Origin of the sequence: Methanolobus halotolerans (assembly GCF_004745425.1) — an archaeon.
In the GTDB taxonomy this organism is placed as follows: domain Archaea; phylum Halobacteriota; class Methanosarcinia; order Methanosarcinales; family Methanosarcinaceae; genus Methanolobus; species Methanolobus halotolerans.
On the sequence record NZ_PGGK01000016.1, the window covers coordinates 1 to 47,314 of the forward strand.

The 47,314-nt window shown below is 44.8% G+C and carries 50 protein-coding genes, 1 rRNA gene, 2 pseudogenes and 2 riboswitches; of the genes and pseudogenes, 28 read left to right on the forward strand and 25 right to left on the reverse strand.

Annotated features, from left to right (window positions below; all coding sequences use genetic code 11):
- Positions 1-121, forward strand: a 5S ribosomal RNA gene (rrf, locus tag CUN85_RS11195).
- A gap of 936 nt (positions 122-1,057) precedes the next feature.
- On the opposite strand, the pseudogene CUN85_RS13560 reads toward rrf, so the two are convergent.
- Positions 1,058-1,249: pseudogene (locus CUN85_RS13560) on the reverse strand (sodium-dependent transporter); the annotation flags it as partial.
- Positions 1,250-1,431: 182 nt separating this feature from the next.
- On the opposite strand from CUN85_RS13560, the gene CUN85_RS11205 reads away from it, so the two are divergent.
- Together CUN85_RS11205 and CUN85_RS11210 are read left to right on the forward strand one after the other, a co-directional pair.
- The gene (locus CUN85_RS11205; protein WP_135390407.1) at positions 1,432-2,871 is read left to right on the forward strand and encodes a dihydrolipoyl dehydrogenase; all 1,440 of its coding nucleotides are present in this window, start codon (positions 1,432-1,434) and stop codon (positions 2,869-2,871) included.
- A 1,037-nt stretch (positions 2,872-3,908) separates the two neighbouring features.
- Positions 3,909-5,345, forward strand: a complete 1,437-nt coding sequence (locus CUN85_RS11210; RefSeq protein ID WP_135390408.1) for a TrkH family potassium uptake protein — start codon at positions 3,909-3,911, stop codon at positions 5,343-5,345.
- 39 nt (positions 5,346-5,384) lie between these two features.
- On the opposite strand, the gene cofE is transcribed toward CUN85_RS11210, so the two are convergent.
- The 9 genes from cofE to CUN85_RS11255 all read right to left on the reverse strand — a co-directional run bounded on the left by cofE (position 5,385) and on the right by CUN85_RS11255 (position 14,131).
- On the reverse strand, positions 5,385-6,161 hold the full coding sequence (gene cofE / locus CUN85_RS11215; RefSeq protein WP_135390409.1) for a coenzyme F420-0:L-glutamate ligase: 777 nt from the start codon (positions 6,159-6,161) through the stop codon (positions 5,385-5,387).
- The gene (thiC, locus tag CUN85_RS11220; protein WP_135390410.1) at positions 6,162-7,409 is read right to left on the reverse strand and encodes a phosphomethylpyrimidine synthase ThiC; all 1,248 of its coding nucleotides are present in this window, start codon (positions 7,407-7,409) and stop codon (positions 6,162-6,164) included.
- Positions 7,402-8,289: a methylenetetrahydrofolate reductase gene (locus CUN85_RS11225; protein ID WP_135390411.1), complete on the reverse strand. Its 888-nt coding sequence runs from the start codon at positions 8,287-8,289 to the stop codon at positions 7,402-7,404. Before CUN85_RS11225 ends, thiC begins: the two co-directional genes overlap by 8 nt.
- Positions 8,290-8,383: 94 nt before the next feature.
- A complete protein-coding gene (locus CUN85_RS11230; protein WP_135390412.1) occupies positions 8,384-8,995 on the reverse strand; it encodes a methylenetetrahydrofolate reductase C-terminal domain-containing protein in 612 nt (203 codons plus the stop codon).
- Positions 8,992-10,227 (reverse strand): dihydropteroate synthase, encoded by a 1,236-nt coding sequence (gene folP / locus CUN85_RS11235; RefSeq protein WP_135390452.1) that lies wholly within the window; start codon positions 10,225-10,227, stop codon positions 8,992-8,994. The genes CUN85_RS11230 and folP overlap by 4 nt, the downstream gene beginning before the upstream one ends.
- A 66-nt stretch (positions 10,228-10,293) precedes the next feature.
- Entirely contained in the window at positions 10,294-11,160 is an 867-nt protein-coding gene (locus tag CUN85_RS11240; RefSeq protein WP_135390413.1) for a bifunctional methylenetetrahydrofolate dehydrogenase/methenyltetrahydrofolate cyclohydrolase, read from the reverse strand.
- Between the two features lie 45 nt (positions 11,161-11,205).
- The gene (glyA, locus tag CUN85_RS11245; protein WP_135390414.1) at positions 11,206-12,438 is read right to left on the reverse strand and encodes a serine hydroxymethyltransferase; all 1,233 of its coding nucleotides are present in this window, start codon (positions 12,436-12,438) and stop codon (positions 11,206-11,208) included.
- Positions 12,439-12,491: 53 nt separating this feature from the next.
- Complete coding sequence (purN, locus tag CUN85_RS11250) at positions 12,492-13,100, reverse strand: phosphoribosylglycinamide formyltransferase (protein ID WP_135390453.1); 609 nt, start codon at positions 13,098-13,100, stop codon at positions 12,492-12,494.
- Between the two features lie 59 nt (positions 13,101-13,159).
- Complete coding sequence (locus CUN85_RS11255) at positions 13,160-14,131, reverse strand: transcriptional regulator (RefSeq protein ID WP_135390415.1); 972 nt, start codon at positions 14,129-14,131, stop codon at positions 13,160-13,162.
- A gap of 161 nt (positions 14,132-14,292) precedes the next feature.
- Here CUN85_RS11255 and CUN85_RS11260 point away from each other — a divergent pair, with 161 nt between their 5' ends.
- Positions 14,293-15,597, forward strand: a complete 1,305-nt coding sequence (locus tag CUN85_RS11260; protein ID WP_135390416.1) for a tRNA(Ile)(2)-agmatinylcytidine synthase — start codon at positions 14,293-14,295, stop codon at positions 15,595-15,597.
- A gap of 4 nt (positions 15,598-15,601) precedes the next feature.
- On the opposite strand, the gene CUN85_RS11265 is transcribed toward CUN85_RS11260, so the two are convergent.
- The gene (locus CUN85_RS11265; protein ID WP_135390417.1) at positions 15,602-16,399 is read right to left on the reverse strand and encodes an NAD+ synthase; all 798 of its coding nucleotides are present in this window, start codon (positions 16,397-16,399) and stop codon (positions 15,602-15,604) included.
- 42 nt (positions 16,400-16,441) lie between these two features.
- Complete coding sequence (locus CUN85_RS11270; protein ID WP_135390418.1) at positions 16,442-17,161, reverse strand: RAD55 family ATPase; 720 nt, start codon at positions 17,159-17,161, stop codon at positions 16,442-16,444.
- 149 nt (positions 17,162-17,310) lie between these two features.
- On the opposite strand from CUN85_RS11270, the gene CUN85_RS11275 reads away from it, so the two are divergent.
- Together CUN85_RS11275 and CUN85_RS11280 are read left to right on the forward strand one after the other, a co-directional pair.
- Positions 17,311-17,790: an NOB1 family endonuclease gene (locus CUN85_RS11275; protein WP_135390419.1), complete on the forward strand. Its 480-nt coding sequence runs from the start codon at positions 17,311-17,313 to the stop codon at positions 17,788-17,790.
- Between the two features lie 55 nt (positions 17,791-17,845).
- Entirely contained in the window at positions 17,846-18,457 is a 612-nt protein-coding gene (locus CUN85_RS11280; protein WP_135390420.1) for an orotate phosphoribosyltransferase-like protein, read from the forward strand.
- Positions 18,458-18,484: 27 nt separating this feature from the next.
- On the opposite strand, the gene CUN85_RS11285 is transcribed toward CUN85_RS11280, so the two are convergent.
- Positions 18,485-20,608 carry a DHH family phosphoesterase gene (locus CUN85_RS11285; RefSeq protein ID WP_135390421.1) on the reverse strand — a complete coding sequence of 708 codons (2,124 nt, stop codon included), beginning with the start codon at positions 20,606-20,608 and terminating at the stop codon, positions 18,485-18,487.
- Between the two features lie 364 nt (positions 20,609-20,972).
- On the opposite strand from CUN85_RS11285, the gene CUN85_RS11290 reads away from it, so the two are divergent.
- Together CUN85_RS11290 and CUN85_RS11295 are read left to right on the forward strand one after the other, a co-directional pair.
- Positions 20,973-21,740 carry a slipin family protein gene (locus tag CUN85_RS11290; protein WP_394346226.1) on the forward strand — a complete coding sequence of 256 codons (768 nt, stop codon included), beginning with the start codon at positions 20,973-20,975 and terminating at the stop codon, positions 21,738-21,740.
- A 14-nt stretch (positions 21,741-21,754) separates the two neighbouring features.
- The gene (locus CUN85_RS11295; protein WP_135390423.1) at positions 21,755-23,089 is read left to right on the forward strand and encodes an NfeD family protein; all 1,335 of its coding nucleotides are present in this window, start codon (positions 21,755-21,757) and stop codon (positions 23,087-23,089) included.
- Between the two features lie 7 nt (positions 23,090-23,096).
- Here the strand turns inward: CUN85_RS11295 and CUN85_RS11300 are convergent, their stop codons facing one another.
- The 5 genes from CUN85_RS11300 to CUN85_RS11320 form a co-directional block, all read right to left on the reverse strand.
- Positions 23,097-24,422, reverse strand: a complete 1,326-nt coding sequence (locus CUN85_RS11300; RefSeq protein ID WP_135390424.1) for an AIR synthase-related protein — start codon at positions 24,420-24,422, stop codon at positions 23,097-23,099.
- Between the two features lie 13 nt (positions 24,423-24,435).
- A complete protein-coding gene (gene hisH / locus CUN85_RS11305; RefSeq protein WP_135390425.1) occupies positions 24,436-25,044 on the reverse strand; it encodes an imidazole glycerol phosphate synthase subunit HisH in 609 nt (202 codons plus the stop codon).
- Between the two features lie 407 nt (positions 25,045-25,451).
- Positions 25,452-25,700 carry a hypothetical protein gene (locus CUN85_RS11310; protein WP_235856311.1) on the reverse strand — a complete coding sequence of 83 codons (249 nt, stop codon included), beginning with the start codon at positions 25,698-25,700 and terminating at the stop codon, positions 25,452-25,454.
- Between the two features lie 502 nt (positions 25,701-26,202).
- Positions 26,203-26,547 (reverse strand): hypothetical protein, encoded by a 345-nt coding sequence (locus CUN85_RS11315; protein ID WP_135390427.1) that lies wholly within the window; start codon positions 26,545-26,547, stop codon positions 26,203-26,205.
- Positions 26,548-26,622: 75 nt separating this feature from the next.
- Positions 26,623-26,934, reverse strand: coding sequence for a hypothetical protein (locus CUN85_RS11320; protein WP_135390428.1), 312 nt, complete (start codon positions 26,932-26,934; stop codon positions 26,623-26,625).
- Between the two features lie 468 nt (positions 26,935-27,402).
- On the opposite strand from CUN85_RS11320, the gene CUN85_RS11325 reads away from it, so the two are divergent.
- The 20 genes from CUN85_RS11325 (at position 27,403) to CUN85_RS11410 (ending at position 41,726) form a co-directional block, all read left to right on the forward strand.
- Complete coding sequence (locus CUN85_RS11325) at positions 27,403-27,744, forward strand: hypothetical protein (protein ID WP_135390429.1); 342 nt, start codon at positions 27,403-27,405, stop codon at positions 27,742-27,744.
- Positions 27,741-27,887: a hypothetical protein gene (locus CUN85_RS13060; protein ID WP_167848866.1), complete on the forward strand. Its 147-nt coding sequence runs from the start codon at positions 27,741-27,743 to the stop codon at positions 27,885-27,887. Before CUN85_RS11325 ends, CUN85_RS13060 begins: the two co-directional genes overlap by 4 nt.
- Before the next feature lie 112 nt (positions 27,888-27,999).
- Positions 28,000-28,299, forward strand: a complete 300-nt coding sequence (locus CUN85_RS11330) for a hypothetical protein (RefSeq protein ID WP_135390430.1) — start codon at positions 28,000-28,002, stop codon at positions 28,297-28,299.
- Complete coding sequence (locus CUN85_RS11335; protein ID WP_135390431.1) at positions 28,299-28,559, forward strand: hypothetical protein; 261 nt, start codon at positions 28,299-28,301, stop codon at positions 28,557-28,559. The genes CUN85_RS11330 and CUN85_RS11335 overlap by 1 nt, the downstream gene beginning before the upstream one ends.
- Positions 28,559-28,711 carry a hypothetical protein gene (locus CUN85_RS13065; RefSeq protein ID WP_167848867.1) on the forward strand — a complete coding sequence of 51 codons (153 nt, stop codon included), beginning with the start codon at positions 28,559-28,561 and terminating at the stop codon, positions 28,709-28,711. Before CUN85_RS11335 ends, CUN85_RS13065 begins: the two co-directional genes overlap by 1 nt.
- Complete coding sequence (locus CUN85_RS13070) at positions 28,708-28,860, forward strand: hypothetical protein (RefSeq protein WP_167848868.1); 153 nt, start codon at positions 28,708-28,710, stop codon at positions 28,858-28,860. Before CUN85_RS13065 ends, CUN85_RS13070 begins: the two co-directional genes overlap by 4 nt.
- Before the next feature lie 9 nt (positions 28,861-28,869).
- Positions 28,870-29,853, forward strand: coding sequence for an ATP-binding protein (locus tag CUN85_RS11340; RefSeq protein WP_135390432.1), 984 nt, complete (start codon positions 28,870-28,872; stop codon positions 29,851-29,853).
- A 106-nt stretch (positions 29,854-29,959) separates the two neighbouring features.
- On the forward strand, positions 29,960-30,571 hold the full coding sequence (locus CUN85_RS11345; protein WP_135390433.1) for a hypothetical protein: 612 nt from the start codon (positions 29,960-29,962) through the stop codon (positions 30,569-30,571).
- Between the two features lie 193 nt (positions 30,572-30,764).
- Positions 30,765-31,214, forward strand: a complete 450-nt coding sequence (locus CUN85_RS11350; protein ID WP_135390434.1) for a hypothetical protein — start codon at positions 30,765-30,767, stop codon at positions 31,212-31,214.
- Positions 31,211-31,495 carry a hypothetical protein gene (locus CUN85_RS11355; RefSeq protein ID WP_135390435.1) on the forward strand — a complete coding sequence of 95 codons (285 nt, stop codon included), beginning with the start codon at positions 31,211-31,213 and terminating at the stop codon, positions 31,493-31,495. Before CUN85_RS11350 ends, CUN85_RS11355 begins: the two co-directional genes overlap by 4 nt.
- Before the next feature lie 2 nt (positions 31,496-31,497).
- Positions 31,498-32,730, forward strand: coding sequence for a site-specific DNA-methyltransferase (locus CUN85_RS11360; RefSeq protein ID WP_205804444.1), 1,233 nt, complete (start codon positions 31,498-31,500; stop codon positions 32,728-32,730).
- Positions 32,703-33,137, forward strand: a complete 435-nt coding sequence (locus tag CUN85_RS11365) for a hypothetical protein (RefSeq protein ID WP_135390437.1) — start codon at positions 32,703-32,705, stop codon at positions 33,135-33,137. The genes CUN85_RS11360 and CUN85_RS11365 overlap by 28 nt, the downstream gene beginning before the upstream one ends.
- The gene (locus tag CUN85_RS11370) at positions 33,061-34,386 is read left to right on the forward strand and encodes a DNA-packaging protein (RefSeq protein ID WP_235856312.1); all 1,326 of its coding nucleotides are present in this window, start codon (positions 33,061-33,063) and stop codon (positions 34,384-34,386) included. Before CUN85_RS11365 ends, CUN85_RS11370 begins: the two co-directional genes overlap by 77 nt.
- A 2-nt stretch (positions 34,387-34,388) precedes the next feature.
- On the forward strand, positions 34,389-34,595 hold the full coding sequence (locus CUN85_RS11375) for a hypothetical protein (protein WP_135390438.1): 207 nt from the start codon (positions 34,389-34,391) through the stop codon (positions 34,593-34,595).
- A gap of 687 nt (positions 34,596-35,282) precedes the next feature.
- A complete protein-coding gene (locus tag CUN85_RS11380) occupies positions 35,283-35,660 on the forward strand; it encodes a Fur family transcriptional regulator (RefSeq protein WP_135390439.1) in 378 nt (125 codons plus the stop codon).
- Positions 35,661-35,662: 2 nt separating this feature from the next.
- Entirely contained in the window at positions 35,663-36,334 is a 672-nt protein-coding gene (locus CUN85_RS11385; RefSeq protein ID WP_135390440.1) for a peroxiredoxin, read from the forward strand.
- A 174-nt stretch (positions 36,335-36,508) separates the two neighbouring features.
- Positions 36,509-36,676 carry a hypothetical protein gene (locus tag CUN85_RS11390; protein WP_328591280.1) on the forward strand — a complete coding sequence of 56 codons (168 nt, stop codon included), beginning with the start codon at positions 36,509-36,511 and terminating at the stop codon, positions 36,674-36,676.
- Positions 36,669-38,867, forward strand: a complete 2,199-nt coding sequence (katG, locus tag CUN85_RS11395) for a catalase/peroxidase HPI (protein ID WP_135390441.1) — start codon at positions 36,669-36,671, stop codon at positions 38,865-38,867. Before CUN85_RS11390 ends, katG begins: the two co-directional genes overlap by 8 nt.
- 616 nt (positions 38,868-39,483) lie before the next feature.
- Positions 39,484-39,554, forward strand: a riboswitch (Fluoride riboswitch).
- Between the two features lie 98 nt (positions 39,555-39,652).
- Positions 39,653-40,939 carry a phosphopyruvate hydratase gene (gene eno / locus CUN85_RS11405; protein WP_135390442.1) on the forward strand — a complete coding sequence of 429 codons (1,287 nt, stop codon included), beginning with the start codon at positions 39,653-39,655 and terminating at the stop codon, positions 40,937-40,939.
- Between the two features lie 52 nt (positions 40,940-40,991).
- Positions 40,992-41,726, forward strand: coding sequence for a sulfite exporter TauE/SafE family protein (locus CUN85_RS11410; protein ID WP_135390443.1), 735 nt, complete (start codon positions 40,992-40,994; stop codon positions 41,724-41,726).
- 45 nt (positions 41,727-41,771) lie between these two features.
- On the opposite strand, the gene CUN85_RS11415 is transcribed toward CUN85_RS11410, so the two are convergent.
- The 7 genes and pseudogenes from CUN85_RS11415 to CUN85_RS11445 all read right to left on the reverse strand — a co-directional run bounded on the left by CUN85_RS11415 (position 41,772) and on the right by CUN85_RS11445 (position 47,138).
- Complete coding sequence (locus CUN85_RS11415; protein WP_135390444.1) at positions 41,772-42,638, reverse strand: hypothetical protein; 867 nt, start codon at positions 42,636-42,638, stop codon at positions 41,772-41,774.
- A 209-nt stretch (positions 42,639-42,847) separates the two neighbouring features.
- Positions 42,848-43,114 (reverse strand): annotated as a pseudogene (locus CUN85_RS11420) (dynamin family protein); the annotation flags it as partial.
- A 26-nt stretch (positions 43,115-43,140) separates the two neighbouring features.
- On the reverse strand, positions 43,141-43,626 hold the full coding sequence (locus CUN85_RS11425; RefSeq protein ID WP_135390446.1) for a dynamin family protein: 486 nt from the start codon (positions 43,624-43,626) through the stop codon (positions 43,141-43,143).
- A 39-nt stretch (positions 43,627-43,665) separates the two neighbouring features.
- Positions 43,666-44,007: a DUF190 domain-containing protein gene (locus CUN85_RS11430; protein WP_135390447.1), complete on the reverse strand. Its 342-nt coding sequence runs from the start codon at positions 44,005-44,007 to the stop codon at positions 43,666-43,668.
- Positions 44,004-44,402 carry a fluoride efflux transporter CrcB gene (gene crcB, locus CUN85_RS11435; protein ID WP_135390448.1) on the reverse strand — a complete coding sequence of 133 codons (399 nt, stop codon included), beginning with the start codon at positions 44,400-44,402 and terminating at the stop codon, positions 44,004-44,006. The genes CUN85_RS11430 and crcB overlap by 4 nt, the downstream gene beginning before the upstream one ends.
- Positions 44,403-44,416: 14 nt before the next feature.
- Positions 44,417-44,487, reverse strand: a riboswitch (Fluoride riboswitch).
- A gap of 662 nt (positions 44,488-45,149) precedes the next feature.
- The gene (locus CUN85_RS11440) at positions 45,150-45,932 is read right to left on the reverse strand and encodes a helix-turn-helix transcriptional regulator (RefSeq protein WP_135390449.1); all 783 of its coding nucleotides are present in this window, start codon (positions 45,930-45,932) and stop codon (positions 45,150-45,152) included.
- A gap of 432 nt (positions 45,933-46,364) precedes the next feature.
- Positions 46,365-47,138, reverse strand: coding sequence for a helix-turn-helix transcriptional regulator (locus CUN85_RS11445; RefSeq protein WP_235856313.1), 774 nt, complete (start codon positions 47,136-47,138; stop codon positions 46,365-46,367).
- Between the last annotated feature and the right edge of the window lie 176 nt (positions 47,139-47,314).

Consider the following 47,314-nt stretch of genomic DNA (forward strand, 5'->3'; position numbering starts at 1 on the left):
CTGGCGGCCATAGCGGCAGGGCAATTCCTGTACCCATCCCGAACACAGAAGATAAGCCTGCCCGCGTTCCATACTGTACTGAAGTGCGAGAGCCTTCGGGAACTACGGATCGCTGCTGGCTCACTTACTATTACTTATTACTACTTTTCTGGTTGTTATATGCATGCTGACAGCTTTGTTGTTGATAAGGTTCTATATTCTGTTTTAGTAATTCATAGATTTCTCTAAATCATGCATCATATTTATCTCTATAAGTCTCCGGAATTAATATCCAAAACAGAGCTCTGCATTTGTATTTTTCAAATTATATAGTCAAAAGCATCTTTATAGTATTAAATACGTTCACTCTTTGTTTCTCTCTCGTTCGAAAGTAATGGGGTCAACCGACCCTTGTTACTTTTTCGTGAAAATGGTTGTGTACCTTTGTTAATAGGTCCGTATAATTATTGGGTTAATTATGGAGAGAAAAAATAACTTTTGTTTATAATGCTGACAGCGATATATTTGATTTTTTCGTTATGAAATCGACAGGGCAAACAGCAGAAATGATCGCCTCACTGTACAGGAGAGCTTGGATATCTTTTGTAGTCGCTTTCCTGCAATAACCATACACTTCTGGATATATAATGTCCAGTGAATTGACTATGGTTATTTATTTATGTTTTTTATATCCCCTCTTTTATAATCATAGGACTTTAAGCCATCCTTTTATCATTATTACGGAATTACCACGGGTAAAATAAAGTTGATATAAGGTCTAATCCACAACGGGAACCTTGTTCCTTTTCCTAAGCACTTCATGTATGAAACTGTCCAGCCCCATCCGAACCTGGAGGCACAGAAAAGTACAAAGGACAATGCACCAATCGGAAGGATGCAGTTACTGAAAACAAAGTCTTCCAGATCCATTATACCGGTTCAGCTTCCGAAGGGTTCTATCCATTTCAGGATTGTGAAACCCAGAATACAGGGCAAAGACAGCAGGAAGATGCCGATAGTATTGATAACTGCAGCCATTTTTCTCTCCCATCCCCATTATGTTAAGTCTCCCGGCCCTGCCAATTGCATATTCCATTATAAGGATTGGAAGACCGAGTAAAAGCAGAAATGCCAGATACACTGTTACAAAAGTCGCTCCACCGTATTTTCCTGCAATAAAAGGGAATCTCCATACGTTTCCAAGGCCTATGGCACATCCTGCCGATATAAGAAGAAATCCGAGCCTGGTTGCAAGTTGCTCCCTTTGTATACTGCCTTTTTTCTAACATCGTTTTTCTCCCAGGTTATGATTTATTTAGATGACATTGCTAAATATATTTATTTAGACTACCAGTTCTTATTTTAATTTTATGAGCAAGATCTCTTCGGACCAACAAATAATAAAATCAGATGAGCTCTAATACTCATAATGAATATTTACTGTGGTATCACATGAAAGAATACGACCTTATTGTAATCGGCACGGGTTCCGGAACGAACTATGTTTATCCGATGATGGAAGCGAACCCGGATCTCAAAGTAGCTGTTGTGGACAAGGACGAACCCGGAGGCATCTGCCTGACACGTGGTTGCATACCCTCAAAGATGCTACTCTATCCGGCAGAACTTGCAAGGGACATCCAGAAAGCGCATACTTTCGGCATACAGGTGAATATAGAAAGTATTGATTTCAAGGCTGTAATGGAAAGAATGAGATCTTCTATCTCAAAAGACATCGAAGCTATAAAAAAAGGCTACTCCTACAACCATAGGATCGATTATTACAGGGAAGCAGCCGAATTCGTAGCTCCATATACGCTGAAAGCCGGTGAGGAAACCATCACTGCAAAGATGATCTTTCTAAGTATCGGCTCAAAGCCTGCAATACCGCTGGTCAGGGGTCTTGAAGAGCTCGTTTATCTTACCAGTGACTCTGTACTTTCCCTGGACGATCTCCCCAAAAGTCTTGCAATAATCGGCGGTGGTTATATTGCCGCCGAATACGGGCACTTCTTTTCTTCCATGGGTTCAAAGGTAACGATAATAGGAAGGAACCCTTTTTTCCTGCCAAATGAAGAGCCTGAGATCTCCATCCTTGCAAAAAGGATGATGTCGGACTACATGGATATATTTACGAATTACCAGGTTCTTGAAGTAACTTCATCAGATGCAGGAAAAAATATCCTTGCCAGAAACCGCGAGACTAGTGAAGAGATAGAGATCGTTGCCAGTGAGATACTAGTCGCCACCGGAAGGTCCCCAAACACCGACGTCCTGAAACCGGAAAAGGCTGGCATTGAGACAGATGCCCTGGGATGGATAAAAGTGGACAAGCACATGGAAACATCCTCAAAGAATGTCTGGGCCTTCGGGGATGCAACGGGAAAATATCTTTTCAAGCATGTTGCAAACCATGAGTCCACAGTGGTCTACTATAACGCCGTGCTTGGAAAAAAGGCCAGGGCTGACTATCATGCAGTTCCCCATGCTGTCTTTTCCTATCCTGAGATAGCGGGTGTGGGAATGAGTGAAGCCCGGGCCATAGAGGATTATGGTGAACAGAACATTATAATAGGTTTCTATCGTTTTGACGAGACTGCAAAAGGTATTGCAATGGCTCTTCAGGATGAGTTTGTGAAAATTATCCTTGAAACAGAGACCCAGAAAATACTGGGCGCCCATATAATAGGACCACATGCTTCCGTACTCATCCATGAAATTATCCCTGTCATGTATACCGCTGACCAGAACGCCGATCCGATAATGCACGCAATGGATATCCATCCTTCCTTGAGCGAGGTCATCAAAAGAGCTTTTTACTCAAGGATGCATGTCAGCGATTATCATATGATCATGCAAGGTCTTGGCTTAGAGGAAAATGAAAATCAATGAGCTCGATCAATACTCTGGTTCAATGTAGCGTTGGTATCCCTTAAAGATTAATTCTCTGCTAACACTTTTATTTCTTCTAATTGCTCTGGATCTCAAATAATATCATGAGCCGGTGCGGATATTCCAAACCCGAATACTCGTATTCAAATTCCGGAGCTTGTATGCTCCGTTGTTCTTTCTTTAATTTGACATAGGGAACTCGATGATAAAGGATGATCCTTTTCCGGGTTCACTCTCAACCCGGAAATTGTCCTTAAGCTGCATGTTCTGAAAAGACGGGTTGCACCACAATATTTACCGTTGTTATCCTTGAAAAAGACCATTTCCGGAATGGGATTCAGGAGTCTGCTAAGTATGGATGTCTTCTTTCCCAGTTCATCCCGTACAATACGATGTCTTTATACCTCCTTTTTCAGTCTTTCTGTGCTTGAAACAGTGGGTGCCCAGCTTATTATTCAATATGCAAGCATTAAAGCTTAGTATTTCTCCGAATATGTTCTCTAAAATCAGCTCAAGTATCGTACTTTCAACATATCACTCAATGAACCAGATATCATCACAGGAATCCACGGTGTAACCCAAGTCATTAATGTGAAACCTGCCAAAATGAACTTCCATCCGGTATGGGATATCTCCCTGTTCTTTCTTCCGCAAAACCACAGGTATAAGGTAGGAAATGAGTAGTATTGTAATAAAGGATTCACTTGCCAAGAGTATCCGTCCATACATTTATGAACCTCAACATGTGTGACACTTTTACACTGTACCTGTTGCATATTCCTTGCAAAGCACTTGTATATATAATTTATTATTTTAGTCTATATACTATTAATTTCAAAAAGTGTTCTTGTGTTGCAGATTGCCAATAAAAAAGTGAAGGGAATAAATTGATTAATCCGTCTCGGTAGAAATTCTATAAAAAATAATTAATTGATTTTAAGTAAGAAATTTATTAATAGCATAGAGTACTAAAGCCCCAAAGGCAATATCCTCATCTACCTCTACATGTATAATATAAAACGTATTGGATATCACTTATGAGATATTATGTAGTTCTAAGAACCTTAGGTTCGGTATCCTGGCTGCTTGCAGGGTTTATGTTTGTCCCATTACTGGTGGCTTTATATTTCAGAGAACCATTGTATGTTTTCGCTGTTCCTCTTACGATTATACTCATTTTTGCTTATCTGCTTACATTTTTCTTTAAGGAAAAGGAAAAAGAATGGAATAATAAGGAAGCGATTTTTATTGTTGCATCAACCTGGTTTGTTGCAGCAGTGTTCTACGCCATACCTTATATGCTTGAAGGCGTACCCCTGATAAACGCCTTATTCGAATCCATGTCAGGAGTGACAGCCACTGGAGCAACCGCACTTACAGATATTGAAAGTCACAGTAAAAGCCTTCTTTTCTGGAGAAGCATGACTCAGTGGCTGGGTGGTATGGGTATTATCATGTTGTTCATCGCCATCCTGCCAAAGATCGGGGTTGCAGGAAGGCAGATGTTCCGCGCGGAAGTCCCGGTACTCAAAGAAGAGAAACTGCATCCCAGGATAAGGGAGACGGCTAAGAACCTGTGGCTCATTTACTTTGTACTTTCAATTGTTGAATTCATTGTCCTCATCATGGCAGGCCTGTCACCTTATGATGCTATTACTCATACCTTCACGTCGATATCATGTGCTGGCTTCTCTCCTTATTCCTTCAACATAGCAGCCTTCAATGACCCTGTTGTCGAGATGATATTGCTTTTCTTCATGTTTCTGGGTAGTGTGAATTTTGCCTTGCATTACAAATTTCTATTAACTGACCGGAAAAATATATTCATGGATGAGGAGTTCAAGTTCTATTTTTCAATAATCGTATCTGCAAGCCTTGTTCTTGCCTACACGCTCTTCAGGACGGATGTCTATTCTCTTATCGATGCCTTCAGGTACAGCAGCTTCCACGTGGTCTCAATCCTTACGACCACAGGCTATGCAACAGTTGATTTCAATCTCTGGCCGGACTCGTCAAGGTTCATACTATTCTTGTTGATGTTCATAGGCGGATGCGCGGGTTCCACTTCCGGGGGAGTTAAAGCCGTGCGTTTACTCCTTCTGTTAAAGCATGCGAACAACATACTTTTCAAAACGATTCATCCAAAGGCCGTCACGCCGGTTCGTCTGAATGGCACGATGGTTCCGGAGGGCATCATTAATTCGATAGTGTCTTTTATGGTGGTATATATAATGATTTTTTTTGCCAGCTCTACTTTGCTCTCCCTTCTGGGAATGGATTTTATAACTTCATTGAGCGCCTCTATTGCAACTCTTGGTAATGTAGGACCTGGCCTTGGTCTGGTAGGTCCCATTGAAGGTTATGCCGCCATCCCTGATCTAGGTAAATTGATTCTGATTGCGAACATGTGGATAGGTAGGCTTGAAGTGTTTACAGTCATAGTGCTGCTGCTGCCTGCTTTTTGGAAAAATTGATGAGAAATATGGAAATGGCCATTACAGAAAAACAGGTTTCTACTGTTTCCTGATATTGCTGTAATACATGCACTCGTCTGGTGAGAAAAGTGGCATTCCCACAGATTCCTTTGTCGTCTGCACCGGTGCTCCACGGATAAGCACTGCGGGGATGCTTTCCCCGGCTTCTCCCATAAGTAACTGGGCTGCGGAAACAAGGTTATCGGCAACAGCTTTTCGGGTAATCTTCATCTCCTTTGCGAAAAGGTCCACCGAACCTCTGACATCTTCCACAGGTACTATACCGGAGCTTCCAAGGGCAATGCCAACACATCCGAGTCTGAGGGGCTGTGTACGACTGTCACCAACGATTACTCCTACGTGGCATCTGCAGCGTTTCTCTATATCCCTGCGGATTACTTCAGCGCTCCCCTGTGGATCATCGGGAAGCAGCACAACGTATCCTTCCGGGGCATTGGAACTGTCAATACCTGCATTCGGGGACAGGGTTCCGTCTGTAATTGTAAGTGCGGCACCGGGGACTCCGCCGAATATCTCGTCGCATTCCTGCAGGATAAGTTCCATCTCCCGCGGATCCAGCTGATATTCCAGTGCAAGTTCTTCCGCTTTTTTTGAGGGTTCTACGTCCTCAAGACGGACCAGGCGGTTCTCTGAGGTCGCCAGCGGTGATTCTGCAATGACAAGGATATCATTGTCCTGAAGTTCGACTCCCTGTTTTTCAAGGGCATCTATCAGTATATCAACAATATTGTCCCCGGGTCTGATGAGCGGGGTCCTTATACCGAACATCCGCAAAGACGGATGAACAACCTGCATTCAGTTGTCTCCTGACAGGTAATTTTTCATTATCTTTATAGCGCAATAATCCCCGCACATTGAACAGGGCCCCTCCTCAGGACACATCTGAGCCGGTTTGTCAGGGTCAATTGCAAGTTCTGCCTGTCCTCTCCAATCAAAAGTAGCCCTTTTTCTGGCAAGCATGAGATCATTATCACTTAAACCGTATTTTATGGAATCTCCAATATGGGCTGCAATCCTGAATGCAACAAGCCCTTCTTTTACCTGGTGGGGATTTGGCAGGGACAGATGTTCTGCCGGTGTAATATAGCAGAGATAGTCTGCGCCTGCTCCACTGGCAATGCTTGCACCTACAGCGCCTGCTATGTGGTCGTACCCGACAGCAATATCAGTTGGCAGGGGGCCGGCTACGAATAAAGGGAAATCGGCTTTTTCCTTGTACAAGCTTACGGATTCAGGGATTTCGGATGCCTGGATATGCCCTCCCATGCCATTGATGATCACCTGCACGCCCATACCATTGGCCCTTTTTGCAAGTTCTGCATTCTTTTCGATCTCCATCAGCTGCGCACCGTCCTTCAAATCGTGAATGCATCCGCTTCTCATGGTATTTCCAAGCGAAAGCACGACATCGTTTTTTCTGAGTATTTGCATTATCTCATCAAAATATTCTATGAAAGGATTCTCACAATCATTGAGCAGCATGAAACTGCTGGTAAAGGAACCTCCCTTGGATACCATGCCCATAACTCTCCCGGAGTCTTTCAGTCTTTCAAGCATCTTTCTTTCGACACAATGGAGAAGTACTGAACTTACACCCTCATCTATGTGTTTTTCCAGATATGAAAGGATATCATCAAAGGTAACATTGTCCATGCCACATTCGACGATGGTCTGGTAGACAGGGACAGTCGTAACAGGAAGTTCGGTGTTTTCGAAGACTAATTTACGGATTGCGGAGATATCTCCTCCCATTGACAGGTCTGTAATGGTGGCAGCACCATATCTCTGTGCAATTTTTACCTTTTCAATCTCGGAACCAGGGTCAATTAAGGCCGAAGATGTTCCAAGGTTCACGTTTATTTTAGTGCATGCACCCTTGCCTATGGCAACAGGCGGACATCCTTTGCGTGTCATTATAACAAGGCTGCCGTTTGCAACTCTTTCACGGACAAGTCCTTCTTCGATCCTCTCTTTTATTGCAACCTCCCGCATCTCAGGTGTGAGGGTGTCATCTTTTGCATGATCGATTTGCGTTTTAATCATTATTCTTCTTCCTGATGCCAGCTATTTCGAGTATCTTCGGGGTATTTACATGTTTTCCGATAGGCATTATGTGGATTCCCCGGCAGAGTTCTTTTAGTTCATTTATAGCCTCTGAACATATGGATATACCTTCTTCGATCGGTTTCTCAGCATTTGCCATTCTTTGTGTTACTTCAGCAGGAACATTGATGCCCGGAACGTTCTCGTTCATAAAATGCGCCATTTTTGCAGATTTGAGCGGGATTAACCCGGCAATTACAGGAACTTCAATATCTCCGATCGCTTCCATGAATGCTTCAAATTGCCCTATATCGTAAACCGCCTGTGTCTGGATAAAATCAAGTCCCATCTTTGATTTTTTCCGCAGCTTCATCATCTGCATGTTCTTTGAGGGGTCGGTGTTCGTAACTGCCCCGACTGTGAAAGCAGGCGGTTTATCTATAACGTTACCTGCAAGGTCATGACCTTCTTTCATTCTTCGGATAATATCTAGGAGTTGCACCGAGTCCATGTCATAAACGGGTCTTGCACCCGGATGATCTCCTTTTGTGGTATGATCTCCTGTCATCACACACATATTCCTGACACCCAGCGCAAAGGCTCCCAGAAGTTCTGACTGCAGTGCAAGCCGGTTGCGGTCCCTGCATGTTAGCTGCATAATGACCTCATGGCCTGCATCCAGTAAATTCTTGCTAACTGCGACAGGGCTCATCCGCATGACCGCCCGCTGGTTATCCGTGACATTGAGGGCATCTGCCCAGTTCCGGATTATGTCCGCATCAGCAATAGATTCACTGAGGTCCGTTCCCTTCGGCGGGCTGACCTCTGCTGTGATTAGAAAATCGTCTGATATAAGTTTATTTTTAAATGTCTGGGACATCGAGGGATTATATGCAGGTCCGGTTTTTAAAATCATCGCAGTAAAGAATTAATTTATGGTAAGTTCAGTAGAAGAATTCAGAGTGTTCAAATAGTCACGGTTCTATCTCTTCAATTGTCCATATCTTTTCCAGCAGGTCAAGCCTGTCCATCTTTTGGAGTTTTTTGTATATAAGTTCCCATACACAGTCCTTTTCAGGGTGCACTTCACATTCCCCCTCAATAGATCCTCCACAGGGACCATTAAGAAGCTGCTTCGGGCACTGGCCTTTGGGACAGATTCCACCAAAATAGTAGACTTTGCAATCCCCGCACATGGCACAGAGTTCAGAGACCACCTCTCCCTGTGAAAGTCCTCCCAAGGACTTCGTGTTGTTCGAAGGATAGGCAGGTATGTCTGACATTCTTGCTATAATAGAAACGCCACTGCCGCATGCCATGATAAGGGTGGACCTTGCTTCCTTTATGGAAGGATTCTTTTCCATGAGCGAACTAAAAGATGCCACGCTGCAGGCAGCGCTTGGGACATACCATCCCACCACATGCTTTCCTGCTTCTTCAAGGAGCCGATACATATTCAGCACTTCCGGCTCTCCTCCCACATGCAGTTTTGCTGCACAGGCACCACAGCCAATGATGAAGATGTCGTCCTCGTCCTTTAACAGTTCAATTATCTCTTCAAAGGGTTTTGCAGATGAGATTATCATGGTTCCCTCTGATAACGATGTTCCACGTCCATATCATTCTCAAGGGCCTCTGCTATCATCTCTGCGATGAGCGGGAGGTTGCGCGCCTGGAATGAGAGTTTGCGGACCAGTTTCCCTAATTGCAGGAGCGTACCTATAATGAGAACATCTGTCTTTGCAGTCTCATGGGACACAGCTTCACGCTCAAGGGCAGCATCTCCTCCCCGGGCCAGTATCTCCTGCTTGATTATAAGAGCCTCGGTGGTGGTGATATTGTTCACCCGTATTACCTTGCTAACTGTCTTGTTCTTCATGACCTTCGCACCGGTACCCGTGACACCCATGCCCTTCATGATGTACTCGGCATCATCAGGGTGGATTATATCGATAACGGACACCTCGAAGTTTCCGGATCTCACGATGGGCTGTCTCTTTCTCATCGCCCTTGCAACTTCGACAACATCTCTTGTTTCAGTAATGTCGTGTGTCCTTATGATATGTGCTCCTTTGTGCACAACTATTGCCGTTGCAGCAAGGCTTCCATAGAGCCTTTCGCTTGCCGGCTTATGCAGCACTGCGTCGATGCATGACTTTCTTGAGATTGCTGCAAGCAATGGTCTTTCGAAAACCTTCAGGCTCTCGAACTGGTCCATGGTTTCAAAATCATATATCGGGTCCTTATCGGAAAACCACTTCCCGATAGCAGGGTCAAGTATGAGTTTACCAGTATCCATTCCTCTGGAGTCAGCTCTGGCAATTATCTTCGCAAGAGATTCCATGATGGCATCCATTCCGACAGGGTCTCCGGGAAATTCCCTGGATGCCATTACAACAGCAGGGCAATCATAATCTGCCACAACATCGATCATATGCGGGTCGCTGGTAAATCCCGATACGTCATTGACGATATCTGCACCGTGCTTCAGGGATTCTTCCGCAACGCCCGAATATACTGTATCCACTGAAATGAGTACATCCGTATTGCCTCTTAGGATATCCAGTGCTGGTATCATGCGATTCAGTTCTTCTTCCTCTCCAATGACCGGTCTTGCAAGGGGCCATGTGGAACGGGCACCTATGTCCAGTATGGTTGCACCGTCAGCCACCATCTTATGGGCAACATCAAGAAGAGAATCAGTACTAACGACCGAACCTTTGTAAAAGGATTCCTTGCTGAGGTTGATGACACCCATTAATCGCACTGGGTGCTCATCGCCAACCTTTAAGCCACATATGTCAACATCGACAACCATCATTAAACCTGGTAGGATCAATTCTGTTATAGGGTGAACAATATTCTGTTAAAAAGACAAGTGTACTTATAATATGCTATTCCTTGCTGCCATAAGCACATGCTCCATGAGGATAGCGATAGTCATGGGACCAACTCCTCCGGGAACCGGGGTTATGAGCAAGGCTTTCTTAACAACGTTATCAAAATCAACATCGCCGTATACCTTGCCATTCTCCTCTGTGATGCCAACATCAAAGATGACCGCACCTTCCTTTACCATGTCTGCTTTAATAAGGTGCTTGACGCCTGTCCCGACAACAAGTATGTCTGCATCGGGTGTATATTTTTTCAGGTCGTCAGTGAATACGTGACACACAGAGACAGTTGCATTCCTGTTTATCAGCATCGCTGCCATGGGTTTTCCTACGACGTTGCTGTGTCCCACAACAACTGCGTGTTTACCCTGGATCGGTATGTTGTATTCTTCCAGTGCCCTGATGACACCTTTGGGAGTACAGGGTACAAGACCCTCCTCACCTATGAGGAGCTTACCCATATTGTACGGATGGAAACCATCGGCATCCTTCGCAGGGTCGATGGCAAACATGGCAGATTTTTCATCAAGATGGCCGGGAAGGGGTAGCTGCAGGAGTATTCCATGTATGTCTTCCCTTGTGTTGAGCTCCCATATACGCTGTATGAGTTGCTCCTGGGTGGTGTGCCCGGGCATGTTGTGGTCCTCTGCATGTATGCCGACCCTTTCGCAAGCCTTGTGCTTCAGGCGAACATACATTCTGGATGCGGGATCCGCTCCTACAAGTATTGTTGCAAGTCCGGGGGTGATGCCATTTTCCGTCTGGATCTGGTCAACTCCCTTTCCTATCTGCTCTTCCAATTTCTTCGACAGGCTTCTCCCGTCTATCTTCCTGGAATCGTAGTTCTCTTCTGGCATTATGCAAGCCTCTGTGATATTTTCCCAATAAGGATTGCGTTTCGATCAATATATGGGGAATCCGCTGCAAAGCTGCTCGACATCAGAGCTGATACCATGGAGGACTGTATCGTCTTTGAGATTGCTGATGACTTCGCTGATGTATCCTGCAATCTCTCTCATCTGTTCTTCCTTCATTCCTCTGGTCGTTGTCGCAGGTGTGCCGATCCTGATTCCGCTTGTGATGAACGGACTCCTTGTTTCGAACGGGATAGTATTCTTGTTAAGTACGATACCAGCCTTGCTCAGTGCTGCCTCTGCATCCTTTCCTGTAATGTCGAACTTGTTCAGGTTCACGAGCATGACATGGTTGTCCGTTCCGCCTGAAACGATGTCAAAACCATTGTCCTGCAATTCCTTTGAAAGAACACCTGCATTCTTCACTGTTTGCTGCTGGTCTGTCCTGAACTTATCTCCCATAGCTTCCTTGAATGCAACGGCCTTTGCTGCGATAACATGCATGAGCGGCCCTCCCTGGATTCCAGGGAACACTGCTTTGTTCAGGTTCTTTGCATATTCCTCTTTGCACATGACCATTCCACCCCTTGGACCTCTGAGGGTCTTGTGGGTTGTGGTTGTGACAAAATCTGCGTAAGGTACCGGACTGGGGTGTTCTCCGGCGGCAACTAGTCCTGCGATGTGGGCTATATCTGCAAGCAGGTATGCTTCGACCTCATCGGCGATCTCCCGGAAAGCCTTGAAATCGATCGTCCTTGAGTATGCTGAAGCACCACAGACGATCATCTGCGGTCTTTCAGCTTTTGCCATCTCCATCAGTACATCGTAATCAAGAGCTTCGGTTTCTTTATCAACACCATATGGTACTATAGTATAGAGCTGGCCTGCAAAGTTCACAGGACTTCCATGTGAAAGATGTCCTCCGTGTGAAAGGTCCATGGACATGATAGTGTCGCCGGGTTTGAGTACTGAGAAATAGCACGCCATATTGGCACCGGAGCCTGAGTGTGGCTGTACGTTTACATGCTCGGCACCGAAGATCGCCGTTGCCCTTTCTATGGCAAGGTCCTCTGCAATATCGACGAATTCGCATCCGCCGTAGTAGCGTTTTCCGGAATATCCTTCAGCATATTTGTTCGTCATCACAGAGCCCTGTGCTTCCATTACTGCTCGGCTCGCATAGTTCTCTGATGCTATCAGGTTTAATTTGTAATCCTGACGGTTCGCCTCAAGCTTAAGGGCTTCGGCGATCTCTGGGTCAACTTCCGAGATATAAGACATTTCAATCAACCGTTAGATTCGTGATAATAAGTTATTGAGTAAGTGAATGTAAATTATGTGTGTACTACAACCCTGCCTTCCACTTTAAGTTTACCCTCAACGAAAAGTTTCACAGCCTCGGGCAATATCTTATGCTCCTGTTCAAGTATACGTGCGGCAAGTGTCTCTGCCGTATCATCTTCCATGACAGGCACGCATTTCTGGAGTATTATGGGACCCGTATCCATACCTTCGTCGACGAAGTGTACTGTGCAGCCCGATACCTTCACACCGTAATCGAAGGCCTGTTGCTGGGCGTGCAGTCCCATAAACGACGGGAGCAGTGCGGGATGGATGTTTATTATCCTGTTCCTGTAAGTCCTGATCATTTCCTTTCCCATGATACGCATGTAGCCTGCTAGAAGTATAAGTCCGATATCATGCCCTTTGAGAGCTCTCAATATTTCCTGCTCAAAGGCCTGTTTATTCTCAAAGGATGAAGGATCTATAAAAACGGTGGATATCCTGTGGTTCCGGGCTCTCTCAAGAGCGTAAGCATCTCCTATGTCACTGATAACGACCTTGATTGCTGCATTCTGGATATCCCCGCTTTCTATACTGTCTATCACAGACTGCAGATTGGAGCCCCTTCCTGAAACAAGCACTGCGATATTGATAGTCATTGCTACTCCTAAAGGGATTTCCATATATTAGGGTTTTGGAATTGCCCGGTTAAAAAAAGTCAGGTCTTTAATTTTGTCTTTTTTGTCCTCTCATCGATCAGCTCCGCCAGCTCCTCAGTGCCGGATAGGCGATCGAGCTCTCTCTTCTCGATAAGGATGGTATTCTCGACATTCTGGGTCTTTATATCTCCATTAATGATAAATACAGACTTCGTCATCGTCACACAGGAGATACTGCTCATAAGGTCGGCACGTTTTATCATTGCACTGCTGTAATTACTGATACCTGTAAGCAGCGTGTCGGATGTATTCTTTGAAATGGCTTTGAAAGGTGCCTGGCTGGTTGACATTACCTGATATCCTAACGTATGGAGCATATTCAATATGCCGTCATCAGGCGTTTGCTTTTCAATGATCTCTTCCGGCGCGATATCTATTCTGCCGTGTCTGTCGAAGCGATGCAGCAGATCTATGGATTGTGCCAGGGCCACATCAAGTATTTCCTCGAGGTGGAGGACTATATCAATAGACGCATCCATATTGCCATCCTCATACTTGCTTATCGTCCGCCGTGATACTCCCAGCTCGGAGGCAAGCGACCCAAGTGACATGGGAACCTTCTGGCGTGCTTCTTTTAGTACATCGCCGTCAATGGATACATAGAGTCCTCCGGGTGAAGCCGAGACAAGCGGAGGCATGTCTTCTACAAAATAATCATAAAATGTCTGGACACTGACAGCAGGGATGTCATAACGCATATAGACTACACTGTCTTCAAGCATCTGGTCCCTGGTCTTTGCTCCGACGAGCAGGGCAGAACCCCGCAGGTATCTTGCAAGACATCTCATCTCTCTCGCTGTCTCTTCATTAAGGCCGTCAATATTGTATAGCACCTTACAGAAAAGAAGTGTTTCTGCATTCCTGGCCGCTAGGTCAAAACTTCGGGGCCTTATATTGCAGCGTTTTGAAACGATAAATCCTGCCTGTTTTAATACATCGACTATCTGATGTATTAGAATTTCTTTCGTCATTACGAAATAGGCTTTGTTTGCAAGTCTATATAAATGTATCTATAATGGGCTGATTATATACTTATCAATGTAGTTACTTTATCAATGTTGTTCCGTTTTACAGAGTTCTTCTAACCATGCGGAATCATTAATTGTTATCAGGATCATGTGTTAGTGATTCGATGAGCGGCGATATGATAAAAATAATCATCGGACTCGATGATACCGATTCCAGGGACGGTATGTGTACAACATATCTCGGAGCCCTTATTGCAGATGAACTTTCATCATCCTGTGAACAGGCAGGTGATCTTCTGCTTGTCCGCCTGAACCCTACGATCCCCTATAAGACAAGGGGTAATGCTTCCGTTGCGATCAGTGTGGAGTGCCATGACCCGACACGGGTCATCGGCCATGTGATCTCAAGAATAGCTTCTTTTGCCAGAATGGACTGTGAGAACACAAACCCGGGTGTTGTTTTTGTGCTCGGGGATGATTTCGATGGAGTGAAACCCGAACTGGATGAATTTTTCAGACGGGCTGTAAGGGATGTTATTACCATAGATGAGGCAAAAGCAGTTGCAGGCAAACTTGGCCTGACTTACAGGGCATTCAAGAACGGACGGGGGCTCATTGGTGCACTTGCTGCATGCGGAGCCATGCTGAACCCGGGCTGGGATCATACTTATGAGTACCTTACATACAGAAAGAAGGAGATGTGGGGTACTCCGCGCTTTGTCGACAGCGAATCTCTCTATGAGGCTGACAATTGCACATATCCTGAGACATGGGACTCCGTTGACAGGGTCAACAAAATAGTGGTATGTGTGCCCCGTTCTCCCGATCCCGTGCTTTTTGGTATCAGGGGAAATAGCAGGCAGGCAGTTACAGAGGCTGTGGGAATCGTTCGGTCGGAGGAGATCGAACGTTCGTGCATCTACAGGACGAACCAGGGAACTGATATGCATCTGATCCATGCGGCCGGTGTTGATGATGTGCACGGTATGCATTCCTATATTCTGGAAGGGATCGTTGAGACTGTTGCACATACTATCAAAGGGGGGCATTCCATATTCGTGTTAAGCGATGATTGGGGGAAGACCATTGATTGTGCAGCCTTTGAGCCGACAAAGAACTTCAGGGATGTTGTCCGCAGACTGATTCCCGGAGACCGGGTCATTGTATATGGCAGTGTCATGGACGGGACTTTCAATATCGAGAAGATAAATATCCTGTCTCTTGCAGAGGTGAGTGAAAAAAGGAATCCCGAATGTCCCTCCTGCGGGAAGAGGATGAAATCCGCAGGTGCAGAGCAGGGATATCGGTGCAGAAAATGCGGAACAACCGCACAGGTCCCTGAAACGGTGTGCCTGGAAAGAACTATTGCAGTGGGGTTCTATGAAGTGCCATCATGCGCCAGGCGACATCTTGCAAAACCCCTTATCAGGTTTAAGACCCCGGATACACCCCTTTTCCCTGGCAGGTGACAGCTCAGGCTGTGATGTAGGGCCCTCTGAGCGAGTCAAGGTCCGCGGCGGGAGGAGCTTTCTGTTTATGGAGGTTCGCATGGATCCTTGCAACTACCGAATCCCGCTGTCCGGCTGTCAGTCCAAGTGTGTTCTGCGCCATCTGCGGGCTCTCACCTTCAAGCAGCAGCATAAGGAATCTATCGACCAGTTCATAACTGATCCCCAACTCCTCTTCATCGGTCTGACCTTCCCATAGTCCTGCAGAGGGTGGTTTATTGATTATTTCCACAGGTACTCCCACCAGGTATGCCATTTCCCTGACCTCGCTTTTATAAAGATCTCCTATGGGTTCCAGGTCAACACCGCCGTCTCCGTATTTTGTGAAATACCCAAGAAGTATCTCTGTCTTGTTACCTGTTCCCATGACCATCCTCTCTATGATATTGGCATAATAGTAAAGTATTGACATGCGTATCCTTGCCTTGAGATTACCGTTGGCATGGTTAAAGGACAGCCTGCTGTCAGGTATGGCCTCTATGAAAGATGTGAGGGGGCCGGAGATATCTATGGTCTTGAACTCGATCCCAAGGCGTTCTGCCACCTCTGTGGCATCAAGGACATCTTCTGCCGGGGTGAGTTTGAGTTCGGGCATGTGGATCCCAAGCACATTCTCTTTTCCCAGGGCTTCAACAGTAAGATATGCTGTCAAAGCCGAATCAATACCTCCGCTGATTCCTACAACAGCTCCTTTAACTCCTGCTTCCTCTGCCCTGTCCCTGATAAAATTAACGACAATATCCTTGGCTTTATTGATGTCCATGTTACCTGACCTGTATACTTTAGGAGCTATCAGCAATAATGCTTAATCTTTTTTACCCTGGGTAGTTGACAACTTAATGCCCTCATCACTTATGTCATAAATGATAGGATCCAGGGAAATCCTTGTACCTCTCATTTTAGGAATATACATGAAACGCTCCATCTTTCCAGTGTACGGATTTTCCTTTACCATTAGCCTGATAGTTCCGTATGTGGAATATTCAGATATCCGGTATGTCAGCTCATGAGCTGTTTTGTCCATCATCAACAACGCTGTCATTTTCTGTGTTGAGAGGAAATATGTAAGTTCTTCCAGTTTATCCCTGAAAGACCGAAGATCGGTTCCTATTGAAAACGTACCTATATTGTCGACAACAATTGCTTCTGCATCATCTGCTATTAAATGCGTGAGGTTGTTAAGGTCATCCATATGCATGCCTGTATACTGTGAACCATCCGTTGAAATTCCGGTGTAAGAAGTCCTCATCTCAAGTATGCGCATTATTGATAAGCGGTTTTCCTTAAAGAAAGGTTCAAGATCAAACCCCAGCAGTTTTGCATGGAGGAGTATCTTTTCAGGAGTTTCTTCCGTAGCTATCATCATACACTTCTTGCCTTCCATGCATGCCTGATGAAGGAACTGTATTCCCAGAATGGTCTTTCCGGTTCCGGGTTCTCCGGTTATGAGAATCGATTCTCCCTCGGGGTAACCTCCCTGCAGTTTTTTATCAAGCCTGGGTATGCCTGTAGATAACCTGTTCATTATGATCAACTTTAATTGTACATCATAAATATATATAATATTCTATTACAATCTGTATTATTATACGTATTTTAAGTTATCTTTCCAACTTATGCCGGTGGATGTGGGTACCCAAAGAGTTAATCAGGGTCGGATTCATTATATGGGTGATGGTCTACTTTATAGCCGATTCAGCAGTCTTTATCATGGGTAAGGATATCGATCCTGTGAGTATCATAACGGTCAGTTCTGTTGTGGGGGAACTTAGAAGTTCGGAAGCTTCGCTGAGATTCGAGCTTGCCCTTGAAGGGGGGGCAAAGGTGGAGATGCCGGATCCTGTTGTGAGAAGAAGGGTGCTTGAGGTGGCTGAAAGTACACGGGATGTCGAGGAGTTATCGGCAACGGATATTGACATACTTTCCAAGGCACTTGAATATGGGAATGATGCCGTGTTGCTCAGCGATGATTATGCGGTACAGAACGTTGCGCAAGTGCTGGGTATCATGGTGAAACCTGTGGTCCAGAAGGAGATACGTGACGTGCTACAGTGGCAAAAGGAATGCACCGGATGTCGCAGGCGCTTTGATACAGGGGACATTTGCCAGGTATGTGGTTCCACTCTGAGAAAAAGACGCAAAAGAAAAATATAACATCTTTCACATATAATAAGAACTATGAATCTTATCTTATGTTAGCGGGGTTCACATGAAGAATATTGATAAATTGATCCAGAAAGCTGTGGAGTTACAGGCGAACGGGCTTGTCACAAGGCAGATAGCAGATGAACTGAATGTTTCCAGAGATACGGTAACCTGGCTTTTGACTCGTTCTAAGAAAGAAGAGGTCCCTCCTGCTCCCAAGGATATTTCCGTAAACTGGAGCAGTATTGGGAAAAGTGCTTTCAGGCTCCGGCATATTGGTATCGCGCTTTGTGACATGGTACTGGACACTATGGCGGAAACGGCTACAGAAGCCGATGTGGTCGTAGGAATCGGCCTGAGCGGTGTTCCACTTGCAAGTCTTATGGCAGATGAACTTGAACTGGAACTTTCGGTTTATCATGCATACAACGAACAGAGCGATCAAGCACAGAACAGAGGTGCCTTCAGCAGGAATTTTTCAAGCATCAATGGCAAGAAGTGTATTATTGTTGATGATGTAATCACAACCGGAAGCACAATGAACGATGTTATCAACCATCTGAGAAGCGCCGGTGCAAAACCGATTGCAGTTGCAGTTCTTGTTGATAAGAGCGGTTCGGAGCTCATATCCGAGGTACCTGTGAATTCACTGGTCCGTATAGTACGGGTTGACTGAATAATTACATTTAAGGATGGAGAAGTGTTAATCCACTTCTACTGATCCTACTTTTTCTGCAAGCTTTGATAATACTTCGGTACGCATACCTTCAACGAACTTGATACTGCCCACAACCAGGTGTCCTCCTCCGTTGACCCCTCCGCCTTTTACTTCTTCGTGGAGCTCCCTTACCATCTGCGGAATGTTCATCCTGACCCCTTTTGAGCGGATGACTGCAAAGTCTGGGCCGAAACCAAGAGTTATCACAGGTTTTCCTTCGAATTTCTTACACAGGCGGTCATGGACTTCTCCAGATGTCTTTCCCGGTGGCGGGAATGTGAACTTGTGAGCATAGTTCTCAACATCTAGGACATTTAACAGTGCTCCGTTTGGAAGTGTCTGTGTCTTCACATGGGCCATGCATACGTCTATCTGTTCGGATATCATCTCGTTTGCCTGCTCGCACAGCAGTTTCACCAGGTTTTTGTGTACCTTTGTGTCACCGAAGTTCAGGATATCATCAAGTATGCCTTTGCCATTGTTGAACTTGAGCCAGTATGCCTCAAAGTCAAGGGCAAGGGCCATGTCTTTCAGGTCCTGCAGGGAGTATGCATCGGAAACCATGCTGATATACGCCTTCGCTTCTTCTGCCTCGGAGCGGTCCCCGACAGCCGCGACCGCAGGAAGATGCTTTATCTGTGCCTCTACATCCGGATTCAGCATGCGTGCAACCTCTGTGCACAACATTCCTGCCGTCATGCCGAAGTCACCACCGACGTGTGCGGGGTTCACATGTGCGATAAGGTAATCATCAACTTCCTTGTCCGGATGGTGATGGTCCACAACTATCATATTGATGCCGTATACTCTGGCCTGTTTCATGGCGGGTACATCTTCAAGTGTGGAACCGTTGTCCACACTGACAACAAGGGGCATCTTCTGGCCGTGGCGTGCTACATCCTCAACTGCGAAAGTTATATCGCGCACAACATCTGTCATTTCATAGAAGGGTGCCTTGGAGGGAGCCCTCTTATAGAAATAATATTCCCCGTCCTGGCCATTGACCTCACGTATGAGTGGCAGAATTGCCTTTTCAATTGCCAGGGCCGCTGTCATTCCGTCGGCATCCGCATGGTGGCGGAGCAATATAGGAGTTGACTTAATGACAGCCTTGCGTATCTCCTTTGCAACTTTCATCATGGCCGGTCTGAGCTTCTCAAGAACCTCGCTATCTACCATGAACTCAATATCATGAGGTTCAGCCCTTCTGTCAAGTGCAGCCTCTATACGCTTCAAGATCTCGGACTCCTTTGGCCCGCTCAGCTTCTTAAGGCTCTTAATCTCAAGTTGTACGCTATCACCACGGGCAGTGATCTCGCCTGTGGCGGAGACGATCATATCCGAGCTTATGTGGGGGTATGCTCTTTCCCCTGCACTCTCAAAAGCAGCAGCAGATACCTGGCCGGTCTCGTCAGCAATAGTGAAAATAGTAGGTCCTGCGGTTTGTTTTACCTGGATGACCTCTCCTTCCAGTTTTACATTCATTCCAACGAGTTTGGAGACTTCGGTTGCGAGTTTAACAGGCAAACCCTTCTCAAGCTCTACGGTCTGGTACTCTTTTATCTTGACGGGTAAAAGGTCCAGCTTGCCCTTTGGCCTGATCTCCTTGACACCGACTATGACCGGTTCACCGACCTTAAGTTCTTCTTTTATGTTACTGGAATGTATCAGTCCTCTGAGGTTGGAATTCAGGTCGACGAAAACCCCGAAATCAGCAAGATTCCTGACAACTGCGTGGTAATATTTCCCGATCTCCACTTCATTGATATCGCAGGAATCATCAAGCTTATAGACTACCTGCTTTTTGGAGCAGCCAGCACATACCTCTTCACCGTTGTATAGGTCTGCTATTGCATTCCCGCATATTTTACACTTATAAAATGCGCCTTTTCCGGAACATTCAATACAAATATCTCTTGTTTCCACCTCACCTGTTCCGCCACAGCGGTCACAGTTTGAACCGTTTTTGAGAAAGCTGTCTACATCTTTCTGTGAAAGTTTCATGAGATCTACGGATTTTGATTTTCCCGCCCCTTTGCATTCGGGGCACTTACTTGAGCCGACGACATTGTAACCTTTCCCGTCGCACTCATTACATTTTTCGCTCATTATATCAAGTCCTAAATGGTATATGTTAGATTTATGTCTTTGCTTGGATGATTATTCTATTTATAAGCCCTGCCTTTTTAATGTGTTTACTGAACTTGTTTTGATGCGGAGGTTTGAAATTATTAACATCAAAATCAATCACATTAATAAATGATAAAATAGTTCTACTATTTGCTGGGCCTGAAGGTTATTGATCCAATGATAACAATTTGCTATCATACTTTCGTGTACATTCCCCTCAAATAAGATATCAGGCCCATCTCCTATATATCTTCTCAGAACGTATTTAACTTTTGACCGATGTGTTTTTAATATTCAGGCTCTTTTTATTGATTATTGATATTTTAATGAGGAGCGTGTTATAGTGCCCAATGGTGAACTTTTAATTCTGATAGTGGCAGTCTTTGTATTCATAATTCTGTCAAAAGCGATACAGATCGTCAATGAGTATGAGCGTGTGGTAATTTTCCGTTTAGGTAGATTGAGCGGTGTGAAGGGTCCCGGCCTGTTCTTTATAATCCCCATTGTAGATACTGTGGTGAAAGTGGGGCTTCGTGTGGTCACCATAGATGTACCCAAGCAGGTTGTGATCACCAAGGATAACGTAACGGTGGCAGTTGATGCCGTTATTTATTATAAGGTAATAGATCCTTCAAGGGCAGTCAACGAAGTTGAGAATTACAGGTATGCTACATCCTCCCTGTCCCAGACAACCCTTCGTGATGTCATCGGGCAGATAGAGCTGGATGACGTTTTGTCCAAAAGGGAGGAGATCAACCTGCAGATACAGGAGCTTCTGGACACCTACACAGATCCCTGGGGCATCAAGGTTACAAACGTGACCATGAGAGATGTGAACATCGATGAAACAATGTTGCGTGCAATTGCAAAGCAGGCAGAGGCAGAACGTGAGAAACGTGCCCGTATCATCCTTGCTGAGGGTGAGTTCAATGCTGCCGAAAAGATGAAAGATGCAGCCAAGTTGTATGAGCAGGTACCTGTAACCATAAAACTGAGGGAGTTACAAACACTGGCGGAGATCTCCAGAGAAGGGAATATGATAGTTGTTTCAGGCTCTACTAATATGGGAGATATCGCAGCTATGTCAAAGGCATTCTCAAAGCAAAGTTAAGCCGAAGGAATAATATGAGATCCCTGCAAAGGTTTTGTATTTTTCTCTTTTTATTTTTGACAGTGACTTCAGCTTTACTGCCGGGTATTACCACGGCCCAGGAAGACCGGAGAGTGCTGGTGCTCGAGATATCCGATTCAATCACACCGGTCTCTGATGATATCGTTGCTGATGCTATAGCCTTTGCAGAGCAAGAGGGTTACCAAGCACTTGTGATAACTCTGAATACTCCGGGAGGAGGTCTTGATGAGACCCTCAACATTATGGAACAGATCGCGGCCACAGATGTGCCTGTGATAGGATATGTGTATCCCGAAGGTGGCAATGCCTGGTCTGCAGGCACGCTGATACTCATCAGTACGGATATAGCCGCAATGGCTCCGTTCACTGTGGTCGGTTCTGCCCAGCCCGTGACAATGACAGCAGGAGGGACTGAACCGGTCAATGATTCCAAGATCGTCAATGCCCTGGTAACGCGTGCAACCGAGAATGCCAGAAAGCATGAGCGTAACCAGACTGCAGCCCGGGAGTTCATCACAGAGAACCTGAACCTTGATGCTGAGACTGCGCTGGAATATAATGTAATAGAGTATGTATCCCCTTCTGTTGAGGATCTGCTTATGCAGGTTGACGGGGAAGAGATCAAGGGCAGGGTGCTTGAGACGGAAGGTGCCACGGTAGTGAACTATGATACTCCTCTCAGACTTGCCTTCATGAACATTATATCCAATCCCATCATTTCCTCATTGTTGCTGCTGTTGGGGATATATGCGATAATACTCGGGATATCAAACCCCGGATTCGGGGCTGAACTGTTCGGAATTGTAGCGATTGCTCTGGGTCTCATCGGCACCGGCTTTGACGTGAATATCGGGGCAATTTTCCTTGTACTTGTAGGTATAGGTTTGCTGGTACTGGAATTACAGGCCCCGGGATTCGGGGTGTTTGGGATTGCAGGGCTTGTCTGTATAGTTGCCGGAAGTGTACTGCTTGCTCCTACGGATTTCCCGGGGAACTACACTCCTGCGGATTTCCAGAGAACCATCCTGCTCTCAATAGTGGCTCCAACGATCCTGGTTGGTATCTTCCTGCTCTTTGCCCTGTACAAGGTAATGGAAGTAAGGAAGCGTAAACCTCAGTTCGGTGAACTGATCGGTGAGATGGCAACTGTCATCAGGCCCATTGAACCCGGGATCGAAGGCTACGTACTTCACATGGGGGAGTACTGGAAGGCCCGCTCAGGGGTGTCGATACAGAAGGGAGAAAAGGTTACTATCCTGGAGAAGGATGGTGTGGTACTGGTCGTGGAGCCTGTGGAAGAAGAAAAAGCAGAAAGTGCGGATGAATAGATCCTGTCTATCCTTTCCTCACTTTTTCTATTACCCTTTCCTTTTTGGCTATGGCCTCAAGGGTTGCCATGTCAACGGCCCTTTGCATCTCCCCGAAATCACGGGGCTCTTCTTCACCTATCATTTTCTTGATGGGTGTATATGCGGATTCCCTGAAGCGCGGGGTGAAATCTCTCAGTTCCCCGTCCATCTCTATCATGGCACCGCTGCCCTCTTCGACCTTTCCTATGATGCTTATGCCGACCCCTGCCGACCTTATGGTTTCCATGATGCTGTCAGCCACTTCTCCCGGGGCGATAATGAGCAGGGCATCCAGTGAGACTCCCAGGTAGTCAATTTCCAGGGACTCGAGCATCTCAAGTACTACGGGGTTCACAAGTCTTCTCATTTCCCTCTCCAGGAACACGAGCCTGACACCTGCGGTCCTTGATATCTCCTTTGCGTCACCGCGTATGCCGCCGTTGGTGACATCTGTCATTGCATGGATATGTTTCACAAGGCCTGAATCCAGAAGCTTCTCGCATGCCTCCAGGAACTTTATGTTGATGGTCTCATCCACAACCTCATGCTTTCCATAGTACAGTGCGGCTGTGGAAATAGTGCCACCGCCAGCTCCCTCTGTCATGAGGATCACATCACCTACCTGTGTCTGCTCCCGTGCAGTGAGGTCCGATGCAACACCCACAGCCCCGACGCCGCCTGTCATGCGCTCGCCTATGACCATGTCCCCTCCGATCCTGAGGGTGCTTCCGGTGATAAGTGGTATCCCTGAAAGTTCCGCTACAGTTGTGATGCCTGCGATGTGATCAAGGACCTTACCCACATCCCCGTCATCCGCAACATGGATGTCCGAGAGCATTGCGACTGGTCTTGCGCCCATCACGTAAACGTCCCTCAGGGCCGCACGTGCTACGTGGAAGCCTGCAAGGAAGGAGAAGTCGCTTAAACGGGAATGCATGCCGTCAACGGTCAATATGATGTATTCTCCGGCTTCTCTGGCCCGGACAACACCCGAATCGTCAAGATGGGTGGTGTCAACCACGGCACTGGTCTTACCGATTATCTCTGCTATTCTCTCATGGGTATAAAAATCACCAATGCCCCTTGAACCGACACCGAACTCCCCCATGGTCACTCCTGATATGGTGGGCTCGAGCACATCACCGCTGACATTGATCGTAGCCTCTGCTTCCACTATGGCGGCCCTGGCAAGATTACGGGCATGTTCTGTGCTGCAATGCTTTTTTACTTCCAGTATCCTTGAGGTGAGTTTCTCCTCGAGATCTGACTCTTTATTAATGAGCCCTCTTTTTGCGTAGCCTTCGATGTCCATGTTTTTCCTCTTTTTAACAAATTGCCACAAAGTTTCTAAGCATCTTCAGGCCGGTATCCCCGCTCTTTTCAGGGTGAAACTGCGTGCCTATCACGTTACCCGCATCGTTGACTATGGATGCGGCGAAATTCTTGCCGTACTCGCATGAAGCAAGTGTGTTCTTTTCCCCGGTATCCACGTAGAAGGAGTGTACGAAATAGACATAGGTGTTATCCGGTATACCTTCAAAAAAAGGATGTTTTTGGTTCATAGTGATAGAGTTCCAGCCCATATGGGGCACCTTGAGGTCAGAGTGCGGGAACCTCAGGACCTCACCCCTGATAAGGTCAAGTCCAGTTGTCTCCCCTCCTTCCTCGGACCGGCTCATAAGTATCTGCTGCCCCAGGCAGATGCCAAGCATTGGCTTTCCGGAATTAACATAATCATCAATCGTATCGAGCAGACCTGCGATGTTCTTCATAGCGTCCTTAAAAGCACCTACTCCCGGCATTATTACCCCGTCCGCACTCATTATTTCTGACGGGTCGCTGGATATCACAACGCTGGCACCTGCATGCTCCAGGCCCTTACGGACACTTCTGAGGTTACCAAGTCCGTAATCGATGATGACGATCTTTTTCATGAGAATTTAAAGAAGGGTTTTGGTACATGAATGTAACGATTATTTATTATTTCACAGACTGCATGAAAATCAAAAACAAATCGCATAATTTATATACAATGTTCTTTTTTTCTGAGTGGTGGTATTTTTTGAGACCCAAAAGAAAAATATTTGATGATGATTCGGCGATAGAACTCCCGATCAATATCGTTGTAATGCTGGTTGTTGGAATTGGCTTACCGCTATAATGCCGTACCTTTTCACAATGCTACATTAAGACCTAATAGCACATATATTTAATCTCAGAATTAGTAATTATTATTTTCAAATCGGCTTCTATTCACTAGGAAAACGCCGAGGTTGGGGCCGGCAATATGCTTAAAAACCTACAATACAAAACGGAATTGCACTTGTATATGGGTTGTGGACTAGGCAACCTGCTTGTTTCCCTCAACAAAGTATGGGTGTTTTCGATCAGGGCAGTACATGTCAAGCTCAATTATAAGTCGCTGTATAAAATCACAGCAATATCTGGACAAAATGTCAAAATTGTCCTTGAGAATCTTGCATAGTTCAGAGACTGTGATTCTATTATAGATATGTCCCATGAGTTCTCTGAGGACGTCTTTGACCAGATGCTCTTCGCTGACCGTGTCACGAACCTCAACGTCTTCCAATAAGTAGCTTTTATTTTGGTTCTGAATCTCTTCGATAATCAGAAGTCGGAGATTGTTATAAATCTGTTCTTTACAGGTTTGATAGTTTCATGTTTTGTCGAAAGCATCATCTAAATAATATTTACAGATTTTGCATACTTTCACAATTGTTTACTCCATTTTTCATTTTTAGATTTTTCGGCTCTGTAGAAATCCTCGAAATTCAGGCGGTAAACAAATTCAATAATAATTCAAATGTACTGCCAGCCATTGAACTAAGTTACAAGTTTTGCCTTGATGATCGCGATTTTTATGGGTTTTCTACAGAGCCAAATTTGGTAAAGTATATTTGGTTGGTTCGGGGCCGGTGGGTGTTGCCGAGACGGAACCCACAAATCAATTTAAATTTCCTTCTCTCTAATTAGATAATTTTGTTCTTAAAATCGTCATATTCAACGAGAAATACTGCCAGTGATTCTTTCCAGCTGAAATGAAACTCCTGGCTAGATTATATCACCAACGTTCATGGAAATACTGCTTCCACATAGTACAAATGTTGCCTGTCCGGACAGTACATATCCAGCTCAATTTTCAGCTGCTGAACCAGATCGCAACAATACTGTTCCAGAACACCAAACTTCTCCTTGAGGATCTTGCAGAGCTCATTGGTGGATATCCCATTGTATACATGGTCTGCCAGCACATACAGTGCAGATCTGGCCAGCTCCTCAGGAGTGCATGAGTCAGTTACATCTGCACCCATTATCCATGATATTCTCTTGTCGCCCAAGAAGAGGGTTCTGCGGCGCATTCTAACGTTGTGAAAAGAATTCTCACCACACACTGCACATGGGGTTCTTATATACATCTTGATCACCTGGAATAAATTAAAAAACTTATTTGCCATTCTATCTTAAGTAATTGTTGTATTCCTTTCTAAAATTCATTCTATTATATCATCAACAATTACAGGCTTGCAGCCTTTTGAAACTTTGCCTTCCTCAAACACCTGCTTGAGTAACTTTACCATAGCAGGAGTTATGTCTTTTTCTGACAGCGTTGACAGTAGTCCTTCTACTTCCATGTCCTTTTCTTTCTGTTCTCTCTTGTAACGCCCAATGAATTCCGCAAGTGCAATGCTGACAAGATCTGACATACTGCTAAAATCCTTAGATTCTACAAGTTCTTCTGCTTGCTTCTTTATGTACGGGCTTACTGTAGCGTGGATTGACTCTTTCTTGTATTGGATAGCCATTACATAATAATGTAGTATTTATTTCATATATATGTTTTTATGAGTTTTCAGCTTAATTATGACGTTATAGCTACATATAAATATCAGAAGGTATATGTCATAATTAGGTGATAATAATTAGCAAGTATAGGTCACTACACATAAACATGTCTCCCAGCGACTATGAGCAAATTTTGGTGCATGTACGTTCTGGAAAGTATCTCAACGTGAGTGATGCTGCCAGGCACTACATAAGAGCAGGTCTGCAGACAGACGAGGTGAAAACTTGAAACAGAAATACAAGACAATACAATCGCATCTTGCGAGATTGAAAATGAATGGAGTGATGACCAATGCCATCTGACTTTGCACGAGAGAAGGCATTGGCCGTCTACAACCAGGCACCGAAACAATGGGACGAGTTGGCGCAAATCCCTGGTGCCATGGGTGAATTGGCGTTGAGCGTTAAATTCCTTGCGGGGCTTGAGCATGGGCTGGTCTAAGAGAGGAGGCTATGCAGGCCGACCGATTGGATCCACAAAGGACCGCTACTGGCTCAGCGAAGGCCATATGGAGCGTAGGTTCAACCATGCTATGGATGTCTGCAGATCTACCCTGGACCGGGTAGGTCAGTGTCCCAAGTGCCACAAAGAGACATCAATATGCATTGAAGCAGGAGTCACTACAAAGCTTGGTGCCCGGTCCTGGTGGAAATGCTCCGAATGCAGGCATGAAAATACACGTGAGATCTCTCCCGAGAGAATGGCCGAATATTATGCCGAAGACCTGACAAGCATGGAAGATGCGAGATCATCGGAGGCTACGGCATGACCATAAACAACATGCCTCTTTTACACGGTCAGATAGTTGCAGAATGTGCATGCGACAACTGTGGTTTTGTTTTTAATATTGACTGGTATTACAAGGACAATTCTGTCTACTGCCCGGAATGTAACATGGAGGTCAGACCCTGAAGGTCACCTCTTACTCCGGGACAGCAGGTTCATTTCCAGGTTCAAGTCCTGGCCGGAGCACTGGTCTGAATATTGCAGGCCTCTTCCATGCAACTGAAAGGAAGTGAGACAAATGACAGAAGAGATTGAAGTGTACATCGATTTTGATAGATTGCCAAGCGGCATAGGTAGAGCAAAGAACGATCCCCTAAAACACATAGGTTCTGCAGACGTGGAAAGGATCCAGCAGTGGATTCGCAGCAAAGTTTCTGGTGAGAACGAGGTATTTGCGGTCATAACCGGCAGAGCATCCAGGTTTGTGAACATGGTCGCAACAGCAGAACTTGCATCATGCAACAACGTTACAAGAATAGGGTGGTCCCAAGCCGGAATGGTGCCTATTGTAGTGAAAGATTTCAGGAGGAATACCTGATGAACGATACCTTGCCAAATCCAGTATCAAAGATTGGTTCTGAAACCCGCATCATCTATACACAGGGATACGATATCTCAACAAAGATCGGTGCAGAGGTAGATTCAAAAGGTAACATCAAACCGAACGCACAGATCACGATATCCAGAAGACTTGAAAATGGTGACGAGATCCGGGAACTGATTCATGCAGATGTTTCCAGAGGCGTTGAGGAAGTAGTGAATGCAATCGACGATATCCTGAAAAGAGGTGTTCAGTAATGGCAACCTGGTATTGTGGCAACTGTGGATACGAATTCTATGCATCGCATTTCTCTGAAGAGGAGGATTGTCCGGAATGTGGGACTCTTCTCTACAATGGTTCGCAGCTGTGCAGGAACATCCTTCAGGATACGGGATACGAGGTGGAATGATGTCCAACCAACAGGATATCCATGAGATGCTTGTGCAGATGTCTGCAAAAATATGCCTTCTTGAGGAAGAGCTTGCCGATCTGAAGTGCAGGATCGAGAATCATATGCAATCTAACCAGGAAATGAGAGAAGCCCATGGACTTTACTGAGGTTTGAAAATGAGACTTGATAAAGATAAACTTGTACCCATCCTTGAGATGATGGGATATGGCACTCTAAATGGTACTGATGTATGGAAAAAGGCCAGCCAAACCCCTGGAGAGTACGTGTTCTGGGGAGTTGATTTCAAGAAGAACGAGGTTTTCAAATGGGTCGAGGATCACCGGGAATACGATGTCCCAGGCGACCAGACCTTCGTGGAACTTAAGAAGCTGATCGGAAGTTCATGTGAACAAAGTGGTGAACCCGATATAGACGAACCTTTCGCCGACCAAAGCAAGGAGGATTGTCCAGAAGGGTCCACTGGTGAAGAGAATGCATCACCATCTTATGAAAATAACGCTACACCAACAAAGTTGCTTGACCTCATCCATGGATATGTCGGTAACGATGTCCTAGAGGTATTTGGGGACACTGGCAGTGGTAAATCCAAGTTCGCTATGGCACTTGCAAAGGAGGCAATAGCTGCAGGAAAGAAAGTATTCTATCTTGATACCGAACGAAACCTTACAGAAGCAGATATTGCAGGCCTTAAGGGATGTGAGTACAAGTATACGCCGGTTATCGAAGAGATCGATTCCATATGTCAGAAACTTCCTGCAGTGGATGTGGTCATTGTAGATTCCATCGGTTTCCCCATCTTGACATCATACGCAAGGCTCAGTGTCAAGCAGAAAGGGGATGCTCTACTGAAGCTCATTGCAATTTTCGGTGATATGAAGAACTGGGCCTACAAGAACAACGGCATTGTTGTTGTAACCAACCAACCGGAGAGTGAGTTCAACAAAGCTTCAAACCATGTCCTCCGTCCCTTCGGAGACAAGAGCCAGTTTGCTGCCAAGGAGATCTGGAAGACCGAGATCGTGGACCGCAAACCTGTCTACACCAACATCCGTATCAGTGCTTTCAGGAGCAGGAGTGTTGGCCACCGGACAAAGATCGCGGACATGAAGATCAGCAGCAATGGTGTGGAGGTAGTCTGATGCCCACGCAAACCATATGCTGTAAGTGTGAAGGTACTGGGACTATACCTGCTTATCAAGGGGACTCTGACTGCAATGATACAGGGAAACGGAGGGAGGCCGAGGTATGAACTCCAACTTACCTTTAAATGCAGAAGCTTCAAAGGAAAAGTTCGTGTATCCTGCCAATGCAGCGATCAAAGATGCATACATTGGTCTTCTGGGAATGATGAAGCTCCAAAAGAAAATAAGGTTCTACATACATGAATGTGTCCTTTCCATTCTTGAGCAGAATGGATGGGTAACAGATTATAACCCAGGTGATCCTAAATTTAAGCCAGATAAGAATTACAAGAAAGGCCTGCGTTACCTCAAGGTCCTTGAAACCCCTTACTTCAAGTTCATCGGGCCCGGAAGGATCGAGCTCTGTGTTTACGATGCTGCTACAAAGCGCAGGATTACCAATTTTGACCAGTTCTTCAAGCTATGTGCCGATGATCCTCATATGTCAGAGTACACCAGCTGTGATGAAGAAGTGATCTTCGAAGAGTGGAACGATGTCATCTGCTGTTCAGATGTCCATGAAGATGAGATCGCTGCAGAGATCTGTATGATGGATTCTGCAGTACCTCTCAAGGAGGATGTGCTAAAAAGTACTTTTGAACTTAATTTTGATAAACAAGAGTACTTTGATCAATTTTCTGCTGAGCTAACTTCTTCCGACGATATAGGAGTGTGACTGTCTTAATCTGATGCGTATATGCGTATGGTATACGCATACTCTAAAACCCCCGTACCCCCAAAATAAACGATATGCTGCGAACTTTCGCGATTTAAAAATAGTGGATACTATTTTTACGCACATAGTATGTGTACGCATACTATACGCATAGCGAACAGGACAAATTCCGCACTATATTTCAGGAGAAGAAATGAAAGTCCATATTCATTTGAATGTCGATCATGAGAAAAAAATGTTATTTGAATCACTGAAGGAAGTTCATGGAAAAACGTTCACTGACATTCTTGAGGAAGGTCTTGATGCATGCCTGTCTGAAATAGTCCCGTCTAAGCTCATGGAAGAGGAGATCGCACAAACCAGATCGAGGCTTATGGAACTCGAACAGAACCTTGTGAAGATACGAATGATCGAACAACAGAGGAAACTACAGAACAAGGCAGCTAAAAAAGAAGACAGTATAGCTGAAGACTATCTTGAGATAATGAGAAACCAACGCTTTGAGGAGAGCAGGGACAGTCTCTTCATTCAGTGGAAGAGGTTGGACATGAATTGGCCTCGAATTGTTGATTTGTTCCAGTTCAAGAATGCGACCGAAGCTAAGGCATGGTTTGCAAAGAAAATGATTGGGATGGAATTATGACCTTCACCCCGGTATCTCGTCTCTGTATCTATTGTAAAGAGAAAATTTACATCACAGAGCCTGTTGACAGGGTCACCTGCACCAGATGTGGTGAAGTGATAAAGGTTGTCATAGGAAGGACGGTACGGTTGTCAAGGATCCCCGTTGATTTAAGCGAAAAGGCCTCAAATTTGCCAATCTCGGTAAGAACACAGGGAAGTGGGAAGATAGTGAGCTCCAAGCAGGAAAAAATCGAACACACGCAAAAAACCAATATTTCGAACACTAAAAAAAGAGGATGAACATGCAGGTACAGAACAAGCCAATAGCTGACCTAAAACCTTTTGTGAACAATCCGAAAAAACATCCTGAAAGCCAGCTTAGCATGCTGAAGAAGTCAATGTCTGAGTTCGGATGGACAAATCCCATCCTGATCACTTCCGACAACATGGTCGTAGCAGGCCACGCAAGGCTCCAGGCTGCCCAGGAGCTTGGTCTTACAGAGGTTCCCGTAATAACCCTCGATCTTCCGTATGGGAAAGCTGTGGCTTATGTCATTGCCGATAACAGGCTGGCCGAACTGGCAGAAACGGATACAGAAAAGCTGGCAAAGCTGCTGCAGGAAATAGCAGAGATCCCTGACTTCGACTTTGAAGCGATCGGTTACACGTTGGATGCTGTGGACGATCTGCTCGAATCCATAACTCCGGTTGAAGTAGTGGAGGATGAACCACCGGAGGTGCCAGAGGATGCTGTGACAGTTCTTGGTGATATTTGGGAGATGGGAAATCATCGCCTCCTTTGCGGTGATAGCACCGACCCGGACCAGGTTGCAAAGCTCATGGGTGAGCAAAGTGCCGATATGGTTTTCACGGACCCGCCTTGGAACGTGAACTATGGAGCTACAAAACATCCTTCCTGGAAGCAGCGAAGCATAATGAACGATGCAATGGAGACTGAGGACTTCAAAGAGTTCATGATGGCAAGCTTCAGCTGCATGAACCGGTTCTCAAAGGACGGATGTCCCACCTACGTTGTGATGTCTGCCCAGGAATGGGGGAACATGATGCTCTCCCTGAAAGAGAACAACTACCACTGGAGCAGCACGATCATCTGGGCAAAGGATAGGCTCGTCCTCTCCAGGAAGGACTACCACACCCAGTATGAGCCCATATGGTATGGCTGGAAGGACGGGGCTCCAAGGCTGTGCCAGGTGGAGGACAGGAAACAGTCAGACGTCTGGGAATTTGAAAGGCCCTCCGCCTCCGAACTTCATCCAACCACAAAGCCGGTGGCCCTTGTTGCAAATGCCATCAGCAACTCCTCCCGGCAGAAAAGTATTGTGTTAGACCTGTTCGGTGGATCTGGAACTACCCTAATTGCGTCACATCAACTCAATCGCGTCTGTTACGGAGTTGAACTGGATCCCCGGTACGTCGATGTCATCCTTCAGAGGTATGTCAATCTGACCGGAGATTGCGAACTGAAAAAAAATGGAGAGATATACACATGGGAAGAAAAAAGGGCAGCAAAATAATGGTCGAGATATCCGATCCGCTCATCAAACTGCTCAAGTCCGGTGTACCTGTGGTTCACGCCTGCGATGCCGTGGGGATCTCTCCGTCGAGCTACTATGACTGGATGAAGCTTGGCGAACGAGCAACATCCGGGCAGCACCATGAGTTCTATCTCCGTGTCAAGCAGGCCAGGGCGGAGGCCATTGCCAGGAACGTTGCCATCATTCAGAAGGCAGCAACCCATACATGGCAGGCTGCAGCATGGTGGCTTGAGCGCAGCTGTCCTTCCGAGTTTGCCAAGCGGGACGTTGAGATCAACATGACCCAGAACAACGTCGAGATAAACACCGATGAAACAAGAGAGAGAATCACTAGCAGAATCAATAGCATTGCTGCCAGACTCAAAGCGCCAGAAGATCCTGAGTGATATCAGCGATGAAGAGGTCCAGCAACTGGAATACGACTGGAAGTTCTGGGCCAGGCCAAACCAGCTTGCTCCGGAAGGGGACTGGCAGTATTGGTTGGTACTTTCTGGAAGAGGCTGGGGCAAATCAAGGGTAGGAGCCGAATGGGTCCGGGAAAGAGTAGAGTCAGGTAAGGCCCGTAGGATAGCTCTTGTAGCACCCACTGCAGCCGATGCCAGGGACACGATGGTAGAAGGAGAATCCGGTATATTGTCAGTCTGCCCTCCATGGAATCGGCCTGTATACGAGCCATCCAAACGCAGGCTCACCTGGCCCAGTGGTGCGGTTGCTTTGCTTTTTAGTGCCGAGGAACCGGACAGGTTGAGAGGTCCCCAGCATGACACTGCCTGGTGTGACGAGATCGCGGCCTGGAAGTACCCGGACAGGACATGGGACATGCTGCAGTTTGGCTTAAGGCTTGGAGATGATCCTAGGGCAGCTATCACAACAACTCCTCGGCCAATCCCGCTAGTTAAAGCCCTATTGACCGATTCCAGTACACATGTTACAAGAGGATCCACCTATGAGAACCTGTCCAACCTGGCACGGGCCTTCATCGACGTTATCATCAGTCGGTATGAAGGGACCAGACTGGGAAGACAGGAGCTCAACGCAGAGATCCTGGACGATAATCCCGATGCACTCTGGACCCGGCAGGTGATAGAGGATGCCAGAGTGTCCAAAGCCCCGGACCTTGTACGTATGGTTGTTGGTGTGGACCCAGCGGTCACATCCGGCGAGACTTCAGCCGACACCGGCATAGTTGTTGCAGCTGTGGATGAACGCGGGGAGTACTATGTCCTGGGGGATTATACCATTCATGCAACACCGAAGAAATGGGCTCAGGAGATCATCGCAGCCTACTACAAACACTCTGCTGACAGGGTCATCGGCGAAGTGAACAACGGAGGGGAGCTCGTGGAGTATACTCTCCGGACGATTGATCCTAACATTTCCTACAGATCAGTAAGGGCCAGCCGAGGAAAGCAGACCAGGGCCGAGCCTATCAGTGCTCTCTACGAGCAAGGCAAGGTTCATCATGTAGGGTCCTTCCCAGCTCTCGAGGATCAGATGTGTGACTGGGTCCCGGGAGAAGGTAGCAGTCCGGATAGGGTGGATGCACTTGTATGGGCGTTGTCAGAGCTTAGCAAATCAAGGTACGGACCACAGAAATTGAACATATCAGCACTTATCAAAACAAGACCGAGGTAATTATGAGACCAAAACTCTATGCAACCGTGAGCAAGAATACAACCGCAGTACTTCACCGGGTGATGAGGGAGCAGGATTGTAACAAGAGTCAGGCTGTAGATTTTATTGCGGATTATTATTCGAAAACGCAGAACAGTCTTCGTGAGAAGCAGGTGGAAGAGACTGTGGAGCTTGTGATTGAGAAACTGAAGCTGAATAAGTTGGTTTAGATATTCGAATCAGATACTTCAATTTTTTGGTAGGGTATAGGTAAGCCCACCCGGCAGTGTAACGAATTTGCTGTAAATTACAAGTTGAATTTTTGTAAACAGTATAGAAAACTAATCTCTTGGTATGAACTTTTAACTCTAAAACGCTAGAAGTTTGTAATTTACAGAACTTGTGTTACACTGCCGGAACTGCTCAGGATATACTTTTCCTCCATTTTCCCCGCCTCCTGTGAATAAGTGAAACATGATGCCCAACTTCTTACCTTATACCGCAAAGTCCCCTAAAAACCTCCTAGCAACCCAAGCAAGATGGTTTACTTGGCAAGTAATGTAGAATGGAAGGCAGGAGCCCTCTTAAGGGCATCGCAACCCCGTATGATGCCCTTTTATTTTATGTATACAGCATAGGCGCAAAAGCATTCCGGGTATTGTATAAACTGAACACTAGGATTGAATGGCTTTAATCTGCACTTGCCTTCATCTTTTCTTTTTTGAACATTACTGAGAACACTTGTGGTATATTCTTACTTTGTTTTTATCCGGACAAGTATGAGCTGTTCATCAGTAAGTAACTTTAAATAAGAAAAAGTATTAATTAGTATCTATTATTAAAAAGGATTTGTTAAAAATAAGCACAACCAGGCAAAACAAACAGAGAAGGAAGGATTACAGACGGACACAGTAGGCATCAAATATACTAATCAGCGGATAGAGATCCTGGAGTTCCTCAAGGAATTTGATGGGCATCCAACCGTTGATGATGTGTACGAAGGGGTCAGGAAAAAACTGACTAGGATCAGCAAAGCTACTGTATATAATAATCTGAGGTTCCTAGCCGAAAAAGGTCTTATCAAAGATGTGAATATCAAGGGAGTTTCCAGGTTTGAGGCAAATCTTGTACCGCACCATCACATCATATGCATAGGATGTGGGAGGATATCTGATTACGAATCAGAGGAACTGACAGATTACTCGCTGAAGATAGCGGGGGATATAGAAGGCTTTGAAGTAGAGACTACAGATACGAACTTTTACGGATTCTGTAAAGAATGTAAGGAGGATTAAATATGGAAGAAGTATGCACAATGCCACTTATAGGCGAAGACGCACCGTCGTTTACAGCAAAGACAACAATGGGAGAGATTCATTTCCCAAAAGACTACAAAGGCGAATGGGTAATCCTGTTCAGCCACCCGGCAGACTTCACGCCGGTATGTACTACTGAGTTCATGACATTTGCAAGCATGCAGGGAGAATTCAATGCCCTCAACTGCCAGCTCATCGGCCTGTCCATCGACAGCATATACGCACACATCGCATGGCTTCGAACCATCAAGGAAAAGATAGAATATAAGGGGATGAAGAACATCGAGGTGACTTTCCCTGTCATTGAAGACCTCAAAATGGACATTGCAAAGAAATTCGGCATGCTTCAGCCAGGTGCTTCGGATACCCAGGCAGTGAGAGCAGTATTCTTCATTGATCCGAAAGCTAAGATCCGAGCCATACTTTACTACCCGCTCTCAAACGGAAGGAACATGGACGAGGTCATGAGACTGCTTAAAGCCATGCAGAAGTCTGACGCAGAGGGTGTTGCAACACCTGCTAACTGGCAGCCGGGGGAAGATGTCATCATTCCGCCACCGGGATCATGCGGAGTTGCAAAGGAAAGAGTGGAGTCAAAGGATGAAAACACATACTGTCTCGACTGGTTCATGTGCTTCAGGAAACAATCCTAAATACCGTATCATTGAAAAAAAACAGGTGGCAAAAATGGGAACTGAAGGAATACAGATACTTGACAATCTCTGAGTAGACGTCAATGATCTAATAGAATCACTAACAAAGCTCTTGAAGATGAATGGCTTGCATATTACCAGTACTGGGTAGGAGCGAAGGTCATCAAGGGACCTATGAAGGAGGAGGCTGCAGCCGAACTTATACAGCATGCTGCTGATGAGCTCAGGCACACGGACATGAAAAGTGATGCGGCTTCTTCTAGCAATCTTTCAAGTCTCTCAATGTCATCAAAATTAATCGATATAAATTCAAACAACGATAGGAGAAAAAATTATGAATAATGATAGCAAGAACCCGGTAATGGGATTAAATGCCAGCAGTGGCACGCCGATTCGAGACTGGTGGCCGAATCAGTTGAATCTTAACATTCTGCACCAGCATTCCTCCAAGTCCAATCCGATGGGTGAAGAGTTCAATTACGCTGAGGAATTCAAGAAACTTGATCTGCAGGCCCTGAAGAAAGACCTCTATGAACTGATGACCGACTCCCAGGACTGGTGGCCGGCCGATTATGGTCACTACGGGGGACTCTTCATCCGGATGGCGTGGCATAGCGCAGGCACCTACCGCATGGGCGACGGCCGCGGTGGGGGAGGTTCTGGGAATCAGCGTTTTGCACCCCTAAACAGCTGGCCGGACAACGTTAACCTCGACAAAGCACGCCGGCTGCTCTGGCCAATCAAGCAAAAATACGGCAGAAAGATTTCTTGGGCGGACCTCATGATTCTGGCTGGCAACTGTGCTTTAGAATCAATGGGATTCAAGACCTTCGGTTTTGGCGGCGGGCGCGAGGACATCTGGGAGCCGGAAGAAGATGTCTACTGGGGTTCAGAAAAGGAATGGCTGGCTACGAGTGACAAGCCTCATAGCCGTTATTCTGGTAACAGGGATCTCGAAAATCCCTTGGCTGCAGTGCAGATGGGCCTGATCTACGTGAACCCGGAAGGTCCGGACGGCAATCCGGATCCGCTCGCTTCTGGCAAGGATGTTCGAGAAACCTTTGCACGCATGGCCATGAACGATGAAGAGACCGTCGCACTTGTCGCCGGCGGGCACACCTTTGGCAAATGCCATGGCGCTGGCGATGCGGCGCTGATTGGTCCGGAACCTGAAGCTGCTCCCATCGAGGAACAGGGTCTTGGCTGGAAGAGCAGCCTCGGCAGTGGTAAAGGCGGCGATACGATCTCCAGTGGCATTGAGGGAGCATGGAAGCCAAACCCAACCCGATGGGATATGGGCTATCTGAAGGTCCTGTTCAAATACGATTATGAGTTAGTCAAAAGCCCTGCCGGCGCGAACCAGTGGTTGGCCAAGGACGTTGAGGAAGAGGACATGATCATCGATGCCCATGACCCGTCCAAAAAGCACCGACCCATGATGACAACTGCAGACCTTTCGTTAAAGTTCGATCCGATCTACGAGCCAATTGCACGACACTACTTGGAAAACCCCGAGGAATTCGCAGACGCTTACTCCCGCGCCTGGTTCAAGCTGACCCACCGTGACATGGGTCCACGCTCGCGCTATCTCGGCCCGGAGGTCCCGCAAGAGGAACTTATCTGGCAGGACCCAGTTCCGGCAGTGGATCATGATCTGATCGACGCGGAGGATATCGCAGACCTCAAGATCAAGATACTTGCCTCGGGACTATCTGTCTCTCAACTAGTCTCGACAGCCTGGGCATCTGCATCCACGTTCCGCGGCTCCGACAAGCGCGGAGGGGCGAACGGAGCACGCATTCGTCTTGCGCCGCAGAAAGATTGGGAAGTCAACCAGCCTGAACAACTTGCCAATGTGCTTGAGACCCTTGAGGGAATCCAAAAGGAGTTTAACAGCGCTCAGCCAGGTGGGAAAAAGGTTTCACTTGCTGACCTGGTCGTCCTGGGTGGATGTGCAGGTGTCGAACAAGCGGCAAAGAATGCCGGCCACGATGTAACTGTTCCATTCACTCCGGGACGCACGGATGCATCAGATGAACAAACCGACGTTGTGGCATTCAGTGTACTCGAGCCGAAAGCAGATGGATTCCGCAACTACCAGAAAACCAAATACTCTATATCTGCAGAGGAACTGCTGGTGGATCGGGCACAACTGCTAACACTGACCGCTCCTGAGATGACGGTTCTTATAGGCGGTATGCGCGTCTTGAATACCAATTTCGGACAGTCCCAACACGGCGTTTTCACCAAGCGGCCGGAGACGCTCACCAATGACTTTTTCGTGAATCTGCTTGACATGAGCACGGAGTGGAAGTCAGCCTCGGAAGACAAAGACGTGTTCGAGGGTCGTGATCGCGCAACAAGCGAACTCAAGTGGACCGGCACCCGTGTCGACCTGCTCTTCGGTTCGAACTCCCAGCTGCGGGCCCTGGCGGAAGTCTACGGATGTGAGGACTCCCAGGAGAAGTTTTTGAACGACTTTGTAACGGTGTGGAACAAGGTAATGAACCTTGATCGCTTCGATATCGCCTGATTGTAGCATCAACTTCCTCCCATATAATGGGTGATGATCATTTGACCATAAGGTTCCCTTCAATATCGTGTGGGTGATTGAATCCACAGGGAACCTTTCCCTAACACGAGTATTTAGAGCAAATGATTAATCTGCCTCTGTATTTTTTTATATAATGCAATGTACCCTTAGAAAACCCTCTTTTCTTCCAATTAGAATAAGAGTTGCTTAGTATCTTTTTCAGGAAATTTGCATTAACTTAGACAGGCTTCAATAGGAATATTATTTGAAAACGCAGAACAGTCTTAGGGAGAGGCAAGTGGAAGAGACTGCTGATCTTGTTATTGAAAAGTTAAAAGAGAAAAGGTTATTGTAAACTCCAGATCAAATTATTCTGACTTTAAGGAGGAGTTATGGTTCTCTTTTTTCTCGCATTGTGAAGTCTTGCCTATCACAATTTTTAACTCATCGGTTTTCACTACATGTAGAATATAATTAACTCCAGAAAACTACTATCTGTTTGTCCTTCACTTCCTTATGTTGATTATATTGCAATTAAAAGAGACAGTATTTTGATACTTTCAAAGATAGAAAACCAGTATGGCCGGAATTTATTTATTTAATGCCGTCTGAACCTTGTAATAAAGGTGATGAGGTCCGCCCTGACCATAAGTCAAAACCGCTTATGCTGATGACTTCTACATATTTGCTTGTGGTTTAATGTGTACACTATTCTGGCATATATTATGAAATTTATAGTTATGCTCTAAAGTACGCATTTGTAGATGAGAACGAGGTGGAGTTAGATGAATACAACAATTCGAAAGATTCATGCGCGAGAGATTCTTGATTCACGGGGCAATCCAACTGTTGAAGTGGATATTGTTTTACAGGATGGGACTAGTACAAGAGCCGCTGTTCCTTCTGGTGCATCGACCGGGAAATATGAGGCATTTGAACTTCGTGATCGTGACATGAAGCGTTACGGTGGGAAAGGAGTGCTCACTGCTGTTGCAAACGTGAACGGACAAATCGCTAATGCTCTTACAGGAATAGATGCCAGCAATCAGGAATTGATCGACCGGACCATGATTGAACTTGATGGTACACCAAATAAAGAAAAACTAGGCGCGAATGCTATCCTTGGTGTATCCATGGCAGTTGCCAGGGCTGTTTCAAAAGCAACAGGTGTTCAGCTTTACGAATACCTTAGCCCGAGTAAGCAATATCTTCTCCCAGCTCCGATGATGAATGTGTTGAACGGTGGAGTGCATGCACAATGGCAGGGAGCAGATTTCCAGGAATATATGATCGTTCCTCTTGGTGCCTCAGATTTCCAGGCAGCTCTCCAATGGGGTGCTGAAACATACCATACTTTGCAGAGCATTCTAAAAAAGAGAGGCTACCCCACTGCAATAGGAGATGAGGGTGGATTTGCACCGAAAGTTGCGTCCAACGAAGAACCCCTGGAACTTATTACCCTTGCAATTGAAGAAGCAGGTTACCGGCCAGGTAAGGACATAGGTATCTCGCTTGATCCGGCATCCAGCGGATTTTTCCAAGATGGAAAGTACGAGTTGAAACGGGAACAAAGATCTTTAACTTCTGAAGAAATGGCTGCATATTACGAGATGCTTGTGGGAAAATATTCCATCATCTCAATCGAGGATGGGCTGGCCGAAGAAGACTGGCAGGGTTGGAAGTTGCTGACAAAGAGGCTAGGAGAGCGGATTGAACTGATTGGTGACGATATATTTGTTACTTCTCCGGAACTTGTTAAACGCGGAATTGAAGAAGGAACTGCGAACTCTGTGCTGATCAAACTCAATCAGATCGGGACTGTGACCGAAACTCTCTCGACCATGAATCTGGCAAAAAGTGCTGGTTGGGGCTTGAATATCTCCCACCGAAGTGGTGAGACCATTGATTCATTCATCTCTGATTTCACCGTAGCGACAAGGGCAGGTAAGCTCAAAACCGGTGCTCCATGTCGTGGAGAAAGAGTAGAGAAATACAACCAGCTACTAAGAATCGAGGAAGAATTGGGAGATAAAGCAATATATGCCGGTAGAAGGGCGTTTGTGCGGGGTTAAGAGTCTACAGCCTGTCTATTGTAACATGATATAGATAAAGTCGGGCTTTTAAATGGTAGATCTTATTTATTTATTTACATTGTTTACATTGTTTACAGGTGGCTTTTTAGCTGCTGCAATATCGGGTGCAGGCGGGTTCGGAGGTGCATTGTTATTGTTACCGCTATTAACAAAGACAATAGGCACAACAATGGCAATTCCGGTTTTAACGATAGCACAGCTAATTGGCAACTTATCAAGAGCATTTTTTGGATTTAAGCAAATTAAGTGGAAGCCTGTTTTATTATTCACATTAGGTGCTGTGCCAATGAGTGTTCTAGGTGGATATTCGTTTGTAGAAGTACCAAAAGAAATAGTAACCTGTCTCATAGGGCTTGCAATTATCCTATTTGTGGTATTGAAATATTTTAAGCTATTGAAATTCAATCCTACTAACAGTAGAATGGTCTTGGGTGGAGGAATAGTAGGTTTCATCTCAGGACTTGTCGGTAGTGCAGGACCAATAGGTGCAGCATTGTTCTTATCTTTAAACCTGCCACCTGTCTCATATATATCAAGTGAAGCAATGAACGCAGTAGCAATGCATATTACCAAGACTATAGTATATCAAAGGTATTTAGGCATAGGATTGTCAACTTTGTTGATGGGTCTATTCATTGGTGTTTCTATGATCATTGGAACATGGGCAGGAATGAAAATCATAGGACATATCCCCAAAGAGAAATTCAATAAGTTTGTAGGATCGTTGTTGTGCATAGTTGGGTTACAGATGCTGTTATTTGGGTAAGATGTCAATAGGATATATTTTCTAGAGAACAATTAAACATCTCTTCTAGGGTTCGCTTTCTCTATATTCAAACAGCCTGATCACATTCTGGATTTCGAATGCTGTCTTTTTTAATTGATCAACCTGATCCGCGACATTCTCTTCGTGCATCTTTCTTTGTGCCAGTGTCGAACTTATAACTCCATGTGTTGCCTTGATTATCATAGAAAAATCATTATCCAGACGAAGAGTGAACTTTCTGAACGTGCTGTCGATATTCTGAAGGGTTTCCCACCGGATATTCTCAAGATTACGTAGCATGAGCGTCTCTATTTGATTCTGAAGTCTTTCTTTTACTCGTTTCTTACGCATCTTCTCTGGCATGATACGTTCGATGAAATCCGGTGAGAGAGGTATAAGTAAATATTCCTGCTCATATTCTACAAAATATGGTTCCCTTATAGCCTCATATACTCGTTCACAGACAGGTGTATGATATGGAATTTCAAATAATTCGGTTGCTGCTTTTCTGATAGATTCGACAAGTTCATCTATACGTGGCTCTTGATCCTTCAGACGAGTAGCTATTTCTTTGTCCACCATCTCTGAAACTGCGGCAAATTCATGTTCGAACCATTCAGGGATAGCATCAGCAACTGCCTGTTGTGCCGCATGCTCCGAATCATGGAGTGATTCTGACATTGCCTTTTCTGCGATCTCCGTGAGTTGTTCACAGAAAGGAGCTTGCAGGCTCCTAATGTGTTCTTCTAGAATGTCATGAACTCTTTTTTTGTCACCTCTGAGGATGTCCTGTGCATGGATTCGTTGTTGTTCCGCCTCAGCAATCTTTTTTCCAAAAACAGAAAGCCGGCTCTCCAATTCAGTAAGAGGTGGTTCGAGGGTACGTATCTTCAGCTCTATCTGAAGGTACATGTCGTTAAGGACATAAAGTGTTTTTCTTCCAATGGCATCCCTCAGAACGAGACTTTTTTCGTGGGCCAGAAATGTAATCAGGTATTCGGAGAGTTTAGCAAGGCCACTGTCTTCCCATTTTTGTGTATCATCCGTTGTCTTTGCTTCAAGACCATTTCTTGAAGATATGGTAAAGATGGGAGTGGTGGAGTCTATGCCTGCTTCTTCTGTCAGTACCTTTTTGTAAAAGTGAGTGCCTCCACAAGCTCTGTTTTTGTGAGATAATCTACCTTATTCAATGCAAAGAACAGTTTCGAGACCCTGCTTTTGATATCTTTGAGGAATGCAAGTTCTACCTCTGTAATAGGAGGATCAACAGAAACCAAAAAGAGTGCTGCATCGGACTGCGGAAGGAAACCCATCGTCACCTCGGTGTTGTGACGATATGTAGAGCCGATTCCAGGCGTGTCAATGACCACAACATCACGGAGGATGGGGGCAGGATGCGTAACTTCTACATGAGCTACCCCTTTTTATTTATGGGATTGCTAGCTTCGGTGACAAACTCCATCAGATGTTTGTTGAGCCATTGAGCTTCTGATAGGGAAACACTGTATTCAATGGAATCCATTTCTTTAAGGCTTTTGAACACCAGATCTGGTCGACCATCTTGGTATCGTATCCGTAGCCCTCGCTGTTCTCCATATTGTATGAAAGTTGGGATTGCAGTAAGGGGAATGACCGAGCTTGGCAACACCTCTTCACCTAGAAGTGCGTTAATTAAAGTGCTCTTCCCTCGCTTGACCTGCCCAAGTACAGCTAGGTGAAATCTTCCCTGAGATAGGCGTTTTTTCAGCTCTTCAAGCCGTAGGATATGCATTTCATAGTTCGTGCCTATACACCCCAAACCCGATATCTCAGCATTGAGTATATCCCCTAGCTTTTCAAGAGTGCATATGTTGCCATCTATCTTTCTAACGTGCGATAAACATAAGACCTTCTTGTCCATTTATATGTACTCCCAGCAGAGTTCGGGACAATTATCTTTTTATTTTTGGATGTTGCAGTCGTAAAAGACAATCTTCACTTTTTCCTCGGTGATCAGTCCCTGACACATCACATCGTCTAACTTAGGTCTTATTCGTGCAAGGTTTTCTTCTGTATCGACAACTTCGATAAGTATCGGCATATCCATTGATAAACGCAGTATCGATGTCGTATGGATGTAGCTGTTCTTCCCAAAACCCGTAATTCCTCTAAAAACAGTTGCTCCTGCAATTCCTTCTGCCTTTAGCATCTCTACTATATGCATGTATAACGATTTGCCCTTATACTTGTCAGATTCTCCAATGAATATTCTCAGCAATATTGCTGTGGATTCTCTTTTCATCCAATACCCCTCCATAGACCACTTGTGAGGCTCAAAGCCACAGTTTTTCCTAAGTATACTGCAAATATGGAAAGTACCACTGTAGCTACTATATTGATGACCAGCAGCATTATATTAGAATTATCCAGGAGTCTGAATGACTCATAACTGAACGTAGATAATGTTGTAAAGGCCCCCAATATTCCTATTGTGAGGAATACTCTGGTTTCTTCATTAAAAATACCCTGATATTCGGAAAGGTACATAACCAATCCCAAGAAGAAGCTTCCCAGTATGTTTACAGCTAAAGTTCCGAAGGGGAAACTGACAAAATTATCCTGTACCCAGCCGCCGATAGTATATCTCAGGATAGCACCTATGAAACCGCCTATGCCTATTAGAATAATTGTATACAAAAGTACACCTCCACAATTATGTAGAAGTCATCAGCATAAGCGGTTCAGACCAAACGTCTAGGCGGACCTCATCACCTGTACAAGGAAATTAGTTATGTTCATAAATAGTTTGCGCAGGAATTAATAGGGATACTTTCTCCAGAGCCTATAATCTATCGCTTATCTTTATCATATTATTTCACAATTAAAAGAACGTATATTTTGAAATCAAAGAAATGCAGTTAAAGTTATGTATAACCTTACAACACTCATGACACGGCAGATACAAGGTCACAGCGTACTGTTATTAGTAAAGAGGAGCAACACAAATGACCTAGATAGCAACCGTAGAAATGGAAGAAGATAAACTCTTTGCAAGATGCGAATACAATCATGTCAATCTTATCCGCCTCCCTTCTGGAAGAAAATCATACTATTGTAAAACATGCGGTGCTTTGTTTGTAGTCGATCCCATCTTTTCTGAACTCATAGAGAATGACGATATCTAATATTGCTCTTTGTACTAGGAAAAAAGTATGAAGCCAAGTGTTTCTCATTCAGGAGTGTTATTCGAAAATGCAGAACGATTTCAGGGAGAAGCAGGCCGAAGAGACCGCAGAGCTGTGATTGAGAAACTCAAGCAGAAGAAGTTGGTGTAGAGGTTCGGATTAAATGCTTCGCATTTAGCGGGTGTGACATAGGTAACTCGAATTCTTTGTATACTAAAGTCCGCAAGACCTCAAACGAAAAACTATGAAAATTAAACAATCAAAGTCTTGTTATGGGTGTAGAGTCCTTCAGATAATAGTTAAAAAGTTCTTTTCCCCAATTAAGCGCATCCTCTGTACTACATATTATATAGCTATGATCGACATCTCCTGCTTTCTTAAGTGGGTTCATAACAATATGGTAATCATCAAATGTAAAGAAAAGGAAGTTTATTTTTTGATGGTAAACATATAGCTTAAAATAACCACTTTTAATTAAAAGTTCAATATGTTCATTTGATTCTTTTCTGATTTTGTTGAACAGATCCTTAGAGACAATATAATTAATAGTGATTTTATTATCTATCATCTCAGTGAATCTGGATTGGTAATTTGGATAAAAGATGTTACCAACAGAATAAACATGCTCGGGTGTTTTATCTTTATGGTAAGTTTTGTGAAGATTAAATAAATCCATGAGTGGAGGATTTATAATCTTATAATGTTTCAACTCATTAATTCTTTCTAATAGATTCGGTGGAACAAAATCAAAGTCATGAGTTCCCCAGTAATCAATATCTACATCTAGAACCTCTGTGGTATCTATTAAAGGCCTCACCTTATCTACAATCAGTTCCCCAATAAATGTTAGTTCATAGATGTCATCATAATGAAAAACAAGATGATGCTCTTCTAATATCTTCATTTGAGGGAGTAAAGCCTGTCTTGTTGTATCCAGTGACTTGAGAAGAGACTTCATTTCTTGATGGCCATCCTTCAATAACAATAATGTTTCTTTTCTTTTATCGGATGCAAATATAACATCAATCAATGATTTCTTCATTTGATTTCAATCCTCTAAAACTATTGAAATTTAACAAAGCATTAAAAATTAAACTATGATTAATACTATCGATTAACTACTATATCTTTTTTGTGCAAATCTCTAGAATATAACGTTGTTAATTTTGATAGTGCTCAATCTGTACACATTCCTGATTTATTACTTATGTGAGTATGCAAGATAATGCCTATCATCCTCAGCAATCTCAAGAAGAAGCAGGTTGAGGAGACTGCGGAGCTTGTGATCAAGAAGCTGAAGCTGAAGAAACTCGTGTAAATGTTCGAATTAGCTCGCACTTTTAGGTGGGGTTATGGATAAGCCCAAAAAACCGAACTTTAATTAATAATAGTAATTGTCTACAGAAATCAAATCAGATAAACTGAACTATCATCATAAGTATATATATTACTAATTTTTAATAAAAAGTAAAAACTAGATGCCAGTTAATAATTTAGAATGTTTTAAGCAATATTTAAAAAATTCCTGTCCCCACTCTACCGCTTTTTTACTTTTACATAGGATATATCTATTGTCAATAACCCCACCATTTTTGAGTATACTTAGCATCAGGTAATAATCGTTAGATGAAACAAAATGAAAATTCATCTCCTTATTGCATATATAGATCTGTACAAAACTGCTCTGGAATATTTGCATAAACTCTGCACTTTTTGTTTCAAGGAGTTTTCTTAGCAACTCGTCAGAAATTATAAAATGTGTCATTACCTTTTTTTCAATCAGTTCGAACATTAATTCAGGAAAGTGAGGATGGAGGAATGTAGTGACAATGTATAAGTTGTCTGAATTCTTTGAACCTTCATGAAACCTCTTGTCGAGTTCATATATATCTATAAGTGAAGGCTTTACAATCTGGCATTTCTCAAATTCATTTGTTTTATTCAAAAGATGAGATGGAATAAAGCCCAGATCGCGAGTTCCCCAGTAATCAATATCATTATCAAAAACTTCAATGGTATTTAACAGAGTTTTCATTTTGTCAATAACCAGTTTTCCAATTGTAGACAGTTCATAAATGTCATCATAATGAATAACAAGATGATGCTCCTCCAAAACCTTAATTTGGGGAAGTAATGCTTGCCTTGTTGTATCAAGCGAATCTAGGACAGTTTCCATTTCCTGAGGGCCTTCTTTCAGCAATAAGAGAAAATCTTTCCTTTTACCAGAAGCAAATATTACATCAAGCAATGGTCTTTTGATTTAGCTCACATCCTATAACAAACATTCATATATCGTAACTTAATGTGGAACTTATATACATACTTTGTTAAAATCAAATATAGGCAACCATGCCTGTTTATCTAACAAGTGTGTTTGTCTACAAATCTCAATCTTTATGTTTGTTCCCACAAATCCAACCTTTC

Excerpts from the sequence above, each read along its gene's own strand:
- CUN85_RS11205 (WP_135390407.1), top strand. The coding sequence starts at position 1,432 with ATGAAAGAATACGACCTTATTGTAATCGGCACGGGTTCCGGAACGAAC.
- CUN85_RS11210 (WP_135390408.1), top strand. The coding sequence starts at position 3,909 with ATGAGATATTATGTAGTTCTAAGAACCTTAGGTTCGGTATCCTGGCTG.
- cofE (WP_135390409.1), bottom strand. The coding sequence starts at position 6,161 with ATGCAGGTTGTTCATCCGTCTTTGCGGATGTTCGGTATAAGGACCCCG.
- thiC (WP_135390410.1), bottom strand. The coding sequence starts at position 7,409 with ATGATTAAAACGCAAATCGATCATGCAAAAGATGACACCCTCACACCT.
- CUN85_RS11225 (WP_135390411.1), bottom strand. The coding sequence starts at position 8,289 with ATGTCCCAGACATTTAAAAATAAACTTATATCAGACGATTTTCTAATC.
- CUN85_RS11230 (WP_135390412.1), bottom strand. The coding sequence starts at position 8,995 with ATGATAATCTCATCTGCAAAACCCTTTGAAGAGATAATTGAACTGTTA.
- folP (WP_135390452.1), bottom strand. The coding sequence starts at position 10,227 with ATGGTTGTCGATGTTGACATATGTGGCTTAAAGGTTGGCGATGAGCAC.
- CUN85_RS11240 (WP_135390413.1), bottom strand. The coding sequence starts at position 11,160 with ATGCCAGAAGAGAACTACGATTCCAGGAAGATAGACGGGAGAAGCCTG.
- glyA (WP_135390414.1), bottom strand. The coding sequence starts at position 12,438 with ATGTCTTATATCTCGGAAGTTGACCCAGAGATCGCCGAAGCCCTTAAG.
- purN (WP_135390453.1), bottom strand. The coding sequence starts at position 13,100 with ATGACTATCAATATCGCAGTGCTTGTTTCAGGAAGGGGCTCCAATCTG.
- CUN85_RS11255 (WP_135390415.1), bottom strand. The coding sequence starts at position 14,131 with ATGACGAAAGAAATTCTAATACATCAGATAGTCGATGTATTAAAACAG.
- CUN85_RS11260 (WP_135390416.1), top strand. The coding sequence starts at position 14,293 with ATGAGCGGCGATATGATAAAAATAATCATCGGACTCGATGATACCGAT.
- CUN85_RS11265 (WP_135390417.1), bottom strand. The coding sequence starts at position 16,399 with ATGGACATCAATAAAGCCAAGGATATTGTCGTTAATTTTATCAGGGAC.
- CUN85_RS11270 (WP_135390418.1), bottom strand. The coding sequence starts at position 17,161 with ATGAACAGGTTATCTACAGGCATACCCAGGCTTGATAAAAAACTGCAG.
- CUN85_RS11275 (WP_135390419.1), top strand. The coding sequence starts at position 17,311 with ATGGTCTACTTTATAGCCGATTCAGCAGTCTTTATCATGGGTAAGGAT.
- CUN85_RS11280 (WP_135390420.1), top strand. The coding sequence starts at position 17,846 with ATGAAGAATATTGATAAATTGATCCAGAAAGCTGTGGAGTTACAGGCG.
- CUN85_RS11285 (WP_135390421.1), bottom strand. The coding sequence starts at position 20,608 with ATGAGCGAAAAATGTAATGAGTGCGACGGGAAAGGTTACAATGTCGTC.
- CUN85_RS11295 (WP_135390423.1), top strand. The coding sequence starts at position 21,755 with ATGAGATCCCTGCAAAGGTTTTGTATTTTTCTCTTTTTATTTTTGACA.
- CUN85_RS11300 (WP_135390424.1), bottom strand. The coding sequence starts at position 24,422 with ATGGACATCGAAGGCTACGCAAAAAGAGGGCTCATTAATAAAGAGTCA.
- hisH (WP_135390425.1), bottom strand. The coding sequence starts at position 25,044 with ATGAAAAAGATCGTCATCATCGATTACGGACTTGGTAACCTCAGAAGT.
- CUN85_RS11315 (WP_135390427.1), bottom strand. The coding sequence starts at position 26,547 with ATGTATATAAGAACCCCATGTGCAGTGTGTGGTGAGAATTCTTTTCAC.
- CUN85_RS11320 (WP_135390428.1), bottom strand. The coding sequence starts at position 26,934 with ATGGCTATCCAATACAAGAAAGAGTCAATCCACGCTACAGTAAGCCCG.
- CUN85_RS11325 (WP_135390429.1), top strand. The coding sequence starts at position 27,403 with ATGGGCTGGTCTAAGAGAGGAGGCTATGCAGGCCGACCGATTGGATCC.
- CUN85_RS13060 (WP_167848866.1), top strand. The coding sequence starts at position 27,741 with ATGACCATAAACAACATGCCTCTTTTACACGGTCAGATAGTTGCAGAA.
- CUN85_RS11330 (WP_135390430.1), top strand. The coding sequence starts at position 28,000 with ATGACAGAAGAGATTGAAGTGTACATCGATTTTGATAGATTGCCAAGC.
- CUN85_RS11335 (WP_135390431.1), top strand. The coding sequence starts at position 28,299 with ATGAACGATACCTTGCCAAATCCAGTATCAAAGATTGGTTCTGAAACC.
- CUN85_RS13065 (WP_167848867.1), top strand. The coding sequence starts at position 28,559 with ATGGCAACCTGGTATTGTGGCAACTGTGGATACGAATTCTATGCATCG.
- CUN85_RS13070 (WP_167848868.1), top strand. The coding sequence starts at position 28,708 with ATGATGTCCAACCAACAGGATATCCATGAGATGCTTGTGCAGATGTCT.
- CUN85_RS11340 (WP_135390432.1), top strand. The coding sequence starts at position 28,870 with ATGAGACTTGATAAAGATAAACTTGTACCCATCCTTGAGATGATGGGA.
- CUN85_RS11345 (WP_135390433.1), top strand. The coding sequence starts at position 29,960 with ATGAACTCCAACTTACCTTTAAATGCAGAAGCTTCAAAGGAAAAGTTC.
- CUN85_RS11350 (WP_135390434.1), top strand. The coding sequence starts at position 30,765 with ATGAAAGTCCATATTCATTTGAATGTCGATCATGAGAAAAAAATGTTA.
- CUN85_RS11355 (WP_135390435.1), top strand. The coding sequence starts at position 31,211 with ATGACCTTCACCCCGGTATCTCGTCTCTGTATCTATTGTAAAGAGAAA.
- CUN85_RS11360 (WP_205804444.1), top strand. The coding sequence starts at position 31,498 with ATGCAGGTACAGAACAAGCCAATAGCTGACCTAAAACCTTTTGTGAAC.
- CUN85_RS11365 (WP_135390437.1), top strand. The coding sequence starts at position 32,703 with ATGGGAAGAAAAAAGGGCAGCAAAATAATGGTCGAGATATCCGATCCG.
- CUN85_RS11370 (WP_235856312.1), top strand. The coding sequence starts at position 33,061 with ATGAAACAAGAGAGAGAATCACTAGCAGAATCAATAGCATTGCTGCCA.
- CUN85_RS11375 (WP_135390438.1), top strand. The coding sequence starts at position 34,389 with ATGAGACCAAAACTCTATGCAACCGTGAGCAAGAATACAACCGCAGTA.
- CUN85_RS11385 (WP_135390440.1), top strand. The coding sequence starts at position 35,663 with ATGGAAGAAGTATGCACAATGCCACTTATAGGCGAAGACGCACCGTCG.
- CUN85_RS11390 (WP_328591280.1), top strand. The coding sequence starts at position 36,509 with ATGAAGGAGGAGGCTGCAGCCGAACTTATACAGCATGCTGCTGATGAG.
- katG (WP_135390441.1), top strand. The coding sequence starts at position 36,669 with ATGAATAATGATAGCAAGAACCCGGTAATGGGATTAAATGCCAGCAGT.
- eno (WP_135390442.1), top strand. The coding sequence starts at position 39,653 with ATGAATACAACAATTCGAAAGATTCATGCGCGAGAGATTCTTGATTCA.
- CUN85_RS11410 (WP_135390443.1), top strand. The coding sequence starts at position 40,992 with ATGGTAGATCTTATTTATTTATTTACATTGTTTACATTGTTTACAGGT.
- CUN85_RS11415 (WP_135390444.1), bottom strand. The coding sequence starts at position 42,638 with ATGTACCTTCAGATAGAGCTGAAGATACGTACCCTCGAACCACCTCTT.
- CUN85_RS11425 (WP_135390446.1), bottom strand. The coding sequence starts at position 43,626 with ATGGACAAGAAGGTCTTATGTTTATCGCACGTTAGAAAGATAGATGGC.
- CUN85_RS11430 (WP_135390447.1), bottom strand. The coding sequence starts at position 44,007 with ATGAAAAGAGAATCCACAGCAATATTGCTGAGAATATTCATTGGAGAA.
- CUN85_RS11440 (WP_135390449.1), bottom strand. The coding sequence starts at position 45,932 with ATGAAGAAATCATTGATTGATGTTATATTTGCATCCGATAAAAGAAAA.